Genomic DNA, 55,649 nt, shown 5'->3' with positions numbered 1-55,649 from the left:
GACGAAGGAGCTGACCGCGCCGGCCAGGCGCTCGCGGGCGGTGCCCTCCCGCCGGGCCGCCGTCCGCAGGATCTCCAGGGCCTTCTCGTGCCCGATTCTGCTGATGCGGTGCAGCAGCTCTTCCTTGGTCTTGTAGTGGATGTAGAGCGCGGCCGGGCTCATCCCGGCGCGACCCGCGATGTCCCGGGTCGTCGTGGCGTGGTACCCGCGCTCGGCGAAGGCCTCCACCGCGGCGATCAGCAGCCGTCGCGCCGCGTCGGGCGTGACCTCGCCCCACGCCTGCGCCTCGCCGCCGGCCGTATCCTCCGCCGTACTCATCACTCGCCCCTCTCCACCGACAGGGACAACACCATACCGCCGAAGGTGAGCGAGCGCTTAGTGAGAGCGCCCGGTGCGGCCGCTCAGTGCTTCTCGAAGGTGCTGTACGAGGGCGAGGGCGCCGTCCCGGCCGTCCCCTCCTGCCGGTCCCGGATCACCTTGGCCAGGGTGAAGGAGGAGGTGACCAGGTACAGAACGGCGATGGCGAGAAAGCCCCGTACCCAGGCGTCGGCGCTCAGCTGGTAGATGCCGATCGCGGTGGCCGCCATGGCGACGGCGAAGGAGGCGACGGCCTGGCCGTAGAAGGCGGCCGTGTTCTGCTTGCTGCCCGGTGTGTCACTCATGGGGCAAGCTTCCGGCGGACGTGGCCCGCGCCACATCCGCTGACGTACTCAGGGGCGTACTCAGAACGCCGAAACCCCCGTGAGCGCACGCCCGATGACCAGCTTCTGGATCTGGCTCGTGCCCTCGTAGAGGGTCATCACGCGGGCGTCCCGCAGCAGCTTGCCCGCGGGGTACTCGTCGATGTAGCCGTAGCCGCCGAAGACCTGGAGGGCGTTGTTCGCGGCGCGGACGGCCGCCTCCGAGGCGAACAGCTTGGCCTTGGACGACTCGACGGCGAACGGTCGGCCGCGGTCGATCAGGTCGGCGACCCGCCAGGTCAGCAGCCGGGCGGCGTCGACGTCCACGGCGATGTCGCTGATCAGCTCCTGGACCAGCTGGTGACGGGCGATGGTCTTCCCGAACTGCTCGCGCTCGCCCGCGTACCGCACGGCCGCGTCCAGAGCGGCCTGCGCTATGCCGACACAGCCCGCGGCGACCGACATCCGGCCCTTGGCGAGGGCGGACATGGCGACCGAGAAGCCCTTGCCCTCCTCCCCCAGCAGCGCCGAGGCGGGCACACGCACGTCCTCCAGTACGAGTTCGGCCGTGGCCTGGCCCCGCAGCCCGAGCTTCCCGTGGATCGTGCGGCGCGTCAGGCCGGGTGTGCCGGTGGGGACCAGGAAGGCGGAGACGCCCTTGTGGCCGGGGGCGTCCGTGGAGCGGGCGAAGAGCAGGACGACATCGGCCCAGGTGCCGTTGGTGATGAACATCTTGGTGCCGTTGATGACGTAGTCGCCGCCGTCGCGCACCGCCCGCGTCGTGAGGTTGCCCGCGTCCGAGCCGGTGCCCGGCTCGGTCAGGCCGAAGCAGCCGACCGCCTCGCCGGACGTGAGCCCCGGCAGCCACCGCCGCTTCTGCTCCTGGCTCCCCCAGGCGGCGACGGTCTTCGCGACGAGCCCCAGCGAGACGGAGACGATCCCGCGCACGGACGAGTCGCCCCTGCCGAGTTCCTCCGTGACCAGGCAGTACGCGAGGTGGTCGCCGCCCGAGCCGCCGTACTCCTCGTCGATCGTCAGGCCCAGGAAGCCGACCTCGCCGAGCTTCTTGACGATCGCGCGGTCGACTTCCTCGGCGCGGTCCCAGGCGACGGCGTGCGGGGCGATCTCGCGCTCGACGAAGTCCCGGGCGAGCTGCCGTACGGCGGTCTGCTCCTCGCTGAGCTCCAGGTTCACCACAAGCCACTCCACTCGAAAGCCCTTTGAAAGCCGTACATTTAAATTAGCACTGCTAGTTTCCGTCGGCAGCCCTACTATGTGCGCCATGGCCCGACCGCGCAAGCCCCTGCTCAGCACCGACCGGATCGTCGAGACGGCCCGCGCGCTCGTGGACGCGGAGGGCCTCGCGGCCGTCTCCACCCGCCGGCTCGCCGCCGAACTCGGGGTCAGCGGGCCCTCGCTCTACAACCACTTCCGCACCAAGGACGAGATCCTGGAGGCGGTCGCCGACTCGGTGAGCGGCCAGGTGGACCTGACGATGTTCCAGGACGGCCGGGACTGGCGGACCGCGCTGCACGACTGGGCCGTCTCCTACCGGGCGGCGCTGCGCGACCACCCGAACATCGTGCCGGTGCTGGCCCGTGGCCCCGGCCGGCGCCCGGCCGGGCTGCGCCTCGCGGACGCCGTCTACGGCGCGATGGTCGAGGCGGGCTGGCCGCCGGCCCACGCCACGTCCATCGGCGCGCTGATGCGGTACTTCGTGACGGGTTCCGCGCTCGGCTCCTTCGCCGGGGGCTTCGTGGACGACGCGAGCGCCTACGACCCCGCCGACTACCCCCATCTCCAGCAGGCCCATCTCCTCGCCGAGCAGCAGGAGAAGATCGACGAACGGGCCTTCGAGACCGGGCTGACGGCCCTGCTGGACGGGCTGGCACGGCAGTACGAGCAGGTGCGGCGGACCGCGTAGCACCATCGCGGCGGACACTTCGGCAGCGGCCGAAGGGTCCGTGTTCCATCCTGGGGGGCATGACGACGAGAGACCCGCAGGCCACGGCCCTGGCCCGGCTCGCCGCGCTGTTCGCGGACGAGACCCGGGCCGCGTGCCTGCTGGCGCTGCTCGACGGCCGGGCCTGGACCGCGGGCGAACTGGCGCGGCACGCGGGTGTCGCCGCGTCGACGCTGAGCGAACACCTCGGCAGGCTCGTCGCGGGTGGGCTGCTCGCCGAGGAGCGCCAGGGCCGGCACCGCTACGTACGGCTGGCCGACGCGCGGGTCGCGCAGCTGGTGGAGGACCTGGTGGCGCAGGTCGCGCCGGGTACTGCCGTACGGCCGCGAAACCTGCGGGAGTCCAGTGCCGGTTCCGCGATGGCCCGGGGCCGCACCTGCTACGACCATCTCGCCGGGCGGCTCGGCATCGCGGTCACGGACGCCCTGACGGCGCGCGGGCTGTTGCAGCAGGAGACGGGGTTCGCGCTCACCGAAGCCGGGCTGGCGTGGTTCGAGTCGGCCGGTATCGGCCTCGACCGGCGTGGCCGGCGTCCCCTGGCCCGTGCCTGTCTCGACTGGACCGAACGCCGGCCCCATCTCGCGGGCGTCGCGGGCGCGGCGCTGTGCCGGCACGCCCTCGACACGGGGTGGTGCGTCCGTATCGGCTCCGAGCGGGCCGTGAAGGTGACGCCCGCCGGTGAACGGGCACTGTTCGATCTGCTGGGTGTGGAGGCCACGGTGCTGCACTGACCCCCGAAGCCTCGTCGGACAAGCCCCGGCACACCGCCTGATCGGCCGCAAAGGCCCCGTCCGAAATTCGCGAGCGTCCGTTCCCCTTCCCTCCTAGCCTCGGGATCATGATGAACCACACCCCACCCCGCCCCGCCCGCCGGGCCGAACTGCTGGCCGCCGGTGCGGCCGCGGTGACCGTCGTGCTGTGGGCGTCCGCCTTCGTCTCGATCCGCAGCGCGGGGGACGCGTACTCGCCGGGCGCGCTGGCGCTCGGGCGGCTGCTGGCCGGGTCGCTGACGTTGGGGGTGATCTGTCTCTTGCGGCGGGAGGGGTGGCCGCCACGCTCGGCCTGGCGGGGGATCGCCATATCGGGCCTGCTGTGGTTCGGCGTGTACATGGTCGTCCTGAACTGGGGAGAGCAGCTGGTCGACGCGGGTACGGCCGCCCTGGTCGTGAACATCGGGCCGATCCTCATCGCGCTGCTGGGTGCCCGGTTGCTCGGTGATCCGATGCCGCCGCGGCTGCTGGCGGGGATGGCGGTGTCGTTCGCCGGTGCGGTGACCGTGGGCCTCTCGATGTCCGGCGGGGGCGGTTCCTCGCTGCTCGGAGTGATGCTGTGCCTGCTGGCGGCGGTCACCTACGCCGCCGGTGTCGTCGCGCAGAAGCCCGCCCTGGGCACGGCCAGTCCGTTGCAGGTGACGACGTTCGGCTGCCTGGTCGGCGCGGTGGTCTGTCTGCCGTTCGCCGGACAGCTCGTCCAGGAGGCCGCCGAGGCGCCCGCCTCCGCGACGCTCAACATGGTGTACCTGGGTGTCTTCCCGACCGCCCTGGCCTTCACGACGTGGGCGTACGCCCTGTCCCGGACGACCGCGAGCCGGATGGGCGCGACGACGTACGCGGCGCCCGCGCTGGTCGTCCTGATGTCCTGGCTGTTCCTCGGCGAGGTTCCGGGGCTGCTCACCCTGGTCGGCGGTGTGCTGTGCCTGGCGGGTGTCGCGGTGTCCCGGTCGCGGTCGCGGGCGGCGGCTCGGGCCGGGGATCCGGGAGCGGTTGCGGAGCCCCGGCCCGAGCGGACTCCGGGCTCAGCCCGCTGACTCGGCTTCCGCCTTGGCCTCGGGCGCGGCCTCCGGTTCGGCCGCACGCGCCCGGTCCGCGAGGACCTTGATCGAGACCAGCGCGATCACCGAGAGCGCGATGATGTAGCCCGACACCGCCATCGAGGTGCCCGTCGCCTCCAGCAGCAGCACCATGACGAAGGGGGCGAGGCCGCCGCCCGCGACGGCCGCGATCTGGTAGCCGAGGGAGGCGCCGGTGTAGCGCATCTCGGGCGTGAACAGCTCGGCGAACAGGGCGGCCTGGGGGCCGTACATGATGCTCAGGAAGCAGCTGGCGACGAACGTGCCGACCGCGAGCCACAGCAGCGAGCCGGTGTCGATCAGCAGGAAGAGCGGCACGGCCCACAGCGCGATGCCGACCGCCCCGAAGGCGTAGATCCGGATGCGGCCGATGCGGTCGGAGAGCGCGGCGGCGGCCGGGATCAGCACGAGCTGGGTGAGGCTGACGCAGAGCGAGACCGTGAGCACCGGGCCCTTCTTCATGTCCAGCTCGCGGGTCGTGTAGTCGAGGACACCGGTGATGAGGATGTAGAAGGTCGCGGTGTTCACGGCGAAGGAGCCGCCGGCCAGGAGCACCGTGCCGAGGTGGCCGCGCAGGATCGTGCGCAGCGGTGAGCTCTGCTCGGTCTTCTCCTGCTCCGCAAGGGCGCGTTCGGCCTCCCGGAACGCCGGGGTCTCCTCGACGCGGGTGTGGATGTACCAGGCCAGGGCGAGGACCAGCAGGCCGACCAGGAACGGCACGCGCCAGCCCCAGGCCGCGAACGCCGAGTCGGTGGTGAGCGCGCCGGCGGCCAGGAAGACCGTGTTGGCGGTCACCACGCCGATGGGGACGCCGAGCTGGACGACACTGCCGTAGACGCCGCGCTTGCCCTCCGGGGCGTACTCGGTGGCCAGGAGCATCGCGCCGCCCCACTGGGCGCCGACGGCGACGCCCTGCGCGACGCGGAGCAGGACGAGCAGGATCGGGGCGGCGACGCCGATCGTCTCGTACGTGGGCAGCAGGCCGATGCCGGTGGTGGCCACGCCCATCAGCGTGAGCGCGAGGACCAGCATCGGCTTGCGTCCGCGTTTGTCGCCGAGGTGGCCGGCGACGATGCCGCCGAGGGGACGGGCGAGGAAGCCGACGGCGAACGTGGCGAAGGAGGCCAGCACGCCGGCGCTGGTGCTGCCGGCGGGGAAGTAGAGGTCGCCGAGGACGAGGGCGGCGGCGATGCCGAAGACGAAGTAGTCGTACCACTCGACGGCCGAGGCGAGGGCCGCGGCGGTGGCCACGCGGCGGCGGTTGCCCGCGGCGGGCTCGGTGGCGGTGTGCGGCTGAGCGGAAGGGGCCGTGTCCATGCGGTGCACGCTCCGGTGGGTGCGGGGACGGAACGGGGGGTGGATCGATGGTCCGGGGAACGTACTGACCGGACGGTATGGCCGTCAACGGGTCGCGCACCAGGACTTTTGCCTGTACGTGGCACTCAGTGTGCGTGCGGGCATGCCTGAGGCCCCGGCCTCGACGTCAGGCCGGGGTGCGGGAGGAAACGGGCTAGAAGACGACCAGTGCCCGGCCGCCCTTGCCCGCCAGCATGTTCTCGAAGGCCGCCGGGATGCCGTCCAGGGAGATGCGCTCGGTCACCAGGGCGGTCAGGTCCAGACGGCCCGCCCGGACGTGTTCGGCGAGTACCGGGAGGTCCTGCGCGGGGTCGGAGTTGCCGTAGACGCAGCCGGTCAGGGTGCGGCCCCAGTGGAAGATCTCCAGGGCGTTGAAGGTGACCTGCTGGTCCTTGCCGCCGATGCCGACGACCGTGGTGCGGCCGCCGCGGCGGGTGGAGTCCCAGGCCGTGCGGATGGAGACCGCGCGGCCGGCGCACTCGACGGCGACGTCGACGCCCTGCCTGCCGGTGAGGGCGCGGATCTCACGGGCGGTGTTCTCGGAGGCCAGGACGTAGTCGGTGGCGCCGGCCGCCCGGGCCAGCTCCTCCTTCCCGGCGGACACGTCCACCGCGACGATCTTCGAGGCGCCCGCGATCCGGGCGGCCTGGAGAGCAGCGAGGCCCACTCCCCCGACGCCGAACACCGCGACCGTCTCGCCGGGACGCACCTGGGCCGAGTGGTGGACCGCTCCGTAGCCGGTGAGGACGGCGCAGCCGAGGAGGGCCGCGTCGGTGAGCGGGATGCCGTCCGGGACGGGCAGGACGCAGCCCGCGGACACCACCGTCTCCTCGGCGAACGCGGCGACGTTCAGGCCGGGGTGGAGGTCGGTGCCCTCGGCGGTGCGGGCGTAGACGTCGGCGGCGCCGCCCAGGGCGTTGGCGCACAGCCAGACCTCGCCGAGCGAGCAGGCGTGGCAGGTGCCGCAGGACGGGGCCCAGTTGAGGACGACCCCGTCGCCGGGTGCGACGTGGGTGACGCCCTCGCCGACGGCGACGACCGTGCCGGCGCCCTCGTGGCCGAGGACGGCGGGCACGGGCACGCGCATGGTGCCGTCGGACAAGGACAGGTCGGAGTGGCAGACCCCGGCGGCGGCGAGCCGGACGTGGACCTGGCCGGGGCCGGGGTCGGGCAGGTCGATGCCGGTGATCTCCAGCGGGGAACCTACGGCGGGCAGGACGGCGGCGCGGACAGCCATGGCGGAAGGGACTCCCCTGACTAGAACTGGAGGGACTTGGTCTGGAGGTACTCGGCCAGGCCGTGCACGCCGAGTTCGCGGCCGACGCCCGACTGCTTGTAGCCGCCGAAGGGGGCGAGCGGGTTGAAGCGGCCGCCGTTGATGTCGACCTGGCCGGTCTCCATCCGGCGCGCGAAGGCCACCGCCTCGGCCTCGTCACCGGCCCAGACGGCGCCGGCCAGGCCGTAGACCGTGCCGTTGGCGATCCGCAGGGCGTCCTCCTCGTCCTCGTAGCGGAGGATCGACAGGACCGGGCCGAAGATCTCCTCCTGCGCGATGGTCATGTCCTCGGTGACGTCGGCGAAGACGGTCGGGCTGACGAAGTAGCCCGTCTCGCGCGGGGTCTCGGGGCCGCCTGCGACCAGGCGGGCGCCCTCGGCGACGCCTTTCTCGATGTAGCCGCGCACCCGCGCCTGCTGCTTGGCGTTGACGACCGGGCCGATGCGCTCGCCGTACTTGGCGGCGGCCATCGCGGCGAGGTCCACCGCCTCGTCGTACTGGTCGCGGTGGACCAGCATGCGGGTCCAGGCGCTGCACGTCTGCCCGGAGTTGGACATGACGTTGGCGACGCCGACGTTGACGGCCTTGGCGAGGTCGGCGGTCGGGAGGATGACGTTGGCGGACTTGCCGCCGAGTTCGAGGGCGACCTTCTTGACCTGCCCGGCGGCGATCGCGGCGATCCGGCGGCCGACGGCGGTGGAGCCGGTGAAGGAGACCAGGTCGACGCCGGGGTGCTCGGCGAGGGCCTGGCCTGCCGCCGGGCCGAGGCCGGTGACCAGGTTGAAGACGCCCGCCGGGAGGCCGGCCTCGTGCACGGCGTCCGCGAACAGGCGGGCTACCAGCGGGGTGTCCTCGGCGGGCTTCACGACGATCGTGCAGCCCGCCGCGAGGGCCGGGGCGACCTTGGCGACGATCTGGTGCAGCGGGTAGTTCCAGGGCGTGATCGCGGCCACGACACCGACCGGCTCGTGGTGCACGACCGAGTTGCCGGTCTTCTCCTCGAAGGCGTACGTGGCCGCCAGCTCGGCGTAGGAGCCCGCGACCGCGATCGGCACGGCCGCGTGGACGGCCTGGGAGAACTTCAGGGGCGAGCCGAGTTCGGCGGTGACGGTCTCGGCGATCTCGTCAGCGCGGGCCACGAGCACGTCCCGGAGGGCGGCGAGGCGCGCCGCGCGCTCGGCGGGCGGGGTCGCGGCCCAGTCCGGGAGGGCGGCGCGGGCGGCCCGTACGGCGGCGTCGACGTCCTCGGCGGTGCCGGCCGGGACCGTGCCGATGACCTGCTCGTCGGCCGGGTTCACGACCTCGATCACGTCCTGGCCGGCGGCGGGGCGCCAGGCGCCCCCGATGTACATGCCGTCGTATGCCTTCATGGCGCTTCCTCCGGAGGCGGGGCGTCGTCGTCCGACACATAAACTAGCGGCGATAGTTTTCCGGCGCCAGACGTCACGAGTGCCGGGCCCCGGATGCCGGGTCATCACAGCACGGCCGGGGCCCCGCCCGGGTGTGCGGCTCCTCACTCCCCCAGATCGGGCAGGCGCTCGGGGTGCGGACAGATGCGGTCGCCGTGCTGGTCGAAGACGAAGAGGTGGGCGAGGTCGACGAGGAGCGGCACCTGCATGCCGTGGCGGAGGGCCAGGTCCGGGGTGGTGCGCACGACCAGGTCACCGGGCAGGCGGGGTTCGGCGGCCGAAGGACGGACTCCGGTGTCCCGGGATTCGTCCAGGGCCACGACGGGGCCCGCCCGGCCGGCCGCGGTCCGCTCCCGCAGGCGGGTGAGGACCGAGGCCTCACGGCGACGGCGCCGGACGGGGCGGCCGGGGCGGGGGCGCGGAGACTCCAGTTCGGGGGCGACGGCGGGGCTGGAGCCGGTGTTGAAGTGGACGAGGATCTCGTGCCCCTGGAACTCCACGTGCTCGACCAGACCGGTGATCGGCACCTCGCCGGGGCGGGCCGCGGAGTGCTTGGCGATCCGGACGGCCTCCGAGCGCAGGCCCACGATGACCTCACGGCCCTGCTGGACGCGCAGCAGCTGGTGGTCGAGGGAGAGCGGCTCGGGCAGGCGCAGGAACTGCTTGCCCAGGCTGATGGTCATCGCGCCGTCCAGCGGGGCGCGCACCAGGCCGCGCAGCAGGTTGATGCGCGGGGTGCCGATGAAGGCGGCGACGAAGACGTTGCTGGGGAGCGCGTAGACGACACGCGGGCTGTCGACCTGCTGGAGCACGCCGCCGCGCAGCACGGCGACCCGGTCGCCGAGCGACATGGCCTCGGACTGGTCGTGGGTGACGTAGACCGTGGTGACGCCCAGCTCGCGGGTGAGCTGGGCGATCTCGGCCCGCAGATGGGTGCGGAGCTTGGCGTCGAGGTTGGACAGCGGCTCGTCCATCAGGAAGGCGGAGGGGTGGCGGGCGATGGCCCGGCCCATGGCGACCCGCTGGCGTTCACCGCCGGAGAGCTGGCCGGGCAGGCGGTCGAGCAGGTCCTCGATGCCCAGCATCCGGGCGGTGGCGTCCACACGCGGCCCGGGGTCCGTGCCCGGGGCCTCGATCCGCAGCGGGAAGCCGATGTTGGCGCGGCTGGTCATGTTCGGGTAGAGGGCGAAGTTCTGGAAGACCATCGCCATGTCCCGGCCGGAGGGCGGCAGGTCGTTGGCGTACTCGCCGTCGAGCAGCAGCTCGCCCTCGTCGATCTCCTCCAGCCCGGCGATCATCCGGAGCACGGTCGACTTGCCGCAGCCGGACGGACCGAGCAGCACGAGGAACTCGCCCGGCGTGATGTCCAGCGAGAGCCGGTCCACCACGCGGGCGCCTCGCGTGTAGGCCTTGCTCACGTCGTGCAGGGAGATGGCGCGTGTCATGAGGTGCCCCCGAGGGGTCTTCAGGGCGCTGGTGCTCCGCGGTCGGAAGCCCCGTGCGGGTCGCACGAGGCTGTGGGTCACGGAAGTTAACGGAATGTACGCGGCCTGGGGAAGACACCTGGCGGAATCCGGGTTCTCGGTCCAGCTGGTGAGAAGGCGGACGGCCCGGTTCGGGCAGGGCGCAGGGCCGCCGGGGGTCAGTGGATGCCGGTGAGGTGGGCGAAGACCACGACGTTCCCCGAGTAGCCCTTTCTGCGGTCGTAACTGCCGCCGCAGGTGATCAGGCGCAGTTCGGGGCGGCCCCGGGCGCCGTACACCTCCTGGCTCGGGAAGTGCGCCTTCTCGTACGACTTGATCTTGTCCACGGTGTAGACGGCGATCCGCCCGTCGGCGCGGCGGGCCTTGACGATGTGGCCGCGTTTGAGTTCGGGCAGTCCCGCGAAGACGGCGGGACCGCTGTCCGTGTCGAGATGCCCGACGGCCACGGCGGTGCCCCGCTCGCCCGGTGAGGCGCCGCCCCGGTACCAGCCGACCAGCTTCGGGTTGTCCTCCGGGGGTGCGGTGAGGCGGCGTTCGCGGTCGAGCCCCAGGTCCATGATCGGGGCGTCGATACGGAGGTAGGGGACGAGCAGGCGGGTGGCTCGGGAGGGGGGCAGGGGCTGGAGGGATGCCGGGGGGCGGGGCGGTCGTGCGGTGGGGGTGGAGGTGCGGTTCGGGCCGGGGGCGGCGGGCCGCTGGTTCCGTGCCCCGGGGGCGTCGGTGGCGGGGCCGGGGGCGGGGGATCCGAGGGGCGGGCGCCCGGAGGTGGGGGGCCCGGGGGCGTCGGATCCGAGGGGCCGGCGCCCGGAGGCGGGGGACCCGGGGGCGTCGGACGCCGGGGTGGGGCCCGTGGCCGTACGGGATGCGGGTGCCCGGGACGGGCCGGTGTGAGGGCCGGTTTCCCGGGAGGGGCGGGGCCGAGCGGCCGGGGCGTCGTCCGATCCACCCGGCACGGCAGCTGTGGGGACATCCGAGTCACCCGGCACGGCAACTGTGCGGACATCCGAGTCACCCGGCACGGCAGCGGTGGCGACACCCGAGCCGCCCGGCACGGCAGCGGCAGCCTCGGCGGAGCCCGGCGGGAGGGCCGTGGCCGCGCTGCCCGGCTCTCCGCTCCGGTCCAGGCAGACCCCGCACACGAGCAGGGCGAAGGTCACCACGATCGTCCGCGTCAGGCGGTAGGCGCGCGTCCGGCGCCAGGGCCTGCGGTACCTCCGGCGCCGCGCCACCGGGGCAGGGGGGTATCCGGAACCAGCCCTGCGCCGCCCCGCCGGAACACGGACGGCACCGGTTCCGGTCCCACGCCGAACGGCCGCGCCCTCGTAGGCCGGTCCCCGCCGCGCCGCGAGAGCGGCACCGGAACCAGACCGGGCCCCACGCCGTGCCCCCGGTTCAGCGGCAGGAGCCGCCGCGACCCCACGCCGCCCCACTGGAGCCCCGCCGGAACCGTCCCCACCGCCACGCCGGACCGTCGACTCGACGGTAGAACGGGATCCCGTCCCACGCCGAACGCCCGGGCCGGTCTCGGACCGGCTGCCGGCCCCACGCCGCACGACCGAGCCGGTCTCGGACCGACTGCCGGCCCCACGCCGTACCATCGGGCCCCCCTCAGACCGACTGCCGACCTCACGCCGCACCACCGGGCCCCCCTCGGACCGACTGCCGGCCCCACGCCGCACCACCGGGCCGCCCTCGGACCGACTGCCGACCTCGCGCCGCACCACCGGGCCGCCCTCAGACCGGTGGCCGGCTCCACGCCGGGCCACCGAGCCGGTGCCGGGGCCAGCCCCTTCCCCACCCCGCCCCACCGACCCCGCACCCATGGCCTCCCCGGCCCCACGCCGCTCCACCGGAGCGGCGCCATACGCGGAACGCGGCCTACGCCGCGCCATCGGGGCGGCGACGGAGCCGGAACCAGACCGTCCCGGCGACGGCGGCCAGCCCGACGGCTGCCGCGCCGGCGACCGGTGTGAAGGCCTCGGCACGGGCGATGCCGCCGCCACCCGCCGGCGGTCCGCCGTTGGGGGTGATGGCGGTGGGCGTGGCCTTGGAGGCCGGGCAGTCGACCTGGAACACCTTGAACTTGCCCGCGCCGTGGGCCCGGTCGGTGAGCCACGTCAGCTTGTACTGACCGTTGGGCAGGTCGATGACCGGACTGCGGCCCGCGCCGGCCGCGTCGAGGGTGACGGAGCCGCTCTTGGCCGGCACCTCGGGCAGGGTCTGGATGGTCCAGTTGACCGTCTCGCCCGCCTCGAAGTCGAACGCGGCGAGGTAGAAGTCGCAGACCCTCGGGTCGTTGCGTCGATCACTGGCCGGGGTGTCGGTCGCGTGGATCTTGACGTCCCCGTTGTCCCCCGGAGCGGCGACGGCGGGCACCCCGCTCAGGGTGGTCCCTGCGAGGGTGAGGGCGGCGAGGACGGCGGTGCGGGTGCCGGCACGGCACGCGGGAGGTACGACGGGCATGAACATGCCTCCAAGTCAGATGATTGTCATACAAATACCTCGTCACCTGACTCTCTGTCACAAGACCGTCGAAGGGCGGCAACTGCGCCCTGCGCCGCGTCAGATATCGCTCTTCCGGCGCAGCCGCGCCCGCGGCCGGCGGGCCTCGCCCGTGTCCTTCCGCTCCGCCGGCGACCGCACGGCGACGCCGGAGGACAGCAGCAACAGCACCCCGAGCATCACGAACGGCGCCGCCACCCCCGCCACCCCGGCGATCAGCCCGGCCGCGGCGGGCGCGGCGACCTGGCCGAGCCGGTTGCCGGTCAGACGCAGCGCCAGGGCCGTGGAACGGGCCTCGTCGGGGGCGGCCTGGACGACCGTCGTCATGGACAGCGGCTGCCCCACACCGAGGCAGAAGCCGAGCAGCACCAGCAGCAGGCCGAGTGCCCACGTCGGCATCGGCAGGGCGATGCCCGCGCACAGCAGGGCCGCCAGCAGGCAGGTCACCGTGAGCAGCACGGTGCGGCCGAGCAGCCGCAGCAGGGGCGTCAGCACCAGACGGCAGGCGATGGTGGCCGCCGCTCGCAGGCTGAGCAGGACGCCGATCACGGACGGCGCGATGCCCCGGTGCTCGCCGACCACCGGGAGGTAGGCGGTGAGGATGTCGGTCGCGGACAGCACGGCGAGGCTGATGAGGATGCCGGCCGGCACGCCCCGGGTGCGCAGGATGCGCCGGACCGGGACACGGTCGCCCTTCTCCGCGCCGGAGGTGGCCGCTGTACGGCGGTGCTCGATGCGCCACAGCGAGGTGAACGCGACCGCCCCGATAGCGCCCGCCGCGATGAGGGCGAGCGCGCTGGTGCCCGTCATGTCGTCGCCGCTGATCACCGCACCCGCGGCGATGGGCCCGACCAGCTGGCCGAGCGCGGCGCCGATGGTGAAGTGGCCGAAGTTGCGGTCCTGGTCCTGCGGCGCCGACTGGCGGGCGACGAGGGACTGGGAGCCGATGACGAAGCAGAGGTGGCCGAGGCCCATCACTCCGCTCCACAGGGCCATCGACCACAGGGAGTCCGCGGCGCCGCTGAGCGCGCAGCCGCCGGATATGAGGACCACGCCGACGGGCAGCAGGGGCGCGCAGCGGCCGTGGTCGGTGCGACGGCCCAGGGGCACGGCGGCGAACAGCGGCAGCAGCGCGTACACACCCGCGATCACACCGACCGCACGCTCGTCCGCGCCCAGCGCGAGGGCCCGGTAGGAGACGGCGGGCCGGGCCATCGACACCGCCCCCTGCGCGAAGCTGAAGGCGATGACGAGGCGGAGCAGCCAGCCGCGGTTCCCACCGGGCCTCACGATGACGTCCTCCATGCGGTGGTCAGATGATCCCGAAGAGCATGCCCGCCCCGAGGATGACCAGACAGGTGAGGGCGGCCCACTTCACGACGAACTTCGTGTGGTCGCCGAACTCCACCTTGGCCATGCCGACCAGGACGTACACGGCCGGGACCAGCGGGCTGGACATGTGCAGCGGCTGGCCGACCAGCGAGGCGCGGGCCATCTCCAGCGGGGAGACACCGTGCGCGGCGCCCGCCTCGGCGAGGACGGGCAGGACACCGAAGTAGAAGCCGTCGTTCGACATGAAGTACGTCAGCGGAAGGCTGAGGATGCCGGTGACCAGGGCCATGTGCGGGCCCATGCTGCCGGGGATGACGTCCACCATCCACTTGGCCATGTGGTCGACCATGCCGGTGCCCTGCAGGACGCCGGTGAAGACGGCGGCGGCGAAGACCATGCCGGAGACGTTCAGGACGTTCTCGGCGTGGGCAGCGATGCGGGCCTTCTGGTCCGGGATGTGCGGGAAGTTGACGGTGAGCACGAGTGCGGCGCCGAGCAGGAACAGCACCGGGATCGGCAGCAGCTCCATGATCATGGCGGTGAGCAGACCGACCGTGAGCAGCGCGTTGAACCAGTACAGCTTGGGGCGCAGTGTGGCGCGGTGGGGGTCGAGGCCCTGGAAGTCGTCGTCCTGCTCGTCGGCGTCCGTGCCGGAGCCGGCACCGCCCGCGACGCCCTTGCGCATGGAGACCTTGCCGTCGCCGGAGCCGCCGGCGCCCACGAGGACCGTCTCGGTCTCCTTCTCGTCGACCTTCTCCTCCACCAGCACCTCGTCCAGCGTCAGCACGCCCAGCCGCCGGCGCTCACGCACACCGAGGACGTAGGAGAGGACGAAGACGAACAGCAGGCCCACCAGGAGCGCCGGGATCATCGGGACGAAGATGTCGCTGGCGTCGAGCTTGAGCGCGGTCGCGGCGCGGGCGGTCGGGCCGCCCCAGGGGAGGGTGTTCATCACGCCGTTGGCCATGGCGGCGACACCGGTCATCACGACCAGGCTCATCTTCAGGCGCTTGTACAGCGGGTACATCGCCGAGACGGTGATCATGAAGGTGGTGGAGCCGTCGCCGTCCAGCGACACGATCGCGGCGAGCACGGCGGTGCCGACGACGATGCGCATCGGGTCGGCTTTGCAGAACTTGAGGATGCCGCGGACGACCGGGTCGAAGAGACCGACATCGATCATCACCCCGAAATAGACGATCGCGAACATGAGCATCGCCGCAGTGGGGGCGAGGTCGGTCACGCCGTCGAGGACGTAGTCGCCGAGCTTGGCGCCCTTGCCGACGAACACGCAGAACAGCGCGGGAATCAGCACGAGCGCCGCGATCGGCGACATCTTCTTCATCATGATCAGGACCAGGAAGGTCGCGATCATGGCGAAGCCGAGGATGGTCAGCATGAGTGGATACCTAACGTTCGCCCTTGAACATCCCACCAGGGCCGGCGGTGTCCGAGACGTTAGGTGCGTTCAAGCAGCGTTAACAAGACGTTGACGTGCGAGCAATAAGCGCAAAACTGCTGGTCACAGCTTTGCTCAGGTCAGAGCGGTGAGCTTTTCGGTCACGGATGCGCATCCGGGGGCCGTCTCGGGGGCGACCTCGACGGGCACTCCGTTGAGGACCGCGTTGCCCGACAGCGGGTCGAGCAGGCGGCCGTCGAGGAGCTGGTTGACGTTGACGCCGGGGTCCGTCGCGGCGTGACTGAGCCGGGTGCCGGGGCGGTTGTGGCCCCAGCCGTGCGGCAGGCTCACCACGCCCCGGCGCACGTCGTCCGTGACCTCGGCCGGTGCGGTCACCTCTCCCCCGGCTCCCTTCACGCGCACCGGCGCCCCGTCGCGCACGCCCAGCCGTTCGGCGTCCTCGGGGTGGATGTGCAGGGTGCAGCGGTTGGAGCCGCCGGTGAGGGCGGGCACGTTGTGCATCCAGCTGTTGTTCGAGCGGAGGTGACGGCGGCCGACCAGGACGAGCCCGTCGGGGCGCTCCTCCAGGGAGCGCTTGAGGCGGGGCAGGTCGTCCGCGATGGGCTGCGGCAGAAGTTCCACCTTGCCGCTCCTGGTCTTCAGCGGCTGCGGGAGCCGGGACCGCAGCGGGCCGAGGTCGATGCCGTGCGGGTGCGCGAGCAGCTTCTCCAGGGTCAGTCCGTCCGGTCGTACGCCGAAGCCGTCGCCGTAGGGGCCGAGGCGCAGCATCATGTCCAGCCGTCGCTCGGGGCCGGTGTCGCCGGCGAGCAGCGTGGCGAGTTCGCGGGGGTCACGGCCGTGCACGGGCGAGTGCGGTTCCTCGACGGCCTTGCCGAGGGTCTGGTCGATGACCATCTGGTCGACGGCGGCGGGGTCGGCCCCGTGCATGCCCGTGACGGCGAGGATCAGCCGGGCCAGGATCTCCGTCTCGGCCATCCGGCCCGGCTCCAGCGGGACCGCGGGGCGGGTGTAGCGGACCTGGTTGCGGACGGCGAGGGTGTTGAAGGCGAAGTCGTGGTGCGGGCTCTGGGAGGGCGGGGGCGGGGGCAGGACGACGTCGGCGTGGCGGGAGGTCTCGTTGAGGTACGGGTCGACGCTGACCATGAAGTCGAGCGAGTCGAGCGCCTTGTCGAGCCGGTCACCGTCGGGTGCGGAGAGCACGGGGTTGGCGGCGACGGCGAGGAGCGCCCGTACCGGCTCGCCCTCCTCGGTGGCGGTGTCGATCTCCTCCGCGAGGGCGGAGAGGGGCAGCTCGCCCTTGGCCTCCGGGTGCCGGCTCACGCGGGAGTGCCAGCGCCCGAGGGCGAAGCCGCGGCCGGGCCCGGCGGGGCGCGGGGTCCTGTCGGTGGCGGCCTGCGGGAAGAGCGCGCCGCCGGGCCGGTCGAGGTTGCCGGTGAGGATGTTCAGCACGTCGACGAGCCAGCTGGCCAGGGTGCCGTGCGGGACGGTGCAGCTGCCGATGCGGCCGTAGACGGCGGCGGTGGGGGCGGCGGCGAGCTCGCGGGCCAGGGTGCGGATGACGTCGGCCTCGACGTCACAGGCGGCGGCGACGGCTTCGGGGGTGAACTCCGCCAGGGCGTCGGCCACTTCCTCGACGCCCTGGACGTGCGGGGTCGGCTCGGTGAGGCCCTCGGCGAAGAGCACCTGGGCCATCGCCGCCAGCAGCAGCGCGTCGGTGCCGGGCCGCACGGCGATGTGCCGGTCGGCGAGCTTGGCGGTGCGGGTGCGGCGTGGGTCGATCACGACGAGCGTGCCGCCGCGGGCCTTGAGCGCCTTGAGTTTGCCGGGGAAGTCGGGGGCCGTGCACAGACTGCCGTTGGACTCCAGCGGGTTGGCGCCGATGAGGAGCAGATGGTCGGTGTGGTCCAGGTCGGGCACGGGGATGGCGTTCGCGTCACCGAAGAGCAGTCCGCTGGAGACGTGCTTGGGCATCTGGTCGACCGTGGAGGCGGTGAAGACGCTGCGGGTGCCGAGCCCGGCGAGCAGCACCGCCGGGTAGAGGGCGCCTGCCATGGTGTGCACATTGGGGTTGCCGAGGACGACACCGACGGAGTTCGGGCCGTACCCCTCGACGAGGGGCCGGATGCCGGCGGCGACCGCGTCGAAGGCCTCCTCCCAGGTGGCCTCGCGCAGCTCGCCGTCCCTGCGCACGAGCGGGGTGCGCAGCCGGTCGGGGTCGGCGTCGACGGCCCCGAAGGAGGCGCCCTTGGGGCAGATGAACCCCTTGCTGAAGACGTCGTCGCGGTCACCCCGGGCATGGGTGACGCGCGTGCCCTCGATGGTGAGGGTCAGGCCGCAGGTGGCCTCGCACAGGGGACAGATACGCAGGGCGGTGCGGGACACGGGTCCTCCAGGAGCGGCGGCTACGGTGACGCACGAACGCGCCCGAGCATACCGACCGGTATGCACGGAGGGGAGGCCCTGGCCGGGACGAGCTCAGTCGAGCACTCGGGCCAGGTAGGCCCGCAGCATCTCCCGCATCTCCTCGATGATCTTCTGGTCCCCCTCGGGCGCGACCCGGAACGCCAGGTGCACGAGGGTGTCGGCGGTCTCGACGGCGATGAGGAAGACCCGGCGCAGCTCCTCGTCGGGCTCGCGGTCGAGATAGCCGGAGAGGAGCTCGGTGAGGCGGTCGGCGACGCGGTGGTTGGGTTCCGCCTGCCGGGCGCCGACCGGGATCTGGTTGCCGAAGTCGACGAGGGAGAAGCCGGGCGCGGTGCGCTTCATCTCCAGGTACTCGTCGAGCACGGCGTCCATGGCCTCGCGCCAGCCCCCGTCGCCCGCCTGCCGCAGGCGCTGGGTGACCTGTTCCGAGTAGCGCTCCAGGTTGCGCTGGGCCAGCGCGTCGACCATCTGGCGCTTGTTGCCGAAGAAGCGGTAGACCGAGCCGATGGGGACCGCGGCCCGCTGGGCGACGGCACGGGTGCTCAGGTCGTCGTAGCCGACCTCGTCGAGGAGGTCGGCGCAGGCGTCGAGGATCCTGGCCAGGCGTTCGGCACTGCGCCGCTGCACGGGCGCACGACGGAGCGATGTCGCGTGGGGCACGGGCTTCATGATGCCTTTCCGGCGCGGTCCGGTGAACCTCGCCCCTCGATCCGGGAATCTCGCCCCCCGATCCGGGAACCTCGCCCCCTGATCCGGGACCGGTCGTCCGTCGCGTGCGTCCGCTCCGTCCGCCGGGCGTCCGCTCCCGGCGTCGAGCCGGGTCCGGGCTCCGACGCGGTGATGTCGGCCGTGCTCTGCACGGGGGTGCCGTCCACCGCCCACACCGTGCCGTCGTCGGCGTGGAGGCGGGCCGTGACCTGGTGTGTGCCGCGCGGCACGAGGTGGTCGGCGAGACGGTACTCGGGCACCCGGAGCCGGGCGACGAGGCGGCCGTCCACGTAGAGCCGCGCGAGACCTCGCCCGGCCACCGCCCGGGCCGCCGTACCGGCGGGCGAGAAGCGGAAGTTCCGCACGGTCAGACGTACGTCCCAGCCGCCGGCCGGGCCGGGCTGCACCTCGATGCCGACGTCGGGGGCACCCTGCCGCGCCACCTCCCGGTAGGGACGCCCCTCCTGATCCCGGTCCCCCAGGAGACGGCCCACCGGTGAGGGCGACGCCCCGCTCTCCCGCGCATCACCGGAGCCGCAGCCCGCGGATCCGGTCAGCAGCAGGACACAGACCGCGAGCACGGCACGAGATCTCCATGTCCACGACATGCCGGGGAGCCTAGAACAGGCGTCCGGGCCGGCGGATCGTCCTGGAGTCGGGTTCCCCTCATCCCCCGAGAGGAGGTCCGGCAGGCAGCGCGTCCCCCTTGCGCCGGGGAAATCGCAATCCTACGGTGTCACATAGGAATCGGGTGGGACACAGGAATCGGACCGCAAGGGAGCAGCGATCATGGGCGATGGGGGTACCACCCGCGCGAGCACGTTCGAGCGTGCGGGAGCGCGGAAGACCGCCGAAGGGCTGACCTACCTCTCCGGCTTCGGCAACGAGCACAGCTCCGAGGCCGTCCCCGGCGCACTGCCGGAGGGCCGCAACTCCCCCCAGCGGGCCCCGCTCGGGCTGTACGCGGAGCAGCTGAGCGGTACGGCCTTCACCGAGCCCCGGGCCCACAACCGCCGCTCGTGGCTGTACAGGATCCGCCCGTCGGCCGCGCACCCGGCGTTCACCCGCACGCACAACGGCTCGATCCGCACCGCCCCCTTCACCCAGACCGTGCCCGACCCCAACCGCCTGCGCTGGAACCCGCTCCCCGACCCGGCGCCGGAAACCGACTTCCTGGCCGGCCTGTGGACCCTGGGCGGCAACGGCGACGCCACCCAGCGCACCGGCATCGCCGTCCACCTCTACACCGCCAACGCCTCGATGGACCGGGTGTTCAGCGACGCCGACGGCGAGCTGCTGATCGTCCCGGAGCGCGGCGGGCTGCTGCTGCGCACGGAATTCGGTCTGCTCCATGTGGAGCCGGGACATGTGGCGCTGATTCCGCGTGGTGTCCGCTTCCGTGCGGAGCTGCTCGACGAGTCCGCCCGCGGCTATGTGTGCGAGAACTACGGCGCGCCCTTCCGCCTCCCGGACCTGGGACCGATCGGCGCGAACGGCCTCGCCAACCCCCGGGACTTCCACGCCCCGGTCGCCGCGTACGAGGACGTCGAGGGCCCGGTGGAGGTGGTGAACAAGTTCTGCGGCAACCTCTGGACGGCCACCTACGACCATTCCCCGCTCGACGTCGTCGCCTGGCACGGCAACCATGTGCCGTACGTCTACGACCTGCGCCGTTTCAATGTGCTCGGCACCATCACGTACGACCACCCGGACCCGTCGATCTTCACGGTGCTGACGTCTCCGTCGGACACCCCGGGGCTGGCCGGGGCCGACTTCGTGGTGTTCGCCCCGCGCTGGCTGGTGGGCGAGGACACGTTCCGGCCGCCGTACTTCCACCGGAACGTGATGACCGAGTACATGGGCCTGATCGAGGGCGCGTACGACGCGAAAGCGGAAGGCTTCGTGCCGGGCGGCGGCTCGCTGCACAACATGATGTCGGCGCACGGCCCGGACCGGGAGACCTTCGACCGGGCGAGCGCCGCCGAGCTGAGGCCTCAGAAGATCGACGACGGTCTGGCGTTCATGTTCGAGACGCGCTGGCCGATCGCCCTCACCCCGCAGGCGGCCCGCGCCGAACACCTCCAGCAGCGCTACGACGACGTCTGGCAGGGCCTGGAACGGCACTTCCGTCCCTTGCACTGAACATCCCCGACCGGTACGGATGGCCCGTGACCTCCTTCGCTCCGGACTCGATCGTCCTGAACCGCAAGCTGCCGCTCTGGTACCAGGTGTCGCAGTCGCTGCGCGCCTCGATCCTCGGCCGCTCACCCCAGGACCCGCTGCGCCTGCCCACCGAGGAGCAGCTGGCCGGGCACTACGGCGTGAGCGTGCTGACCATGCGGCAGGCGCTGAAGGAACTGGAGGACGAGGGGCTCATCACGCGCCACCGCCGGCGCGGCACCTTCATCGAGCCGCACGCCCGCCGGGGTTCCCCGGTCCGGCTGCTCGGCTCGGTGGACGCGATCGTGGCCCAGCAGTCCGGCATGACGACCGAGCTGCTGGACCACGGCACGGCCCCGGTGCCGGCCGAACTCGCCGAGTTCTTCCCGGACGTGCCCGAGGTGGCGACGTACCACCGGCTGCGCAGCGACGAGAAGACCGGCGAACCGACCAACCACGCCCGCAACTACGTGCGCCCCGAACTGGCCGCGCGCATCGACCTGGACGACCTGGTCCGGTGGCCCATGACCAAGGTGCTGCGGGACGTCGTCGGGGCGGACATCAGCCGCATCACGGACACGGTGGAGGCCCGGCTGGCCGACCCGGAGACCGCGAAACTGCTCCAAGTCCCGCTGCTCAGCCCGATCCTGCACTACACGGGCGTCACGTACGACGCCGGCGGACGGCCTCTGGACGTGGCCGTCATCCAGTACCGGGGGGACCGCTTCTCCTTCACGGTGACCCTGGAGGCGACCTGACCCGGGTGTCGGAGCCACACCGTACGATGCCCTGCGTGACGCACGACGACGCTCCGCTGCTGGCGGACCTCATGCCGTGGTCCGTCGCACCGCCGCGGCTCGGCCGGGGGTGGCCGGCGGGACCCGACGCGGCGTCCCTGAAGGCCCGCTGGGACGCCCTGATGAAGGCCGAGGGACCCGACCGCGAGACCCTGTTCGAGCCGACCCGCTCGCGCACGCCGCACACGGCGGTCGGCCAGTTGCCCGGCCAGGCCGGCAGCGGCACGCAGAAGCTGGCGCGCGCCTCGGGGCCGTGCCCGGAGCCGGTGCGCGTGCTGTACGCCCCCTTCGACGAGCAGTGGCTGATCCCCGACCAGCGGCTGATCGACGCGGCCCGCCCGGAGCTGTGGCGGGTGGCCGACGAACGGCAGGTCTTCGTGCTGGAGACGCCCGAGCCCCTGGGGGCCGACCGCACAGTCCCGCGCCTGCTCGTCACCTCACTGCTCCCGCTGCTGCGCCCCGGCCGGATCCGCCCGCTGTTCCGGCGCCCGGACGGGCAGGAGCCGAACCTGACGCCCGGCCTGCTGGAGCACCTGGGCACCCGTCTGGGCAGCGTCCCCACCCCGCTGGACGTGCTGGCCTGGATCACGGCGACGGCACGCCCCGACCTCTCCGTCCCGCTCACCGGGGACGCCGACGCCTGGGCGCAGGGCCTGGAGCTGGGCCACCGGCTGCTGTGGCTCATGCGCCGCGACGGCGAACGTCCCAAGCTCCCCGGCGGCCGCCGCCCCTACGTCCGCGCCCCGCTGCCCTCCCGCCCCCTGACCGTGCGCTACGACCGGGACGAGGAGGCCCTGCTGCTGGGCGAGGGCCGTATCTCCCCGGTGCCGCCGGAGGCCTGGGACTTCGAGGTGGGCGGGGTGCGCGTCCTGGAGCAGTGGTTCACGGCGCGCGTCGCCGAGGCAGAGCCGGGCACGCTCGCCGCGATCCGCCCCGCGACCTGGCCCCAGACCTGGACATCGGAGCTGCTGGAACTGATCACGGTCCTGGCCCTGCTGGCCGAACTGCGCCCCCTTCAGGAGCCGGCGGTCCCCGACCCGGTCACGGCGGCCGAGCTGCGCGAGGCCGGCGTCCTCCCGGTGCCGGCGCCGGCCCGCCGCCCGGCCTCGGTGCTGGACGGCCCCGAGGAGGGCCCGGAAGGCCAGCTCGCCCTGCTCTAGCGCAGATCGGGGTCGTAGGCGTCCAGCACGCGTTCGAGGGCCCGTCTGAACACCGACTCCAGATCGACCGGCCCGCTCTGCTCCATGAAGGCCGCGGCCAGTCGCGGATACGCGCCGGTGGCCACCTGGCTGCCCAGATAGGCCATCCGCACCGCGTTCTCCTCCTCCACGGACCACGGCATCGACCGCGTGCGCTCGACGGTCGCGATGTCGTTCGCGGTGTACGTGGTCACGACGCCGTTGAGCAGCGCGATCAGCTCCGTCTTCGTGCCGGCCGGGACGTCGAGCGGTTCGAGGCAGCCCAGGCAGTGCTCCAGGTAGCGCAGGGAGTTGGGGCCGAAGGCGAAGACCCCTGGCATCAGGCGCGGCACCCAGGTGTGACGGCGCATGATGGCGCGGGTCTCCTCGGCGTTGCGGAGCATGTCGGCGCGCCAGTCGCCCGTGGGCTCGAACATCTCGTGCTCGGCACCGATGGCGTCGATCATCAGCTCGTACAGGTCCTCCTTGCGGGGGACGTAGTTGTACAGCGACATCGTGCCGCAGCCCAGTTCCGCCGCGACGTGCCGCATGGACACCGCGTCCAGGCCCTCCGCGTCGGCGATCCGCACCGCCGCCGCCGCGATGTCGGCGCGGGTGAACGCCGGTTTCGGCCCACGTCCGGTGCGCTCGGGGCGCGCCCAGATCACTTCGGGTACGGCAGCTCGGCCCGCCATCGATCATCACCTCGGCCACCATCCTAGTTACGTACAGCGTACGTAGTGCGCTATGGTCACGCCATGACTTCTACGTACGCTGTACTTAGTGAGGGTCTGGAGAAGCGGTTCGGGGCGGTCCGTGCCCTGCGCGGACTGGATCTGGCGGTGGCCGAGGGGACGGTCTGCGGGGTCCTCGGGCCGAACGGGGCGGGCAAGACGACGGCCGTACGGCTGCTGGCCACGCTGCTGCGGCCGGATGCGGGCTCCGCCCGGGTCGCCGGGCACGACCTCGTCCGGGAGGCCGCCGCCGTCCGGAGCCGGATCAGCGTCACCGGGCAGGACACGTCGATCGACGGGGATCTCACCGGGCGGCAGAACCTGCTGCTGTTCGGCCGGCTGCACCGGGTGCGCGGCCCCGCCGGCCGGGCCGCGGAACTCCTCGGCCGCTTCGGGCTGGCCGAGGCCGCCGACCGGCCCGCCGCCACCTACTCCGGCGGCATGCGGCGCCGGCTGGACCTGGCGGCGAGCCTGATCCGCCGCCCGGAGGTGCTGTTCCTGGACGAGCCGACGACCGGCCTCGACCCGGCCAGCCGCAACCTCATCCGGGACGCGGTGCGCGACCTGACCGCCGAGGGCACGACCGTGCTCCTCACCACCCAGTACCTGGAGGAGGCGGACCAGCTCGCCGACGACATCGCCCTGGTGGACCGCGGCCGGGTCGCGCACACCGGGTCGCCGGCGCAGCTCAAGGCGCTCGTCGGGGCGCACGCCGAGGTCGTCGTGACGGACCCGGACGCGCTCACGAAGGCGGCGGCCGTCCTCGACCGGCTCACCGGCGCCCAGCCGTCGCTCGACCCTGAGCGGAACACCGTCGGCGCGGTCAGCAAGGACCCGACGCTCACCCTCCCGCTGCTCGTGCGCACGCTGGACTCGGCGGGCGTGCCGCTGCTCGACGTGAGCCTGCGGCCCCCGACCCTCGACGACGTCTTCCTGCGCCTGACCGACACCACGACCACGACCGACGACAGGGAGCGTGCCGCATGAGCATGCTGGCGTACGACGGAACCGCGATGCTGGGCCGCCAGCTGCTGCGGATGCGGAACAACCCGGGACTGCTGATCCTCACCCAGACGATGCCGGTCAGCATGCTGCTGTTCTTCGGCTACGTCTTCGGCAGCGCGCTGGCGATGCCGGGCGAGGCGTACCGGTCGTTCCTGGTGCCGGGCCTGCTGGTGGCGACCGCCGCGGGCGGGATCATGACCGGCATGTTCCAGGCGGCCCAGGACACGCACCGGGGCGTGACGGACCGCTTCCGTACGCTGCCGATGAGCCGGGCGGCCGTACCGCTGGGGCAGGCCGCCGCGGACGTGGTGGTCACGGCCGCGGGGACGGTGCCGTTCCTGCTGGTGGGGCTCGCGGTGGGCTGGCGGGTCGAGGGCGGCCTGCTCGAAGCGGTGGGGGCCGTCGGGCTGTTGATGCTGTTCCGCTTCGCCTGCGTCTGGGCCGGGATCTTCCTCGGCCTGCTCACCCGGAACGAGGAGGCGGCCGGCCAGCTGGGCGGGGCGACGTTCCTGCTGCCGCTGCTGTCCAGCGCGTACATCCCGACGAGTGGGCTGCCGGGCTGGCTGCGGACGGTCGCCGAGTGGAATCCGATCAGCGCGGTGGCGACGGCGTTGCGGGACCTTTTCGGCAACGCGCCGGTGCCCGACGGAGCGGCCTGGCCGGTGGCCCACCCCGTCGCGGGGTCGCTGCTGTGGTGCGCCGTGCTGCTCGGGGTGTTCGTGCCGCTGGCCGTGCGTCAGTACGCGCACGGGGAGCGGTGAAGGGGCGGCCGGAACACCGGAGCCGGGCGACGCCCCCGGTCACTGCCGGGCGGGGATGCGGCACCGACGGGGGGCGGGCCGCGCTCGGGTACACACCTGGCGCTGCTGCGTGCCGTGGGGATGACGGACGACGAGTGCGCAGCGTTGCACCAGGGGCGGTGTGACCGCCCGAGCGCGGGCCCCTACTTGCCGCCGAACAGCGAGCGGCGCAGCCGGCGCAGCGGTGCGAAGAGCGAGACGCGGCGCACGCGCGCTCCCCTGCCACTGCGGTCGTGAGGCTGACGCGCGGTCAGTTCACGCATCAGAGAGGTCGCCTCGACCGTCTCCCGCTGCGGGACGGCAGGGCCACCCAGCACCGAGAGGTGGCGGTCGAGGCGCGAACTGGTCGCGCTGCTCCCGCAGGTGATCGCAGGGACCCTGGCCCTGCTGCGCACTGTTATCTGTTCCATGTCACTCCCCACCCGTACGAGTCCACCCGGCCCGGGCAGGTTAACCCTATCGCCCCGGCCGGGCACTCGTGTATCGCGGTCACAGGATTCACCTTCCCCATAAGGGGGTTGACGATGTATCCCCGATTACTCTCCGAATCCAACAGATTTCAGGGCGAGTTGGACGATGGGCTGGGTGGTGGGCTGCGGCGATCCCCCGGACGGCTCGACGGTTACGGCCAGTGACGTCGCGGAGGTGCCCAGATCGGTCGCGACCAGGGGCGTGTCGCCCTCGAAGAGGCCCAGGGAGCGTGGTTGCGCGCCCGGGCGCATGAGCCACAACTGGTGTACTCGGCCGCCCGGCGGTGCACCGTATCCGCCGAGGGTGACCACCGCGCTCCCCTCCGAGGCGGAAGCGATCACTCCGATGGTTCGGCCCCGCCCGTCCCGGCCGCTGCTCGCACGCGCGTCCGGAGCCGCCAGAACGTGGGCGATCTCACGTGACCGGTCCCGCTCGGCGGTCAGCTGATCCTGGGTCCGGTTCGCCTGTACCGCGAACAGCGAGGCGACGACGAGGGCCGCGGCGGCGGTGGCCGTGGCGAAGGGCACGAACAGCGGCATCCGGCGACGCTGCCGCGGCGGCGGCTGGGTACCCCACACGTGCGGCGGCAGCTGCGGCGCCCGCGCCCGTGCCGGCTCGCGTGCCGCGCTCTGCGGCGCCGGGTCCTGCGGAGTCGTCCGTACGGCGGCCATGACCCGGTCGCGCAGGGCGGCCGGGGCCGGTGCGGCCGCGGACCAGGCGAGCCGGACGGCGTCCTCGGACAGGGCGCGCACCTCGGCGGCGCAGCGGCCGCAGTCCCTCAGATGCCTCTCGAAGCGGACCCGCTCCGGGGGTTCCAAGGCGTCGAGCGCGTAGGGCGCGGCGAGCGAGTGCGGGTCCTCGCGGCGGAAGAGACTCATGCCACGCCTCCCAGGCACTCGCGCATCCGGGTCAGCCCGTCGCGCATCCGCGTCTTGACGGTGCCCAGCGGCAGGGAGAGCCGCTCGGCCACCTCACGGTAGGTGTAGCCCTCGTAGTAGGCGAGGGTGACGGACTGGCGCTGGAGTTCGGTGAGGCGGTCCAGGCAGACGCGTACCCACTCGCGTTCGAGTCCCGCCTCGACCTCCTCGGTGACCTGGTCGAAGGCCGGGTGGTGGGCGCGCCAGGCCTCCCGTTGCTCGCGCTCGCCGGCCGCGCGGGCGCTGCGCACCCGGTCGACGGCACGGCGATGGGCGAGGGTGAGGATCCACGACATCGCGCTGCCCCGCCCCGGGTCGAACTTCGCCGCCGAGCGCCACAGTTCGAGCAGCACCTCCTGAGCCACCTCCTCCGACTGGGCGGGGTCGCGCACCACACGCCGTACGAGCCCGAACACCGGGCCGGACACCAGCCCGTACAGGTCCTCGAAGGCCTTCTGGTCACCGCCCGCCACGAGCAGCAGCAGCTCGTCCGCCTCCACTCGGTCCCCCTCTCCCAGGCCACATGGAGCCTGTCCCCTCATACGAGGCATTCGCAACGCACACACCTCCGGATGGGGTTACGGATCAGCGCGCCGAAAACGCGGGTCGCCCGGCGATGAAACAACTTTCCCGACGCGCCGTAAGAACGTTTGAGATTCGACCAATCCGCTTCGCCGACCGCTCCGAATGGCGTGTGTCAGGCAAGTTGGCACTGAGGACGGACGGCATGACACCTTTCTCCAGGACCGGCGTGACCGGTGCGACCGGTGCGGGACGCAGGAGCATCGCGACCGCGATCTGTGGTGCGCTGGCCGCCGGTGGGCTCGCAGCCGCCGGTGTGACCGCGCTGGAACCCGAGGCGGCCTCCGCCTCCAGTCACCGCGAGGCCCCGCTGATCTCGGGGACCCCGCAGTACGACAACACCGACGTGTACGCGTTCGTCAGCCCGGACAAGCCGGACACGACGACCATCGTCGCGAACTGGATCCCGTTCGAGGAACCCGCCGGCGGGCCCAACTTCTTCACGTTCGCCGAGGACGCCCAGTACGACCTGCGCATCGACAGCAACGGTGACGCGCAGGAAGACCTGCTGTTCCGGTACACGTTCAAGACGCACACGAAGAACGACAAGACGTTCCTGTACAACACGGGCCCGGTCGAGAGCCTCGACGACCCCGACCTCAACATCACGCAGACGTACGACCTCGAACTGATCAAGCTGAAGAACCTCAAGGCGGTGTCGAAGACCAAGGTCGCCGACGACGTGCCGGTGGCTCCGTCGAACGTCGGCAAGGCGTCGATGCCGGACTACAACACCCTGCGCAAGCAGGCGATCCACAAGCTCGCCGGGGGCGCCCAGACCTTCGCCGGGCAGGCCGACGACCCGTTCTTCCTGGACCTCCGGGTCTTCGACCTGCTGTACGGCGGGAACCTCTCCGAGGTCGGCAACGACACGCTCAAGGGCTACAACGTCAACACGATCGCCCTCCAGGTCCCCAACAGCTTCATAGCCGAGTCGCACGAGCAGCCGGTCGTCGGCATCTGGTCGACGACGCAGCGCAAGAACGCCCAGGGGTACTTCGCGCAGGTCTCGCGCCTCGGCAACCCGCTGGTGAACGAGGTCGTCAACCCGCTGAAGGACAAGGACACGTTCAACGCGTCCGCGCCCCGGGACGACGCCCAGTTCCTGAAGAACGTCACCAACCCGGAGCTGCCCAAGCTCATCGAGGCGATCTACAAGATCCCGGCGCCGGACGAGCCGCGCAACGACCTGGTCGACGTGTTCCTCAAGGGCGTCAAGGACCTCAATCAGCCGCCGCACGTGACGCCGTCGGAGCAGCTGCGCCTGAACACGTCCATCAAGCCGGCCGCCAAGCCCAAGCGGCTCGGTGTCCTGGACGGCGACAACGCGGGCTTCCCGAACGGCCGTCGCCTCACCGACGACGTGATCGACGCCTCGCTCCAGGTCGTCGAGGGTGAGCTGCTGGGCGCGAAGAACGACCTGGGTGACGCGGTCGACAAGAACGACAAGGACTTCGAGAAGGCCTTCCCGTACGTCGCCCTGCCGACGGAGGGCTCGCGCGGGCCGCTCGCCAAGGGCGTGGACGGCGGCAACGACGTCCGCAGCCAGCTCGGCGACGCGCTCCAGCCGGCCGAGGCGCAGAGCTCGGACGACATGCGCCTGATCGCCGCGTCCGCCGGGGCCGGCGCGGGCGGCATCGTCCTGATCGGCGCGGCCCTCATGTGGTGGCGCCGCATGCGGAACCGGGCGTACTGACCCGCTCCGCTCCCACCGACCGGCGCGGCCCGTTTCCCGTCCCCCACGGCACGGGCCGCGCCTCTGTCCCACCCCCACCGCACCCGCACAGCCGACCGAGGAGAGGCCATGCCTCCGCGTACGACGGACAGCGCACCGGAGAAGCGCGACGACGACCACCCGCGCCCGGACCAGGAGACCGACAAACAGAGCTCGGCGGGGCGGGGTCCGGAGCGAGCCGGCCTGGACTCCGACGGTCCCGGGGCGGAAGCGGGGCCGGGCGGGGACGCGGCTGCCGAGGCGGGCGACGGCTCTCGCCCGGCCCCGGCCGGCGGGACAGGACGCGGGCACGGCACCCATGACCGTCTCCGCGCCGAGAGCGAAACCGGCGCCGAAGGCGAGCGTGACGGACACAGCAGCCCTCCCACTCCCTCCGGGAACGGGGGCGACACCGGCGTCGAGCCGCGCGTGGCCGCGATGCGGCGGGCCGCTGACGGGGGGCGGCGTTGGCGGGCCGTTCACCTGGCGGGATGTGCCGCGCTGTTGGCCGTCGCGCTGACGGGTGGGGCCATCGCCTTCGGGGGTGCGGGGGGCGGCCGTGCGGGGGCCGGTGCCGAGGCCGTGTCCGCGGCCGGGGCGCCGCCGGCCGGTGTGCTGGCCCGGGGCGATCTCGACTCGGGGATCGGGTCCCTGCAGAAGCATCTGCGCGCCCAGCCCAGGGACTTCGGCAGCTGGGCCACCCTCGGGACCGCCTACGTCGAACAGGCCCGGACGAACGGCGACCCCTCGCGCTACCCGCAGGCCGAGCGCGCGCTGAAGCGGTCCCTGGAGCTGGACCCCGGCAACGACCAGGCTCTCGCCGGCCGTGCCGCCCTCGCCGCCGCCCGGCACGACTTCACCGGCGCGCTGAAAGACGCCGACCGGGCCCTGAAGCCGAACCCCTACAACGAACGCGCCCTGTGCACGCGTATCGACGCCCTCGTCGAGCTCGGCCGGTACGAGGACGCCGCCGAGGCCGCCCGCACCGCCGACGACAGGCGGCCCGGCGTGCCCGTCTTCACGCGGTACGCGTACGTGATGGAGCTGCGCGGCGACGTCCGTACGGCGCGTGACGTCCTGGAGCGCGCCCTGGAGGCCGCCGACGCGCCCGGCGACATCGCGTACGTCGCCACCGCCCTCGGGCAGCTCGCCTGGAACCAGGGCGAGTACCGGACGGCCCTCGGCCACTACGCCCGCGCCCTCGCCGCGGACGAGGACTACCTCCCCGCCCTGGAGGGCCGCGCCCGCGCCCAGGCCGCGAACGGCGACCGGGCCGCCGCCGTCGAGGGACTGGAGCAGGTCGTCGCCCGCTTCCCGCTGCCCGGCCCGCTCGTCGCCCTGGGCGAGCTGTACGAGGACCGCGGCGCCGACGGCGACCGGGCGAAGGCCGGCGACCAGTACGCCCTCGTCGACGCCTGGACGTCCCTCGCCCGCGCGGGCGGTGTCAACGCCGACCTCGACTCGGCCATGGCCGCCGCCGACCACGGCGACAAGAAGGAGGCCCTGCGCGCCGCCCGCGCCGAGTGGAACCGCCGGCACAGCGTCCACACCGCCGACGCCCTCGCCTGGGCCCTGCACGTCAACGGCCGCGACGAGGAAGCCCTGCCGTACGCCCGCCGCGCCACCGCCACCGGCTACCGCAACGCCGGCTTCCTCTACCACCGGGGCGTCATCGAGCGCGCCACCGGGAACGACCGCGAGGCCCGCGACCACCTGAAGGCCGCACTCGACCTGAACCCCGGCTTCTCGCCGCTCGGCGCCCGTGAGGCCCGTACCGCGCTCAAGGACCTGGAGGGGGCCCGGTGACCCTGCGCCGCCTGTTCGCGTCCGGCGCCGCCGTCCTCACGGCCGCCTGCGCGCTCACCCTGCTGCCCGCCGGCGCGGCGAGCGCCCACCCGCTGGGCAACTTCACCGTCAACCGCTACGACGGTCTGGTCGCCGCCCCCGGGGAACTCCGCGTCCACCACGTCGAGGACCTCGCCGAGATCCCGGCGACCCAGGCGAAACCGGACATCGAACGGCTGGGCATCACCATGTGGGCCCGCGAGCGGTGCGCCACGGCCGCCGCGGACAGCAGGGTCACCGTCGAGGGCCGCGGCACCCCGCTCACCGCCGAGCGCAGCCACGCGCGCGTGCGGCCCGGGCAGGCGGGGCTCGAAACCCTCCGCGTGGAATGCGAGCTGACCGCTCCCCTGCCGTCGGACAAGGGGACCGTGTCGCTGGGCTTCCGTGGCGCGGGCGCCTCCTCCGGCCCGGGCTGGCGGGAGATCACGGCGCGCGGCGACCGTATGACGCTGACCGAGTCGGACGTGCCGGAGAAGTCGATATCGGCCGAACTGACCCGCTATCCCGAGGAGTTGCTCTCCTCCCCGGCCGACACCGCGGCCGCCGCCCTGCGCGTGCGCCCCGGCGGTGCGGCCCTGGCCGAGGAGGAGTCGGACGCCCCCGCCGCCTCCGTGCTGCCGCGCGGCGCCGACCGCTGGACGCGGGCCCTGGACGACCTGGTCGCCCGGCACGACCTCACCCCGGCCTTCGCCGCGCTGGCCCTGCTCATCGCCGTCGTCCTGGGCGCGATGCACGCGCTCGCCCCGGGCCACGGCAAGACCATCATGGCCGCGACAGCGGCGGCCAGGGGCGGCCAGGCCCGGATGAAGGACGTCCTGCCGATGGCCGCCTCGGTGACGGTCACCCACACGCTGGGCGTGGTCGCCCTGGGCCTCCTGGTCACGGCCGGTTCGGCGGCGGCCCCCTCGGTGATCGCCTGGCTCGGCGTCGCCAGCGGCCTCCTGGTGACCCTGGCGGGCGCGAGCCTGCTCCGCCGCGCCCTGCGCAACCGCGCGCACACCCACCACCACGGCCCTGGCGGCCACACCCACACACACGACGACGAGAGCCACAGCCACAGCCACGCGCACGATCACCATCGTCACGACCACGACCACGACCACGATCACCACGATCACGATCACGACCACCCGCACGACCACCACCGCCCTCACTCCCACCCCCACACGGTCGAGCACACCCACGGCGGGTTCACCCACTCCCACCCCGTCGCCCCCACCCTCCGCGGCACGATCCTCATGGGCTTCGCGGGCGGGCTCGTACCCAGCCCGTCCGCCGTGGTGGTGCTCGTCGGTGCCGCGGCCCTCGGGCAGGCCTGGTTCGGCCTGCTGCTGGTCGTCGCCTACGGCGTCGGGCTCGCTCTCACCCTGACGGCCGCCGGGTACGCCGTCGTCAAGGCGGGCAGCGGGATGACCCGGCTCCTGGACCGGCGCCCCCGCTGGACGGCGGGCCCCATGGCGGCCCTGGTGCGCCGCACCGCGCCGCTCGGCTCGGCCTTCGCCGTCGTCGTCCTCGGGGCCGGACTGGTGTTCAAGGGGGCGGCATCCGCACTGGGCTGAGTTACGTTCGTGAGGAAATCCGACGTCATGGGGAAAACAGACCTCATGGAGATTTCGCCCGGCTGCGAATGGGGGCGCCGTGTCCGAAGAACCGGGCCATGAGCGTGTGATCGCGGGCCGCTACCGGCTCCTGGCACCGCTCGGCGAGGGCGGTATGGGGACGGTGTGGCGCGCCCGCGACGAGGTGCTGCACCGTGAGATCGCCGTCAAGGAGGTGCGCGCCCCGGCGGGGCTCGCGGGCGACGACGTGCAGCGGATGTACGCCCGGCTGGAGCGGGAGGCGTGGGCGGCGGCCCGGGTCTCCAACCGGAACGTGGTCACGGTGTACGACGTGGCGACGGACGAGGGCCGGCCGTGGATCGTCATGGAGCTGGTCCGCGGGCTCTCCCTGGCGGAGGTCCTGGACGCCGAGGGCCCGATGCAGCCGCAGCGTGCCGCGCACATCGGCGCCGAGGTGCTCGCCGCGCTGCGGGCCGCGCACGAGGCCGGGGTGCTGCACCGGGATGTGAAACCGGCCAATGTGCTGATCGCGAACGACGGCCGGATCGTGCTCACCGACTTCGGTATCGCCATGGTCGAGGGCAGCTCAGCGCTGACCATGACCGGCGAGGTCATCGGCTCGCCGGAGTTCCTCGCCCCGGAGCGGGCGCTCGGCCGCACCCCGGGCCCGGAGTCCGACCTGTGGTCGCTCGGCGTGCTGCTGTACGCGGCGGTCGAGGGACACTCGCCGTTCCGTCACGACACCCCGCTGAGCACGCTGCGCGCGATCGTCGACGAGGAGCTGCCACCGCCGTACCGGGCCGGTCCGCTCGCCCCGGTCATCGAGGGGCTGCTGCGCAAGGATCCCGCGCAGCGGCTGCCGGCCGAGCAGGCCGAGCAGGACCTGAGGGTCATCGGCGCGGGCGGCTCGCCGCGCTCCGACACCGTACGGGCCGTCCCGTTCCCGCCGACGCTCGCGGGCCGTCCCGAGCCCTCGCCCACGCCCCCGATGCCCTTCCCGGGGCAGCCGGTGCCGTCCGGCTCGGGGACGACGACGGCCACCCGGCAGGACCGCGACCGCCGGGCCGGCCGGGTGCTGGTCGCGGGCGTGGTCGCGCTGGCGCTCGCGGTGGGCGGGCTGACGTACGCGCTGCTGAACCGCGGGGACGGTGACGGGAACGGCGGCCGGGGTGCCGGGGCGAGTACGCCCGCCGAGACCAAGGGCCCGCCGCAGAACACCGGGAGCGGGAAGTCGAGTCCTTCCCCGACGCCGAGCGAGAGCGAGAGCGAGGAGAGCAGTCCGCCGCCGCAGTCGGTGCGGGTCGGTCTGGACGGCACGCGCACGGACTACACGGGCCCGTGCCCGCCGCCGGGCGACCGGGCGCCGAGATTCACGGCGACGTTCACGGTGGGGCGGCTGCCGGCCGAGGTGAGCTACCGCTGGGTGACGCGGGACGGGTCGGTGCTCGACGGTGGCTGGAAGACGCTGTCGTTCCCGGAGAGCGGCGGCCGTACGCGGCAGGACGCGGTGACGGTGACGACCGAGGCGGAGAGCGGGACGTTCGAGAACGAGATCGGTGTCGAGGTGCGGGAGCCGGTGCGCACGACGTCCGAGTCGGTGCCGTTCTCCATCACCTGCGAGACGGAGACCCCGACGGGCGGGGCCTCCCCTTCTCCTTCGGACACGGACTCGGACACGGGTTCCGACACGGGATCGGGCACGGAGTCGGACACGGACTCCGGCTGAGCGGTCAGTCGTTGGCGTTGAGCACCGGCAGATAGCCGCCCGACTGGCCGGGCGCCTTCGGGTGGTACGACTCGCCGATGTTGAGCCAGTTGACGCTGTGCAGCCAGGAGTCGCCGGAGCAGATCTCGTGACCGGTGAAGGCGGCGCGTACGTCGCCGAAGGTGAAGCCGTGGTTCGCGGCGCGTTTGGCGATGGCGGTGTTGAGGTGGTCGGAGGCGTCGTTGATGGCCTTGCGCTTGGTCTCGGAGAGGCCGAGGCAGGTGGTGCCGAGCTTGTAGAAGCGGGGGTAGCCGAGGACGGCGACGTGGGCGTTGGGGGCCTTGGAGCGGATCGCCGAGTACACGCTGTCGAGCTTGCCGGGCAGCGTGGAGTCGACGTACGCGCGTGCGGTGTTGATGCGGGAGACGCAGGCGCTGTCGGACTGGGTCACACACGTCGTCATGACGTCGGCGAATCCGGCGTCGTTGCCGCCGACGCTGAGGGAGACGAGGGCGGTGGCGCTGTTCAGCGGGCCGAGCTGTCCGGACAGAACATCACCCGTTCGGGCGCCGGAGCAGGCCGTGAAGTCGAACGTCGAGGGTGAATGGGCGGCGGCCCAGAGGTAGGGGTAGGCCTTCGTGCTGCGCTTGCATTCGCCGCTGGAGCTGATGTAGCTGCCGGCGCCCACTCCGGAGGAGTAGGAGTCACCGAGCGCTGCATAGCCGCCAGTTGCGGCGAGTGAGGACGCCTGCGCCGTGGCGGCCCCGGTGAGGGCGGTGCCGACGGCGAGGAGGAGCGAGCTCACGAAGACGACAAGTCGGGAACGTCTCATGGAACCTCCCTTAGCAGGATCTCTGCCACAACCGTCGTAGCAGCTACGCGTGTTGACAGGAAGTGTTCATGCCAACCCTTTTCGGCCCTTTCCCGGACGCGCACGGCGCGTTCACCTCACGTCTTGTTACGCGCCGGGTGCTTCTTGTTACGTGCTCATGACAGATTTGTTGACTAGTGCTCAACTCTCTTGTTCTACGCCGGTAGTTGGTCGACGCTTTACTCCGGCCGAGAGCGGAACGCGACGCTCCCGGCCGTGTGCGCAAGCACGCGCACATCCCCCACATGACGCGCGCCACACCCAGGCGCGCGCCGCCTAGAGGAGGAATCCCTCGTAATGGCACAACTGCGTAGCAAGAGACTCGGGTTCGCAGCGATCACCCTGTCGGCGACCGCCGCCCTCGTGGGCGGGCTCACCGCCCTCCCCGCCCAGGCCGCTCCCGCCGAGGGCCGGGTGCTCGCCGCGGACTCCCCGGCCGCGATCAAGGACAGCTACATCGTCACGCTCAAGAAGAGCGCGGGCGTGAAGGCGTCCTCGGCCGCGGGCAAGGACCTCGTCGAGGAGTACGGCGGGTCCGTGCGCAAGACGTTCGGCAAGGCGCTGAACGGCTACTCCGCCACCCTGTCCGCCACCGAGGCCAGGCGCCTCGCCGCCGACCCGGCGGTGGCCTCGGTCGAGCAGAACCAGCGCGTCGGGCTCGCCGCCACCCAGAGCAACGCCCCCTGGGGTCTGGACCGCATCGACCAGACCTCGCTCCCGCTCTCCGGCACCTACACCTACCCGGACAGCGCGGGCAGCGGCGTGACGGTCTATGTGATCGACACCGGTGTGCGCATCACCCACCAGCAGATCAGCGGCCGCGCCGCACACGGGTACGACGCCGTCGACGGCGACAACAACGCCTCCGACGGCAACGGCCACGGCACCCACGTGGCCACCACGATCGCGGGCTCGACCTACGGCGTGGCCAAGAAGGCGAAGATCGTGGGTGTGCGGGTGCTGAACAACAGCGGCTCCGGCACCACCGCGGGCGTGATCGCGGGCATCGACTGGGTGACGCAGAACCACTCCGGCCCCTCGGTGGCCAACATGTCGCTCGGCGGCGGTGCCTCCGCCGCGCTGGACACGGCGGTCCGCAACTCCATAGCCAGCGGCGTCACGTACGCCGTCGCCGCGGGCAACAGCAGCACCACCGCCTCCTCGTCCTCCCCGGCCCGCGTCGCCGAGGCGATCACGGTCGGCGCCACCACCAGCACCGACGCCAAGGCGAGCTACTCGAACTACGGCTCGGTCCTGGACATCTTCGCGCCCGGCTCCTCCATCACGGCCGGCTGGCACACCAGCGACACCGCGACCAACACCATCTCCGGCACCTCGATGGCGACCCCGCACGTCGCGGGCGCGGCGGCGGTCTACCTGGCGGGCCACACCTCCTCCACCCCGGCCCAGGTCGCCTCGGCCCTGGTCGGCGGCGCCACCACCGGCAAGGTGACCAGCGCGGGTTCGGGCTCGCCGAACCGGCTGCTGAAGCTCGTGCCGTAACCGGCCCGGACGCCGGCACCTGAACAACCGTTCCCCTCAGGCGGGTCGAGCCTGAGGGGAACGGTTGTTTCCGCCACCGGAACCTTTCAACTTGCGCCCCGTAAAACGCATCCCGTAACGACCAAACCAACAAAAACGTGAGGGGCCGTTCCAGGTCTTGCCATACGGGTTCAATCGTCAATACCGTCATACATCTCACCCGCATCGGTCCGTCAGTACGCGGCTCTAGGGGAGGGCTCAAGGACCGCGACGTACCGGCGCGGGGCGCGGTAGGGGGGTGCCGTGCTCGGTGACCGCAACTGTCTCCGGGCCGTGCCGCGCGGTCGGCTGCCGTTTTCCGCTGTCGGCCAGCTTTGCCAGCTCACCCGGCGTGCCCGAAGCTCCATCTCGGCGTGCCACGGGTGAGAACCCCCCTTTCGAACCGGACTGGATCCGGACTGCCCTGGGGGGGCGGTCCACCGGACGAGAGGGACCAGACTCATGAGCTCAGTTCTGCAGCCGGCCGCGGCGGAGCAGCATCCGCCGACCGCCGGGAAGTACCGGCCCGTCTCCTCTCACCTGGCCATAGCGCCGCCGGTGAGCGTGGTCATCCCGGCCATGAACGAGGCGGAGAACCTTCCGTACGTCTTCAAGACCCTGCCCGACTGGATCCATGAAGTGGTCCTGGTCGACGGCAACTCCACCGACGACACCGTCCGGGTGGCCCGCGAGCTGTGGCCCGACGTCAAGGTCGTCGAGCAGCGCGGCAAGGGCAAGGGCGACGCCCTGATCACCGGGTTCCAGGCGTGCACCGGCGACATCATCGTGATGGTCGACGCGGACGGCTCGGCGGACGGCAACGAGATCGTGTCGTACGTCTCGGCCCTGGTCTCCGGCGCGGACTTCGCCAAGGGCTCCCGCTTCGCCAACGGCGGCGGCACGGACGACATGACCTTCATCCGCAAGCTCGGCAACTGGGCGCTGTGCACGGTCGTCAACCGCAAGTTCGGCGCCCGCTACACCGACCTGTGCTACGGCTACAACGCGTTCTGGCGGCACTGCCTCGACAAGATCGACCTGGACTGCACCGGCTTCGAGGTCGAGACCCTGATGAACATCCGGGTCGTCAAGGCCGGGCTCAAGGTGCAGGAGATCCCGAGCCACGAGTACCTGCGCATCCACGGCACCAGCAATCTGCGGGCCGTGCGCGACGGGCTGCGCGTGCTCAGGGTGATCCTGCAGGAGCGCTCCAACCGCCGGGCGCTGCGCCGCCGTTCGCCCCAGTCGCCGATGCTCGACCCGGTCCGGGGAGAGGTGTCTTGAGCGGTCCCGGCATCTCCGTCGTGATCTGCGCGTACACCGAGGACCGCTGGGAGGACATCCTCGCGGCGGTCTCCTCGGTGCGGGCGCAGTCCCGGCCCGCCCTGGAGACACTGCTGGTCGTCGACCACAACCAGGCCCTGCTGGACCGTCTCGGCAAGGAGTACAAGGAAGTCGACGACGTGCGGGTGCTCGCCAACGCGGGCCCCCGCGGCCTGTCCGCCGGCCGCAACACCGGGATCGCGGCCGCGCGCGGCGAGATCGTCGCCTTCCTCGACGACGACGCCGTGGCCGAGCGCGACTGGCTCCTGCACTTCGCCGAGGCGTACGCCGACCCGCGTGTGCTGGCGGTCGGCGGGCGTACGGAGCCGGTGTGGGCGTCGGGGCGGCGGCCGGCCTGGTTCCCCGAGGAGTTCGACTGGGTGGTGGGCTGCACCTACCGCGGCCTGCCGCGCGGCCGGGTCCGGGTGCGCAACGTGCTGGGCGGCAACGCCTCGTTCCGCCGCAGCGCCTTCGACGCGGCGGGGGGCTTCGCCACCGGTATCGGCCGGGACGGCGACAAACGCCCGCTGGGCTGCGAGGAGACGGAACTGTGCATCCGCCTCAGCCGGGCCCGGCCCGACGCGGTCCTGCTGATCGACGACCGGGCGGTGATCCACCACCGGGTGCCCGCGGCCCGTGAGCACTTCCGCTACTTCCGGACGCGCACGTACGCCGAGGGCCTGTCCAAGGCCCTGGTGGCCCGCAGCGTCGGCGCCGACAAGGGACTGGAGTCCGAACGCCGGTACGCCACCCGGGTCCTGCCGGCCGGGGTGGCCCGGGGGCTGCGGGACGCCCTGCTGGCCCGGCCGGGCGGTGCCGGGCGGGCGGGGGCCATCGTCGCCGGGGTGCTGACGGCGGCGGGCGGATACGTGGTGGGCAGCGTGCGGGCCCGCCGGGGCGGGACCACGTTCTCGGTGCCCGAAGTGGAGGTGGCGGTCCGTGAGTGACGTCCGCGTACCGATCCTCATGTACCACGCGGTCGCGACCGACCCGAACGACGCGACCCGCGCCCTGTCCGTGACCCCCGAGGCGTTCGCCGAGCAGATGGCGGTGCTCGCCGGGCGGGGTCTCAGCCCCGTCACCACCGCCGAGCTGGCGGCGTGCTGGCGCTCCGGCCGCGCGCTGCCCGAGCGGCCGGTCCTCATCACGTTCGACGACGGCTACGAGGGCGTGCACCGGCACGCCCTGCCCGCTCTCGCCAAGCACGGCTTCCCGGCCACCCTGTTCGTCTCGACCGGGTGGATCCAGGGGCCGTACGACACCGGCGGCGGCCTGGACACCATGCTGGACTGGGACCAGGTCCGCGAGCTCGCGGCGGCGGGCGTCGAGATCGGCGGGCACAGCCACAGCCACCCGCAGCTCGACCAGGTCTCCGACGCCACTCTGCGGTTCGAGCTGATCCACTGCAAGGAGATCGTCGCGGACCAACTGGGCGCCGTGCCGGTCTCGTTCGCCTATCCCTACGGCTACTCCAGCCGCCGGGTCCGGCAGGCGGTGCGCGAGACCGGGTACGCCCAGGCCCTCGCCGTCGGCAACGGCCTCGCGCGCCGTGCGCAGGGGCCGTACGCCCTGCGGCGCGTGACGGTGCGCCGCGACACGGGCACCGACGAGTTCGAGCGGCTGGTCGACGGCCGTGCGATCGCCCGTACGTTCGCCAGGGACCGTGCCCTCACCAAGGGGTACGCCGTGGTCCGCAGGACACGCCAGGCGCGCCGGCTGGTGTCCCGCCTCGGGGCCTGACCCGCACCTGGGAAAACGCCGCGTGCGCACCGGGAAACCGGGTGCACGCGGCGCCCTCGTGCCGGATCATGGCGGCATGTCTGGAAACCCGCACGAGGCGCTGCCGATCCGGCTCAACGTCGACGACTCCGACTCCCCGTCCGATGTCGTCGACGCGCTGTTCCTCGGCCGCTTCGCGACGGGCGAGCAGCCGTACTCCCACGCGGTGAACATCGACCGTGTACGGTCCGGGGCGACGCTGATGCCGCCCGGCGCCCGGGTCCTGCGTGCCGCCCGCGACGACGACCGCAGCGCGACCCTCGCCGAGGGCGACGGCTGGACCCTGCTGATCTCCCGCTGGAACCGGGGCGCCGACGTCACGGTGACGGCGACCAGCGCCGAGCTGGCGAAGAAGGTCCTCGACCAGGCGACGGACGGCGCGGCGGACGAACCCGAACCGCAGCCGGAGAACGTCACGATGGGCTTCTGGTACGTCTCCCCGCGCCGCGGCCCGCACCGCACCACGCGCCAGATCTCGGCGGGCACCTGGGACGAGGTCCGGCCCAACTACACGGCGCCGGTGGCGGACGCCATGGACCGCCTGATGAAGACGACCCCCGAGGACATCTCGGGCCGGCTCCTCCTCCTGCACGGCCCGCCGGGCACCGGCAAGACGTCCGCGCTGCGCACCCTGGCGCGTTCCTGGCGGGACTGGTGCCAGGTGGACTGCGTCCTGGACCCCGAGCGGCTGTTCAGTGACGTCGGCTATCTGATGGACATCGCGATCGGCGAGGAGGACGCGGCGGGCAAGGGCCGCTGGCGGCTGCTGCTCCTTGAGGACTGCGACGAGCTGATCCGTGGCGAGGCCAAGCACACGGCGGGCCAGGCGCTGTCGCGGCTGCTGAACCTGACGGACGGGCTGCTCGGCCAGGGCCGCAACGTCCTGGTCGGGGTCACGACCAACGAGGACCTGGAGCGCCTGCACCCCGCCGTCGTCCGGCCCGGCCGCTGCCTCGCCCGGATCGAGGTGGGTCCGCTGACCCGCCGGGAGGCGGTGACCTGGCTCGGCACCGAGGAAGGCGTCGGCCGTGAGGGCGCCACACTGGCCGAGCTGTACGCGCTGCGCCGGGGCACGTCCCCGACGGCTCTGCCGGAGCCGCGTGAGGGCGCGGACGCGGGGCTGTACCTGTAGCCCGTTTCGCACACAACCGCCTCTCACCTCCCTGTTACCAAGGCGTGCCACGGTGTGCGGAGCGGCGGCACCGCGCTCCGCCGGAACGAGGAGGGCTCTGATGGCACACACGGCACCCACCGTGTTCAGCGAACCCGCCCACCGCCTCGCGCGGTGGGTCCTGCCCGTCGTTCTCGGGCTCGTCTACGGCAACTGGGTGGCGGTCAACCGGCGTCACGGTGGTCCGATCACCGGACCGGATCTGGCGTGGGGTGTGTGGAGCGCGCTCGCCTTCATGGCCGTCTGCATCGCCGTGGTCCAGGTGACCCGGCGCCTCAGACGCGACCTGCACGCCCTGCACGCCCTGTTCCGGGCCGCCTTCGCCGGCGCCGCGCTGGGCTTCCTCTACAGCCAGACCGGCGACGACGTCCGTCCTGTGGTCATCACGACGCTGCTGGTCACGGCAGCCGTCTTCCTGTTGCTGTTCTACCGCTTCCACACACGCGCCGACGCGTAGGGACTCCGGAGGAACAAGGTCGCCACTGCCACCCCTCCCGGGGCGTGGTGCTTTGATAGGGATATGACCCTGTTCGTCGGCACGTCCGGGTGGCAGTACAAGGACTGGCGGGACGTCCTGTACCCGTCCGGGCTGCCGATGCGGCTCTGGCTGGAGGAGTACGCGGGGCACTTCGCCACCGTCGAGATCAACAACGCCTTCTACCGGCTGCCGGCCCGGGAGACGTTCGAGGACTGGCGCGGCCGCGTGCCCGCGGACTTCGTCGTCGCGGTCAAGGCGAGCCGCTATCTGACCCACATCAAACGGCTCAAGGACCCCGAGGAGCCGGTCGACCGCCTGATGAGCCACGCGGCGGGCCTCGGTGACCGGCTCGGCCCGGTGCTGCTCCAGCTCCCGCCCAACCTGCGCGCCGACCCGGGCCTCCTGGACGCCTGCCTCGCCTGCTTCCCCGCCTCGACCCGGGTCGCGGTCGAGCCCCGCCACGACTCGTGGTGGACGCCGGAGGTCCGCGGGGTCCTGGAGTCCCGGCGCGCGGCCCTGTGCTGGGCCGACGTCCTGGCCCGCCCCGCGACGCCGCTGTGGCGCACCACCGACTGGGGCTACGTCCGCTTCCACCAGGGCCGGGCCCGGCCCTGGCCGCACTACGGCCGCCGCTCGCTGGCCACCTGGCTCGACCGCATCGCCACGACCTGGTCCGGCGGCGAGGACGTCTACGCGTACTTCAACAACGACCCCGGGGGCGCGGCGGTCGAGGACGCGATGACGTTCGCGCGGCTGGGGAGGCCGGCGGGCCTGGAGATCACCCGGACACCCGACCGTCCGGCGCGGGCCGGCTGAGCGACGGCCTACTCCCCGTGAGCCGCGCGCAGGGCATCCCGTACCGCGGCGAGCGCCGCGTCCTGCCCCTGTCCGAGCCTTCGGGCCCGCTCCACGTACGCCTGGGCCGCGACCGCCAGCTCCCGGTCCGCCGCCGGGCCGGCGGCGGCCACGAACGTGCCGTGCCGCCCACGGGTCTCGATCACGCCGTCCGCCTCCAGCGCCCGGTACGCCTTGGCGACCGTGTTCGCGGCGAGCCCCAGGGACTCGGCCAGGCCCCGCACGGTCGGCAGCCGGTACCCCACCGGCAGCTCACCCGACCGGGCCTGCTCGGAGATCCGCGCCCGCACCTGCTCGTACGGCGGAGCGCTGTCGTCGATGTCGATCTTCAAGGTCACAGGCCGATTGTCCCGTACCCGACGGAAAATGGGAGGCACCCCGGGCGCGCTCCCGCGTAGCGTGCGCCTCCATGACCGTGATCGTGCGCGACCTGCGACCCGATGTCAGAGCCGACGCCGAGGGGTTCTCCCATACCCGCCGCCTCGCCCTGCCCTACATGCTGTCCACCCCCGAGTCCGTGGTGCACACGCTCACCCACGCCCACCCGGACGCCCACTTCGGGCAGCTCGTCGCCGAGGAGGACGGCGAGATCATCGGCACGGCCCAGATCAGCGTCGCCCACGAGAGCCCGGAACCCGGCCAGGGCTCCGCCAACATCTACGTACGCCCCGACCGCAGGCAGCGCGGCGCCGGTTCGCTGCTGCTGCGCACCGCAGAGGAGCGGCTGGCCGCACTGGGCGTCAGGAAGCTGTTCGCCTGGGTGCTGGACGAGCCGGACAACCTGGCCTTCGCCGAGCGGCACGGCTTCCGGGCCAGCCGTTCCGCCTACTTCATGCGCCTGGACCTGGCAGCCGGCACGCTGCCGCCCCGCCAGGACCCGCCGGCGGGCACCGAGTTGCGCACGGCCGCCGACTACGCTGACGACCCGCGTCCGATGTTCGAACTGGACGCGGAGACGGTGTCGGACGAACCGAGCGACATCGAGGCCGAGTTCACGGACTACGAGGCCTGGCTGGAGGAGACCTGGAAGCACCCGCTCCTCAACCGCGACCTGACCTCGGTCGCGGTCGTCGGCGGCCGCCCCGCCGCCTTCAGCGTGGCGTACACGGACGGCACCCGCTACGGCACGGCCATGACCGGCACCGCCCGGGCGTTCCGCGGCCGGGGCCTGGCGAAGCTGGCCAAGAACGACTCCCTGCACCGGGCCCGCGCCGCCGGGTATAAGGAGGCGTTCACCGGGAACGACACCGGCAACGAACCGATGATCGCCATCAACAAGTGGTTCGGTTATGAGATCTGCGCGAAGGAAGTGCGTTATGTCCGCGAACTCGGCTGACCGGTCCGGGCAGGTCGACGTCGTGCTCGTCAAGGCGGGCCGTACGAAGATCCGTTACACCGGAGAGCTCCTGACGGACGACGGCACCCGCGTCGCGGTCCGCGCCCCCTGGGCGGGCAGCGGCGTCCGCGACTTCGGCTTCGTCCGCTTCGAGCCCGGGGACGTCTTCACCGAGTACTACTGGCGTGACCGCTGGTACGCGGTGAAGGAGGTCCGCTCCGCCACGGGCGCGCTGAAGGGCTGGTACTGCGACGTCACCCGCCCCGCCGCACGCTCCGGCCCGGAGCTGGTCGTGGAGGACCTCGACCTGGACCTGTGGGTCTCCGCGGACGGCTCGGACGTACGGCGCCTGGACGAGGACGAGTTCGCCGACAGCGGCCTCGCCGAGTCGGACCCCGGGGCAGCACGAGCCGCCCTGGCCGCCCTCGACGAACTGGAGTCACTCGCCCGCGGCGACGGCTTCACCTCGCTCCTGGCCTGAAGCCCCGCGCACGGCCACCACCGCGTACCGCTCGTCGGTCACCTCCCCGCCCCACAGCAGCGGATCGCCGGACAGCCGCTCCACGCTCACCCGTCCGGCGATCGGCGCGAGGAGACCGGTGAGCCGCCGCGCCGGTATCCCGACCGGCTCGACCGTCCCCCACACGCCCTCGACCAGCACGAGCCGTCCCTCCGGCCGCAGCAGCCCGGCCCAGTGCCGCAGGGCCCGGCCGGGGTCGGGCAGGGCCCACAGGACGTGCCGTACGAGGACGGCGTCGAAGCGCTGCTCCCCGACCGGCGGTGCCGCCGCGTCACCGACGAGGAACACCGCGTCACGCCCGGCCAGTTTCTGCCTGGCGAGCGCCACCATCGCCGGGGAGAGATCCACGCCCGTCACCCGGTGCCCCTGCTCGGACGCGAGGAGCGACAGACTGCCGGTGCCGCAGCCGAGATCGAGGACGTCCCCCGGCCGCCCGGGCAGCCAGGAGCGCAGCCGCGCGGCCCAGGCCCGGCGCACCTGCGGGTCGCGCAGGCCGTGGTCCGGCTCCTCGTCGAAGGAGGCCGCCCGCGCGTCCCAGTCCACGTCGGCGCCGGTGTTCGCCGAGGTCATGCCGTCACTGTCGTTCGCCATGGGCCCAAGAGTGACACCCGCCACTGACACTCGAATCGTGACAGCCGCCACTGACAGACCAGGAGCGATGAGGAACTCTCCCCCGAAAGGTCTACCTCCGTGAGAACGCGGAACCCGGTAGACCCTTAAGGAGGCAGCCATGCGCCGTGTGACCGTGCAGAAGCCCCTGAAGAAGACGGACGTCCGCCGGGCCCGCGAGGAGACCGACGAGCGCCCCGCGGGACGCCCGGAAGTCCGCAAGGACATCGCACGCACGTGGTGGCCGGACGCCTGAGCGGCCGGTACCGATCATGAGACACACGCGTCAGAGCAGCCGCTTGCGGTAGTGCACGCGGTCGTATGGCCCGTCCAGTCGTCGCTCCACCAACTCATAGCCGTACTTCGGATAGATCTCCTGGTTCTCCCACATCAGCGCGTTCGTGTAGAGCCTGACCTCGGGCAGGCCGAGCGCACGCGCGTGTGCGTCCACGAACCGCAGCAGCCGCCGCCCCACTCCCCTGCCGTGCGCGGTGGGGTGGACGGCGATGGTGTCGAGGAAGAGATGATCCTCGAACGCCTCGACCACGACGAGGCCGGTCACGGGCTCGCCCGTCACGAACACCTTGCCCGCGGCGACGTTGGCCGCGTGGTCCTCCTCCATGGGCTGCGGCGTCTGTCCGATGCGCTCGATGTAGGGGCGGAAGGCCGCGTCGATCACGTCCGCGACGACCGCTACGTCGGCAACCACGGCCGGCCGGATCTCCTCGTCTGCCATGCCGCGACGGTACCTACCTGATGCCAGCCTGAGCGCTCCCTTAACGCGGCCATAAGGATCTCCCTCGCCCGCCCTCAGCAGGCGATTCCACGGTTCTCAGGGGCTAGCTTCGGATCACCCCACGGGATCCGGCCCGATCGGGCCCGGCCCTGTTCCCCTGTACCGTCTCGAGGAGTTCCCGCATGCCCGCACGCCGCACGGCAGTCACCGTCGCCGCCCTCGGCGCCCTCCCGCTCGCCCTGACCGGGCTGACCGCCACGCCGGCGGCCGCGCACGGTTCGATGGGCGACCCGGTCAGCCGGGTCTCGCAGTGCTACGCCGAGGGCCCGGAGAGCCCGGAGTCGGCCGCGTGCAAGGCGGCGGTCGCGGCGGGCGGCACACAGGCCCTCTACGACTGGAACGGCATCCGTATCGGGGACGCCGGCGGGCGGCACCAGCGGCTCATCCCGGACGGCAAGCTGTGCAGCGCGAACAACGAGCAGTTCAAGGGGCTCGACCTGGCCCGCGCCGACTGGCCGGCGACCGACGTGCGCAGCGGCTCGCACACCTTCAGATACCGCGTGACGGCCCCTCACAAGGGCACGTTCAAGGTGTACATCACCAAGCCCGGCTACGACCCGGCCGAGCCGCTCGCCTGGAACGACCTGGATCTGGAGCACCCGGTCGCGACGGCCACCGACCCGGCGGCCACGGGCGGTTTCTACACCTTCTCCGGCAGCCTGCCCGAACGCTCCGGCAGGCAGCTGCTGTACGCGGTCTGGCAGCGGTCGGACAGCCCGGAGGCGTTCTACTCCTGCTCGGACGTCACCTTCGGCGGCGGCGACAGCGCGGCAGGCGGCGCCGCCCCGGCCCCGACGGCCTCCGCTCCCACCAAGGAGCAGATCGAGGCGGGCAACGACAAGTCGACCATCGAGCACCACGGCCACGGCGACAACGACCCCAGCACCTCGGCCGAACCGGCCGCCGCCCCGAACCGGCCCACAGAAGCCGACGCCGACCCGAACCGGCCCACAGAGGCAGACGCCGGCCCGAAGCAGCCCGCAGAGGCCGACGCCCCCAGCCAGCCGAAGGCGGCCGGCCCCACGGAGAACCTCGCTGAGACCGGCGGCGACGGCAGCACCCCGTACCTCGCGATCGGCGGCGCGGCCGCGCTGGCGCTCGGCTCGGCGGCCGTGTTCCTGTCGGCCCGGCGCCGGGCGGTAGGCGGCCGCCGCTGAACCGCGCCCGGCACGGCCGCTGACCGGGGCCGCTGCCCATGACTCGGGGCCTGTCCGGCGGCTCAGGCCGGACAGGCCCCGAAACGTTTCCCCGGCACATGTACACGTGTCAGTCGAGCGCCGACGCACAGGTGGTGGGTCTGGCCCGAGCCGGGTCGAGCGCGTTGGCCACCTCGTGGAAGGCGATCCGGTCCAGCAGCCCGACGGCCACGTGCTCGGACAGGTCGACCGGGCACAGGTCCTGGAGCAGGACGTTGCGCACGTCCGGCCCGTCCAGGTACTGGCTGCGCCACGGCGTGACGACCTCGTCGTACCGGGTGGCGATGACGGTGTACCGCACGCCGGGCACGGTGTCGCCGCCCGCGTTGAGCCGCTTGAGGAAGTCGGAGCCGGTGACCTGGTCGGCGAGGGCCGGGGTCGTCTCCGCCAGCAGGTCCCCGGCACCGGGGAAGTACGGCAGCAGGCGGGTGAAGCCGTTCAGGTCGGTGCCGTGGTTGCTGGGCGCGATGCCGACCAGGGCGTTCACCTTGGCGGCGCCGCCGAGGAACCGCAGGTACCAGCGGGGCATCATGCCGCCCTGCGAGTGTCCGACGATGTCGGTCTCGGCGGCGCCGGTGGTGGCGAGCACCCTGTCGACGAAGTCCTTCAGCTGGACGGCCGACTTCTCGACGGGGCCGAGGCCGTGGAAGAAGGGGACGCCCTCGAGCTGTCCGTAGTCGAGGGAGAAGACGCAGTAACCCCGGACCTTCAGATAGGGGGCGAGCCCCAGCCAGTTGTCGACGGAGTTCCCGAGGGTGCCGTGGACGAGGACGACGGGGCGGGGATGGGCGGCGGACGGCTTGCAGGAGTAGTCGTTCCAGCCGGAGCTCGGTGCGCCGGCGGCCCGGGCGGAGGTGGCGGGGACGGTGACGGCCGCGGCGGTCAGCAGCAGCGCGGCCAGGGGTCTGAGCACTCGTTTCCAGGGCAGCATCGGGTGATCTCCTTGCGGCTCAAGGGAGGTGCGACGGCACGACGCCCTGTGATCCGGATCACGGGATGCTGTTCACTCGTCAAGTTACGAGCGGGTAGTCAAACAGGGAAGTTACGTGTCAGTAAAAACTTCCAGTGGTAACCGACGGCAGCGGACCCACCTGACGCCCCTTCACCAGGCAGGCCGGATGGGCCCGCGCGGAGCGATCCGCAGCAACTGCCCCCCGAGCGCCCGCACTTCCGTCTCCCCCAGCACATCCCCCCACTCCCGCACGGCCTCCGCAGCCGCCTCCTCCGCCGCCCGCGTGCAGGCCCACCCGCGCCCGGTCAGCACCACCAGCCGCGCCCGGGCATCCTCCGGGTGCGGCCGCCGCTCGGCGTACCCCTTGCGCACCATTTCGTCGACGAGCTGACTGGCCGCCTGCTTGGTCACCCCGAGGTGGGCGGCCAGGTCGGTGACCGTCGCGCCGTCCGGGGCGAGCCGGGCGAAGGCGAAGCCGTGCGCGGGCCGCAACCCCTCGAATCCGCGCGCGATCACACCCTCGTTGATGCGTTGCGTGAGCCCGCCGGCGACGGCGAGCAGGGCGGCGGACAGGGCCATGGCCTCGGAGTTCTGCACGCATGCATTGAAACACCCTTGACGCGATGGTCAAGCTGCTTGACCATATAGTCAAGCAGCTTGACTACTTGGAGGCCTCGTGCCCATCGTCCGCTCATCCGAAGCCGTCACCCACGAGATCCACGGCGCCCGCTTCGTCTCGTACGCCACCCCGCGCAGCGGCAGCAAGGAGCTGTGCGCCTGGCGCGGTGAGATTCCCGCCGGCCTCAAGGCGCCGGCGCACACCGTCAACCGGGAGGAGATCTTCCATCTGCTCGACGGGGAACTGCTGATCACCCTCGACGGCCGCACCGAGCGGATCGCCGCGGGCGACACGGTCATCATCAACCCCGGCGCCACCCTGGCCGTCGAGAACCCCACCGATCGGACCGCGTACTCCTGGGTCACCACCTCGATCGGCCTGGAGGCACGGCTCGCCGACGGCACGCGCATCGTGCCGCCGTGGGCCAACTGACGTCACGCAGAAGGATCTACGCCGCCAGTCCCCCTAGTCCCCCGGGCATCACCGCCCGCGGTCCGAACTTCGCTCGGGCGCGGTCCGCGACCTCCTCGATGCGGCGGACCTTCTCGTCCACGGGGTCGAAGGTCAGCTGGTGGGAGGCCCGGTCGGCGGGGTCGAGCCCCTCGGCGCGCAGGGCGATCGCGCGGACCCGGGCGCGTTGCAGGCCGAGCGCCTCGTACATGCCGTACGCGGCCCTGGTCAGGTCCGGCGAGTGCGCGGTCGGCTCGGTCAGCGTGCGGCTGCGGGTCGTGGCGGAGCGGTCGGCGTAGCGCACGGTGAGAGTGAGCGTGCGGCAGATCTTGTCCAGGGCCCGCAGCCGGGCACCGATCTCCTCGGCGGCCGACAGCAGGGCACGGCGGTGGCGGTCCGGGTCCAGTTCGTCGCGGCCGAAGGGGCGTTCCGTGGCGAGGGAGCGGGAGACGGCGTTCGGTACGACCCGGCCGCGGTCGACGCCGTTGGCCTTCTCGTGCAGCTCGCGGCCGGCCTTCGCGCCGATCAGCCGCTGGAGCGTGGACAGCGGCGCGGCGGCGACCCTGCCGAGGGTGTCGAGGCCGTAGTCGTCCAGCGTACGGGCGGTCGCGGCGCCCACGCCGGGCAGCGCGGCGACGGGCTTGTCCGCGAGGAACTCCGCGATGGCGTCCCGCTCCTCGGGCACCGCACACGTCACCCCGGGCACGGCGTCGCGCAGCGCCACGCGGGCCAGCATCGGCCCGGGCCCGGCACCGATCACGCAGTCGACGCCGTACAGCGCGAGCGACCGGACCCGGATCACGGAGGCAAGCTGGAGGGCGTCCCGCCCGAAGTACCGCTCGGCGCCCCGCAGGTCGGCCAGCGCCCCGTCCGGTGGCAGGGCCTGGACGACGGGGGTGAACTCCTCGAGCATCCCGAGCAGTCGGGGCAGGTCGGCCTCGCGCGTCGGAGGCAGCTGGAAACGTACGCAGAGGATGGTCATCCCGCACTCCCCGGACTCTGGTGCCACAACTTTCTTCCCACCGCGGGCCCTTCGCCCGCGGGACGCAGATCGGCCCAGGGGTGCATCTCGTACCCCGTGGGCATGCGGATCTTCCGCTGCTCCGCCGGATCCTGGTCCGCGGAGCCCGCCGGCCCCTCGCCGTCACCGGAATCACCGGAACCGGCCAACCGGGCCGCGACCCCCTCCAGCCCTTCCTCCCGGCGCACCTCCAGCAGCTCCGCGAAGTTCCAGGCGGCGGCGCCCACCACGCTGAGGCTGCGCGGGCCGCGCCGCTGCACCACTCCGCGCACCAGCAGCAGCCAGGAGTGGAAGACGGTGTGGGCGCAGGCGTCGTGGGAGTCGTCGAAGAAGGCGAGATCGACCAGGCCCGTGCCGTCGTCCAGGGTGGAGAAGATGACCCGCTTGCCGGACCGGATCGGCGGCGTCTGGGTGGCCGCCTTGGCGCCCGCGACCAGCACCGTCTCGCCGTGCCGGGCCTCGCGCAGCCGACGCGCGGACACCACGCCCAGCTCGTCGAGGAAAGCCCGGTGATCGTCCATGAGATTGCGCGAGGCGTCCATGGACAGCACGCCCAGCTCGGCGCTGAGCCGCTCCGACGAGGTGAGGTCGGGCAGCCCGGCCGGTGCGGTCTTCCGCCCGCCGGCCAGCGGGAGCTGGCCGCCGCCCGCGCCCCGCGCGCCCCGGTGCAGCTCGGTCAGATGCAGTTGCAGGTCACGGCGGTTGGCACCGAACGCGTCCAGCGCTCCCACCTGCGCGAGCCGCTGGGCCAGCGGACGGCTGGGCCGGCCGCGCTCCCAGAAGTCGACCAGCGAGGCGTACGGCTGCCCCTCGGCGATCCGCGCCGCCTCGGCCTCACTGATGCCGTGCACGTCGGAGAGCGCCAGCCGCAGCCCCCATTTACCGGACACCAGTTCGATACGGTGTGCGACGCCCGACTTGTTCACGTCCAGCGGCAGCACCGGCACCCCGCGCCGCCGCGCGTCCGCCAGCAGCAACCGCTTCGGGTACATCCCGGGATCATGAGTCAGCAGCCCCGCGTAGAAGGCGGCCGGATGATGCGCTTTCAGCCACGCCGACTGGTACGTCGGTACGGCGAAGGCGACCGCGTGGGCCTTGCAGAAGCCGTACGATCCGAAGGCCTCGATGATCTCCCAGGTCCGCTGGATCGTTTCCGCGTCATAGCCGTTCGCCGCCGCGTGCTGCGCGAACCACACCTCGATCCGCCCCTGCGACTCCGGATCCGACAGCCCGCGCCGCACCCGGTCGGCCTCACCGCGTCCGCAGCCGGTCATGATGTCGACGATGTCGATGATCTGCTCGTGGAAGACGACGACCCCGTACGTCTCCTTCAGCGGCTCTTCCAGGTCCGGGTGCGGATAGCGGATCGGCGCCCGTCCGTGCCGGGCCTCGATGAAGGGCCGCACCATGTCGGCGGCGACCGGCCCGGGCCGGAACAGCGAGATGTCGACGACGAGATCGTGGAAGCCGGCCGGCTGGAGCCGCCCGACCAGGTCCCGCTGCCCCGGCGACTCGATCTGGAAGCAGCCGAGCGTCTCGGTGGAGCGGATCAACCGGTACGTCTCCGGATCCCCCGGCGACAGCCCGTCCAGATCGACCCTCACCCCCGACACCCGCTCCACTTCCGCCACCGCGTGCGCCATCGCGGACTGCATCCGCACCCCCAGCACGTCCAGCTTGAGCAGCCCGAGGTCCTCCACGTCGTCCTTGTCGAACTGCGACATCGGAAAGCCCTCGCCGCTGGTCGGCATGACCGGCGTACGCGCGAGCAGCGAGGCATCCGACAGCAGCACCCCGCACGGATGCATGGCCACCCCGCGCGGCAGGGCGTCCAGCGCCTCGACCAGCTCCCACAGCCTCCCGTACTTCTCCTTCTCCCCCGCCAGCGCACGCAGTTCGGGCAGTTCCTCCAGCGCGGCGCGGGCGTCCCGCGCCCGGATATGGGGAAAGGACTTGGCGACCCGGTCGATCTCGGCCGGATCCATGGACAGGGCGGCCCCCACGTCACGGATCGCGTGCCGCACGCGATACGTCTCCGGCATCGCGACCGTCGCGACCCGCTCGGTGCCGAACCGGTCGATGATCGCGCGGTAGACCTCCAGCCGGCGCGCGGACTCCACGTCGATGTCGATGTCGGGCAGCACGACCCGCTCCTTCGACAGGAACCGCTCCATCAGCAGCCGGTGCTCGATCGGATCGGCGTGCGCGATACCGAGCAGATGGTTGACGAGCGATCCCGCCCCGGACCCCCGAGCGGCGACCCGGATACCCATCTCCCGTACATCGTCGACCACTTGGGCCACGGTCAAAAAGTAGGAAGCGAAGCCGTGATGGGCGATGATGTCCAGCTCATGGTGCATCCGCTCCCAGTACTCCCGCCGCCGGTCGTACCCGCGCAGCACCATCCCCGCCGCCGCCCGTGAGGCCAGTGTCCGCTGGGCGGTACGACGGTCGGCGCCGACCAGATGGGGCTCGGGGAAGTGGACGGTGCCGATCCCCAGATCGTCCTCGGGATCGACCAGGCACTCGGCGGCGGTGGCCTCCGTCTGCTCGACCAGCCGATGAGCGGTGTCCCGCCGGAACCCCGCGGCCTCCACGATCCGCTCCGCCACCCCGACCATGGCCCCCGCCCCCTTGAGCCAGGCCTCACCGGAGTCCAGCTCCTTGGTCGGGTCGACGGGCACCAGACGCCGGGCGGCATCCAGCACGTCGGCGACCGGCCCCAGCCCCGGGTCGGCGTATCGTACGGCGTTGCTGAGCACGGGCCGGATCCGCTGCTCGGCGGCGAAGCCGACGGTCCGGGCGGCCAGCCGCAGGGAGCCGGGCCCCGTGCCTTTCCGGCCATGCCAGACGGCCTCCAGCCGCAGGGCGTCGCCGTAGACCTCCCGCCAGGGCACGAGCAGCCGCGCCGCACGGTCGGGACGCCCGGCGGCCAGGGCACGCCCCACATCCGAATCAGGCCCGAGCAGCACGGTCACACCCTCGGCGTGATTGCGCTCCCAGGGCAGCAGCGGCGTCCCCTCTCCCTCGTGCACCGCCGAGACGAGCCGGCACAGCCCGGCCCAGCCACGGGCGCCGTCCCGGGCGAGGAAGGTCACCCGGGGGGCGGACTCGTCGACGAAGGCGCCACCGCGCACCGGAGTACGGCGCCGCCCCCGCCCGGGCTCGGGGCGCTCCGCTCCCGCCACCGCCAGCTCCGCCCCGAACACCGGACGGACTCCCGCCTTCGCACATGCCTTGGCGAACCGGACGGCACCGGCAAGCGTGTCGCGATCAGTGAGGGCCAGGGCGTCCATGCCCCGCTCGGAGGCACGCTCGGCCAGCCGCTCCGGATGCGAGGCTCCATACCGCAACGAGAATCCGGAGACGGTGTGCAGATGCGTGAACCCCGGCACACGCACCTCCCGCACTCGTGAACCACACCGGCTCTCGAACATCTGTTCCCAACGACCTCACCCCCACCATAGACCAATTCTCGAATACATGTGCGACATCCACTCGACCCCGCCCCACCTGCGGAAACACCAAAAAGAAGAGTCCCGCCCCTCACACAAGGGGCGGGACTCCGCAAACCTGGAACCCGGAACTCAGCCGATCTCGGTCCCGGTCGCCGACAGCGCCTCCGTCACCGGCTGGAAGAACGTCTCCCCGCCGGACGTGCAGTCACCGCTGCCACCGGACGTCAGCCCGATCGCGTTGCTGCCCGAGAAGAGCGAGCCGCCACTGTCACCGGGCTCCGCGCACACGTCGGTCTGGATCAGACCGTTCACGATGTCGCCGTTGCCGTAGTTCACGGTGGCGTCCAGCCCCGTGACCTTCCCGTCGTGCACCTGGGTCGTCGAGCCGCTCCGGGTGACCTCCATGCCGACCGTCGCCTCGGCGGCACCCGTGATCTTCTGCGTCGAGCCGTTGTAGAGGTTCACCTCACTCGGGTGAGCCACCTCCGCGGTGTACTTGACCAGCCCGTAGTCGTTGTCCGGGAAGCTGGAGTCCGCGTTGGTGCCGATCTCCTTGCCGCTGGAGTCCGACCACGTCGAGATGCCCTCGGTGCAGTGTCCCGCGGTCAGGAAGAACGGCTCGCCGCCCTTGACGACGTTGAAGCCGAGCGAGCAGCGGCCACTGCCACCGGTGATCGCGTCGCCACCGGCGATGAAGGGCTTGTACTCGCCCTTCGTCCGCTGGAGTTCGGCCTTCGCGCCGAGCCCGTCGACGACCTTCGTCAGCTTCGCCCACTCGGCCTTGGACACCGTACGGTCGGCGGTGACGACGATCTTGTTGCTGGTCGGGTCGGTCACCCAGGAGGTGCCCGGGATCGTCGCGTCCTGCTTCAGCGTGCCGCGGGCGCTCTTCAGTTCGGCGAGAGAGTTCGCCACGACTCTCGCCTTGGCTCCGGCCTTCTCGACGGCCTTGGCCGCGGCCTCGTCGAGCACGTTCACCACGAGGCTCTTGCTCTTCGTGTCGTAGTACGTGCCCGCCGCGTCGGCGCCGAGGTCCTCGGCCAGCGTCGAGGCGAGCTTTCCGGCCGCCGCGACCGACAGGGTCCGGGGCGCGGAGGCCTCCGGGGTCTCGCTCGCGTTCGCAGTCTGGAAGGTGACTCCCGCGGCGACCAGTGCGGCGATGCCCGCACCTGCCACGGCTGCACGCCGCTTGGGTATGCGTCGGTGCTTCAACTCACGTCCTCCTGTGGGGGGTCGGCCCGAGAGGTTGTGGGGACCTCGCGAACCGGAAGGCTTTGTTGACGAGCGCCCACTATTCCGAGGACAACGGGGAGCACACAAGGGTGAGTTCGAGACGCGCGTAGACAGCGCTTCGCACGCCCCGTCATTTTGACCGTCCACGATCAAATCGGACCCAACTCCCCCGTGTTCACAGTGCAAACATTACGCGTGAGTAATGTGCGGGCACTCTGCGGGGTTCACGCCTGGCCGAATTTCGCCCCTCCGGCAGCCGGTTCGGGCGAGCGCCCGCACACCACACGAAAGCCCCCGCACGCGATGCGTGCGGGGGCTGCGACGTGCTGCGAACTGCCGCCGGGGGCTCAGTACACGCTGACCCCGTAGGCGCTCAGGGCCTCCGTGACCGGCTGGAAGAACGTCGTACCACCGGAGGAGCAGTTACCGCTGCCGCCGGAGGTCAGACCGTAGGCGACGCCGTTGCTGCCGTAGAGCGAACCGCCGGAGTCACCGGGCTCGGCGCAGACGGTGGTCTGGATCAGGCCGGAGACGATGTCCCCGCCGCCGTAGTTCACGGTGGCGTTGAGGGCGGTGACACGGCCGCTGTGCGTACCGGTCGTGGAGCCGTCGCGGATGACGGTGGTGCCGACACTCGGGGTGGCCGCGCGCGTGATGTCCACGCCGTTCGCGGTGCCGGGACGGCTGACGGAGCCGCTGTAGCGGACGAGGCCGTAGTCGTTGCCCGGGAAGCTGGAGCCGGCGGTCGAGCCGATGACCGTGGTGCGGCCGGAGTTGGAGTACCAGGTGCCCGCGCCGTCGGTGCAGTGACCGGCGGTCAGGAAGTATTCGGTGCCGTTGCTGGCACGGACGTTGAAGCCGAGGGAGCAGCGCCAGCTACTCGCATAGATGGCGTCGCCGCCCTGGATCAGCTTGTTGAACTTGCCGGGGGTGCGCTTGATCGTGAGCGCGTCGGCGTTGGCGCCGGCCTGCTGCTTGATCTTCGCTATCTCGGCCTGGCTGACCGTGCTGTCGACGGTCAGGAGCACGCGGTTGGTCTTGCTGTCGACGGCCCAGGCGGTGCCCGGGATGTCGGCCTTCAGCAGGGAGCCGCTGGCGCTCTTGAGCTCGGCGGCGCTGAAGGTGGCGGGGGTGTCGGAGGCGTTCGCGCTGGGGATCGCGATCGCTGCGGCGGCAACGAGGCCGGTGGAAACGGCGATCAGCCGGGTCCGTCTCGAGATGCCACTGCGGGGGGTGGTGCGCTTGATCCTCACTTTTCGTTCCTCCACAAAGGAAGTCGGGGGCCCTCGTGGGGTTTCGGGCCCGTGAGGCGCAGTCCGGGGCGAGGCAGGCCGGATTCCGAATCCGCCGTGCCCCTGACAAGCGCTGTGGGGGAGTATTCGGCCGAACGGCCGGTAGGCGCAAGAGGGCCTTTCGGCCGGGCCCTTCCGAACCACCGGCTACGGCGGAGTCAGCCGTCTCAGGGGCAGCAGCAGTCGCACCCGTCGCAGTCGCAATCCCGGCAGCAGCCCTCGCGCTTCTTGCGGGACCACGGCCCCTCGTACTCCTTGGCACAGCACAGCTTGCAGGTGCAGCACAGCAGCCAGAACAT

53 protein-coding genes (2 of these 53 running past the window's edge) are annotated in these 55,649 nt (G+C 72.3%); 24 read left to right on the top strand and 29 right to left on the bottom strand.

Translation table 11 applies throughout. The features are described 5' to 3' along the window. From ACH4G3_RS32485 to ACH4G3_RS32475, 3 genes are all read right to left on the bottom strand, one after another. On the bottom strand, window positions 1-318 hold the start of the coding sequence (locus ACH4G3_RS32485) for a TetR/AcrR family transcriptional regulator (RefSeq protein WP_397627866.1). 333 nt of this gene lie to the left of the window's left edge; 318 of the gene's 651 nt are visible here — the first part of the coding sequence; the start codon lies at window positions 316-318; its stop codon lies off the left edge, out of view. A gap of 83 nt (window positions 319-401) precedes the next feature. Beyond that, window positions 402-662, bottom strand: a complete 261-nt coding sequence (locus ACH4G3_RS32480) for a YiaA/YiaB family inner membrane protein (protein WP_397627865.1) — start codon at window positions 660-662, stop codon at window positions 402-404. 60 nt (window positions 663-722) lie between these two features. Beyond that, complete coding sequence (locus ACH4G3_RS32475; RefSeq protein ID WP_397628123.1) at window positions 723-1,874, bottom strand: acyl-CoA dehydrogenase family protein; 1,152 nt, start codon at window positions 1,872-1,874, stop codon at window positions 723-725. A gap of 88 nt (window positions 1,875-1,962) precedes the next feature. On the opposite strand from ACH4G3_RS32475, the gene ACH4G3_RS32470 reads away from it, so the two are divergent. The 3 genes from ACH4G3_RS32470 (at window position 1,963) to ACH4G3_RS32460 (ending at window position 4,450) form a co-directional block, all read left to right on the top strand. Continuing rightward, on the top strand, window positions 1,963-2,604 hold the full coding sequence (locus tag ACH4G3_RS32470; RefSeq protein WP_397627864.1) for a TetR/AcrR family transcriptional regulator: 642 nt from the start codon (window positions 1,963-1,965) through the stop codon (window positions 2,602-2,604). A gap of 59 nt (window positions 2,605-2,663) precedes the next feature. Further along, a complete protein-coding gene (locus tag ACH4G3_RS32465) occupies window positions 2,664-3,374 on the top strand; it encodes an ArsR/SmtB family transcription factor (RefSeq protein WP_397627863.1) in 711 nt (236 codons plus the stop codon). A 107-nt stretch (window positions 3,375-3,481) separates the two neighbouring features. After that, window positions 3,482-4,450, top strand: a complete 969-nt coding sequence (locus ACH4G3_RS32460) for a DMT family transporter (protein WP_397627862.1) — start codon at window positions 3,482-3,484, stop codon at window positions 4,448-4,450. On the opposite strand, the gene ACH4G3_RS32455 is transcribed toward ACH4G3_RS32460, so the two are convergent. From ACH4G3_RS32455 to ACH4G3_RS32405, 11 genes are all read right to left on the bottom strand, one after another. Then, entirely contained in the window at window positions 4,439-5,809 is a 1,371-nt protein-coding gene (locus ACH4G3_RS32455; protein ID WP_397627861.1) for an MFS transporter, read from the bottom strand. The genes ACH4G3_RS32460 and ACH4G3_RS32455 overlap by 12 nt on opposite strands. Before the next feature lie 193 nt (window positions 5,810-6,002). Then, window positions 6,003-7,085: a Zn-dependent alcohol dehydrogenase gene (locus tag ACH4G3_RS32450; protein WP_397627860.1), complete on the bottom strand. Its 1,083-nt coding sequence runs from the start codon at window positions 7,083-7,085 to the stop codon at window positions 6,003-6,005. 20 nt (window positions 7,086-7,105) lie between these two features. Next, the gene (locus ACH4G3_RS32445; RefSeq protein ID WP_397627859.1) at window positions 7,106-8,494 is read right to left on the bottom strand and encodes an aldehyde dehydrogenase family protein; all 1,389 of its coding nucleotides are present in this window, start codon (window positions 8,492-8,494) and stop codon (window positions 7,106-7,108) included. A 143-nt stretch (window positions 8,495-8,637) separates the two neighbouring features. After that, window positions 8,638-9,978, bottom strand: a complete 1,341-nt coding sequence (locus tag ACH4G3_RS32440; RefSeq protein WP_397627858.1) for an ABC transporter ATP-binding protein — start codon at window positions 9,976-9,978, stop codon at window positions 8,638-8,640. Between the two features lie 197 nt (window positions 9,979-10,175). Beyond that, window positions 10,176-11,246: a class F sortase gene (locus ACH4G3_RS32435; protein ID WP_397627857.1), complete on the bottom strand. Its 1,071-nt coding sequence runs from the start codon at window positions 11,244-11,246 to the stop codon at window positions 10,176-10,178. Window positions 11,247-11,895: 649 nt separating this feature from the next. Further along, window positions 11,896-12,486 carry a hypothetical protein gene (locus ACH4G3_RS32430; protein ID WP_397627856.1) on the bottom strand — a complete coding sequence of 197 codons (591 nt, stop codon included), beginning with the start codon at window positions 12,484-12,486 and terminating at the stop codon, window positions 11,896-11,898. A gap of 93 nt (window positions 12,487-12,579) precedes the next feature. Then, window positions 12,580-13,809 (bottom strand): MFS transporter, encoded by a 1,230-nt coding sequence (locus ACH4G3_RS32425; RefSeq protein WP_397628122.1) that lies wholly within the window; start codon window positions 13,807-13,809, stop codon window positions 12,580-12,582. A gap of 22 nt (window positions 13,810-13,831) precedes the next feature. Next, entirely contained in the window at window positions 13,832-15,250 is a 1,419-nt protein-coding gene (locus ACH4G3_RS32420; protein ID WP_020275259.1) for a CitMHS family transporter, read from the bottom strand. A 135-nt stretch (window positions 15,251-15,385) separates the two neighbouring features. After that, window positions 15,386-17,653, bottom strand: a complete 2,268-nt coding sequence (locus ACH4G3_RS32415) for a molybdopterin oxidoreductase family protein (RefSeq protein ID WP_397627855.1) — start codon at window positions 17,651-17,653, stop codon at window positions 15,386-15,388. Window positions 17,654-17,746: 93 nt separating this feature from the next. Beyond that, window positions 17,747-18,364 (bottom strand): TetR/AcrR family transcriptional regulator, encoded by a 618-nt coding sequence (locus ACH4G3_RS32410; protein ID WP_397627854.1) that lies wholly within the window; start codon window positions 18,362-18,364, stop codon window positions 17,747-17,749. Then, window positions 18,361-19,011, bottom strand: coding sequence for a hypothetical protein (locus tag ACH4G3_RS32405; RefSeq protein ID WP_397627853.1), 651 nt, complete (start codon window positions 19,009-19,011; stop codon window positions 18,361-18,363). The genes ACH4G3_RS32410 and ACH4G3_RS32405 overlap by 4 nt, the downstream gene beginning before the upstream one ends. A 181-nt stretch (window positions 19,012-19,192) precedes the next feature. Here ACH4G3_RS32405 and hmgA point away from each other — a divergent pair, with 181 nt between their 5' ends. Genes hmgA through ACH4G3_RS32390 form a run of 3 tightly spaced genes read left to right on the top strand, consistent with a single transcriptional unit; the run spans window position 19,193 to window position 22,520 of the window. After that, window positions 19,193-20,545: a homogentisate 1,2-dioxygenase gene (gene hmgA / locus ACH4G3_RS32400; RefSeq protein ID WP_397627852.1), complete on the top strand. Its 1,353-nt coding sequence runs from the start codon at window positions 19,193-19,195 to the stop codon at window positions 20,543-20,545. 26 nt (window positions 20,546-20,571) lie between these two features. After that, window positions 20,572-21,321: a GntR family transcriptional regulator gene (locus ACH4G3_RS32395; RefSeq protein ID WP_397627851.1), complete on the top strand. Its 750-nt coding sequence runs from the start codon at window positions 20,572-20,574 to the stop codon at window positions 21,319-21,321. 26 nt (window positions 21,322-21,347) lie between these two features. Beyond that, the gene (locus ACH4G3_RS32390; RefSeq protein ID WP_397627850.1) at window positions 21,348-22,520 is read left to right on the top strand and encodes a type ISP restriction/modification enzyme; all 1,173 of its coding nucleotides are present in this window, start codon (window positions 21,348-21,350) and stop codon (window positions 22,518-22,520) included. On the opposite strand, the gene ACH4G3_RS32385 is transcribed toward ACH4G3_RS32390, so the two are convergent. Continuing rightward, window positions 22,517-23,233, bottom strand: coding sequence for a TetR/AcrR family transcriptional regulator (locus ACH4G3_RS32385; RefSeq protein WP_397627849.1), 717 nt, complete (start codon window positions 23,231-23,233; stop codon window positions 22,517-22,519). The genes ACH4G3_RS32390 and ACH4G3_RS32385 overlap by 4 nt on opposite strands. A 63-nt stretch (window positions 23,234-23,296) precedes the next feature. On the opposite strand from ACH4G3_RS32385, the gene ACH4G3_RS32380 reads away from it, so the two are divergent. Next, on the top strand, window positions 23,297-24,259 hold the full coding sequence (locus ACH4G3_RS32380) for an ATP-binding cassette domain-containing protein (protein ID WP_397627848.1): 963 nt from the start codon (window positions 23,297-23,299) through the stop codon (window positions 24,257-24,259). Next, window positions 24,256-25,038, top strand: coding sequence for an ABC transporter permease (locus ACH4G3_RS32375; protein WP_397627847.1), 783 nt, complete (start codon window positions 24,256-24,258; stop codon window positions 25,036-25,038). The genes ACH4G3_RS32380 and ACH4G3_RS32375 overlap by 4 nt, the downstream gene beginning before the upstream one ends. Window positions 25,039-25,220: 182 nt before the next feature. Here the strand turns inward: ACH4G3_RS32375 and ACH4G3_RS32370 are convergent, their stop codons facing one another. The 3 genes from ACH4G3_RS32370 to ACH4G3_RS32360 form a co-directional block, all read right to left on the bottom strand. Beyond that, window positions 25,221-25,487, bottom strand: a complete 267-nt coding sequence (locus ACH4G3_RS32370) for a hypothetical protein (RefSeq protein WP_037671693.1) — start codon at window positions 25,485-25,487, stop codon at window positions 25,221-25,223. Window positions 25,488-25,613: 126 nt separating this feature from the next. Continuing rightward, on the bottom strand, window positions 25,614-26,426 hold the full coding sequence (locus ACH4G3_RS32365) for an anti-sigma factor (RefSeq protein ID WP_397627846.1): 813 nt from the start codon (window positions 26,424-26,426) through the stop codon (window positions 25,614-25,616). After that, a complete protein-coding gene (locus tag ACH4G3_RS32360) occupies window positions 26,423-26,965 on the bottom strand; it encodes a sigma-70 family RNA polymerase sigma factor (protein WP_010046179.1) in 543 nt (180 codons plus the stop codon). The genes ACH4G3_RS32365 and ACH4G3_RS32360 overlap by 4 nt, the downstream gene beginning before the upstream one ends. 227 nt (window positions 26,966-27,192) lie before the next feature. On the opposite strand from ACH4G3_RS32360, the gene ACH4G3_RS32355 reads away from it, so the two are divergent. The 4 genes from ACH4G3_RS32355 to ACH4G3_RS32340 all read left to right on the top strand — a co-directional run bounded on the left by ACH4G3_RS32355 (window position 27,193) and on the right by ACH4G3_RS32340 (window position 33,891). After that, on the top strand, window positions 27,193-28,743 hold the full coding sequence (locus ACH4G3_RS32355; RefSeq protein ID WP_397627845.1) for a DUF4331 domain-containing protein: 1,551 nt from the start codon (window positions 27,193-27,195) through the stop codon (window positions 28,741-28,743). Between the two features lie 108 nt (window positions 28,744-28,851). Continuing rightward, window positions 28,852-30,567, top strand: a complete 1,716-nt coding sequence (locus ACH4G3_RS32350; protein WP_397627844.1) for a tetratricopeptide repeat protein — start codon at window positions 28,852-28,854, stop codon at window positions 30,565-30,567. After that, window positions 30,564-32,165: a HoxN/HupN/NixA family nickel/cobalt transporter gene (locus tag ACH4G3_RS32345; RefSeq protein ID WP_397627843.1), complete on the top strand. Its 1,602-nt coding sequence runs from the start codon at window positions 30,564-30,566 to the stop codon at window positions 32,163-32,165. The genes ACH4G3_RS32350 and ACH4G3_RS32345 overlap by 4 nt, the downstream gene beginning before the upstream one ends. Window positions 32,166-32,244: 79 nt before the next feature. Continuing rightward, on the top strand, window positions 32,245-33,891 hold the full coding sequence (locus ACH4G3_RS32340; protein ID WP_397627842.1) for a serine/threonine-protein kinase: 1,647 nt from the start codon (window positions 32,245-32,247) through the stop codon (window positions 33,889-33,891). 4 nt (window positions 33,892-33,895) lie between these two features. On the opposite strand, the gene ACH4G3_RS32335 is transcribed toward ACH4G3_RS32340, so the two are convergent. After that, window positions 33,896-34,702 (bottom strand): SGNH/GDSL hydrolase family protein, encoded by an 807-nt coding sequence (locus tag ACH4G3_RS32335; protein WP_397627841.1) that lies wholly within the window; start codon window positions 34,700-34,702, stop codon window positions 33,896-33,898. Between the two features lie 336 nt (window positions 34,703-35,038). Here ACH4G3_RS32335 and ACH4G3_RS32330 point away from each other — a divergent pair, with 336 nt between their 5' ends. The 7 genes from ACH4G3_RS32330 to ACH4G3_RS32300 all read left to right on the top strand — a co-directional run bounded on the left by ACH4G3_RS32330 (window position 35,039) and on the right by ACH4G3_RS32300 (window position 41,829). Continuing rightward, window positions 35,039-36,244 carry a S8 family peptidase gene (locus ACH4G3_RS32330; RefSeq protein WP_397627840.1) on the top strand — a complete coding sequence of 402 codons (1,206 nt, stop codon included), beginning with the start codon at window positions 35,039-35,041 and terminating at the stop codon, window positions 36,242-36,244. A gap of 480 nt (window positions 36,245-36,724) precedes the next feature. After that, window positions 36,725-37,546 carry a glycosyltransferase family 2 protein gene (locus ACH4G3_RS32325; RefSeq protein WP_397627839.1) on the top strand — a complete coding sequence of 274 codons (822 nt, stop codon included), beginning with the start codon at window positions 36,725-36,727 and terminating at the stop codon, window positions 37,544-37,546. Further along, window positions 37,543-38,532 carry a glycosyltransferase family 2 protein gene (locus ACH4G3_RS32320; RefSeq protein ID WP_397627838.1) on the top strand — a complete coding sequence of 330 codons (990 nt, stop codon included), beginning with the start codon at window positions 37,543-37,545 and terminating at the stop codon, window positions 38,530-38,532. Before ACH4G3_RS32325 ends, ACH4G3_RS32320 begins: the two co-directional genes overlap by 4 nt. Further along, window positions 38,525-39,325 carry a polysaccharide deacetylase family protein gene (locus ACH4G3_RS32315; RefSeq protein WP_397627837.1) on the top strand — a complete coding sequence of 267 codons (801 nt, stop codon included), beginning with the start codon at window positions 38,525-38,527 and terminating at the stop codon, window positions 39,323-39,325. The genes ACH4G3_RS32320 and ACH4G3_RS32315 overlap by 8 nt, the downstream gene beginning before the upstream one ends. 76 nt (window positions 39,326-39,401) lie before the next feature. Next, window positions 39,402-40,496, top strand: a complete 1,095-nt coding sequence (locus ACH4G3_RS32310) for a DUF5925 domain-containing protein (RefSeq protein WP_397627836.1) — start codon at window positions 39,402-39,404, stop codon at window positions 40,494-40,496. 100 nt (window positions 40,497-40,596) lie between these two features. Next, entirely contained in the window at window positions 40,597-40,992 is a 396-nt protein-coding gene (locus tag ACH4G3_RS32305) for a hypothetical protein (protein WP_397627835.1), read from the top strand. 63 nt (window positions 40,993-41,055) lie between these two features. Beyond that, a complete protein-coding gene (locus ACH4G3_RS32300) occupies window positions 41,056-41,829 on the top strand; it encodes a DUF72 domain-containing protein (protein ID WP_397627834.1) in 774 nt (257 codons plus the stop codon). An 8-nt stretch (window positions 41,830-41,837) separates the two neighbouring features. Here ACH4G3_RS32300 and ACH4G3_RS32295 read toward each other — a convergent pair whose 3' ends face one another. Beyond that, entirely contained in the window at window positions 41,838-42,206 is a 369-nt protein-coding gene (locus ACH4G3_RS32295; RefSeq protein ID WP_397627833.1) for a GntR family transcriptional regulator, read from the bottom strand. 71 nt (window positions 42,207-42,277) lie between these two features. Between ACH4G3_RS32295 and ACH4G3_RS32290 the strand changes: the two genes are divergently transcribed. Both ACH4G3_RS32290 and ACH4G3_RS32285 read left to right on the top strand, forming a co-directional pair. Further along, window positions 42,278-43,204, top strand: coding sequence for a GNAT family N-acetyltransferase (locus tag ACH4G3_RS32290; protein WP_397627832.1), 927 nt, complete (start codon window positions 42,278-42,280; stop codon window positions 43,202-43,204). Then, window positions 43,185-43,685 carry a ribonuclease FAU-1 family protein gene (locus ACH4G3_RS32285; RefSeq protein ID WP_397627831.1) on the top strand — a complete coding sequence of 167 codons (501 nt, stop codon included), beginning with the start codon at window positions 43,185-43,187 and terminating at the stop codon, window positions 43,683-43,685. The genes ACH4G3_RS32290 and ACH4G3_RS32285 overlap by 20 nt, the downstream gene beginning before the upstream one ends. On the opposite strand, the gene ACH4G3_RS32280 is transcribed toward ACH4G3_RS32285, so the two are convergent. Continuing rightward, window positions 43,644-44,315, bottom strand: coding sequence for a class I SAM-dependent methyltransferase (locus tag ACH4G3_RS32280; protein ID WP_397627830.1), 672 nt, complete (start codon window positions 44,313-44,315; stop codon window positions 43,644-43,646). The two genes, ACH4G3_RS32285 and ACH4G3_RS32280, sit on opposite strands and share 42 nt — an antisense overlap. Window positions 44,316-44,454: 139 nt before the next feature. Here ACH4G3_RS32280 and ACH4G3_RS32275 point away from each other — a divergent pair, with 139 nt between their 5' ends. After that, window positions 44,455-44,589: a hypothetical protein gene (locus tag ACH4G3_RS32275; protein ID WP_397627829.1), complete on the top strand. Its 135-nt coding sequence runs from the start codon at window positions 44,455-44,457 to the stop codon at window positions 44,587-44,589. A gap of 30 nt (window positions 44,590-44,619) precedes the next feature. On the opposite strand, the gene ACH4G3_RS32270 is transcribed toward ACH4G3_RS32275, so the two are convergent. Continuing rightward, entirely contained in the window at window positions 44,620-45,069 is a 450-nt protein-coding gene (locus tag ACH4G3_RS32270) for a GNAT family N-acetyltransferase (RefSeq protein ID WP_397627828.1), read from the bottom strand. 182 nt (window positions 45,070-45,251) lie between these two features. On the opposite strand from ACH4G3_RS32270, the gene ACH4G3_RS32265 reads away from it, so the two are divergent. Continuing rightward, window positions 45,252-46,286, top strand: a complete 1,035-nt coding sequence (locus ACH4G3_RS32265) for a lytic polysaccharide monooxygenase auxiliary activity family 9 protein (RefSeq protein WP_397627827.1) — start codon at window positions 45,252-45,254, stop codon at window positions 46,284-46,286. A 109-nt stretch (window positions 46,287-46,395) separates the two neighbouring features. On the opposite strand, the gene ACH4G3_RS32260 is transcribed toward ACH4G3_RS32265, so the two are convergent. Both ACH4G3_RS32260 and ACH4G3_RS32255 read right to left on the bottom strand, forming a co-directional pair. After that, complete coding sequence (locus tag ACH4G3_RS32260) at window positions 46,396-47,256, bottom strand: esterase/lipase family protein (RefSeq protein WP_397627826.1); 861 nt, start codon at window positions 47,254-47,256, stop codon at window positions 46,396-46,398. Between the two features lie 171 nt (window positions 47,257-47,427). After that, entirely contained in the window at window positions 47,428-47,874 is a 447-nt protein-coding gene (locus ACH4G3_RS32255; protein ID WP_397627825.1) for a MarR family winged helix-turn-helix transcriptional regulator, read from the bottom strand. Window positions 47,875-47,953: 79 nt separating this feature from the next. On the opposite strand from ACH4G3_RS32255, the gene ACH4G3_RS32250 reads away from it, so the two are divergent. Then, window positions 47,954-48,328, top strand: a complete 375-nt coding sequence (locus tag ACH4G3_RS32250; RefSeq protein ID WP_397627824.1) for a cupin domain-containing protein — start codon at window positions 47,954-47,956, stop codon at window positions 48,326-48,328. A gap of 16 nt (window positions 48,329-48,344) precedes the next feature. On the opposite strand, the gene ACH4G3_RS32245 is transcribed toward ACH4G3_RS32250, so the two are convergent. The 5 genes from ACH4G3_RS32245 to ACH4G3_RS32225 all read right to left on the bottom strand — a co-directional run. Further along, entirely contained in the window at window positions 48,345-49,328 is a 984-nt protein-coding gene (locus ACH4G3_RS32245; RefSeq protein WP_397627823.1) for a DNA polymerase Y family protein, read from the bottom strand. Next, window positions 49,325-52,762 carry a DNA polymerase III subunit alpha gene (locus ACH4G3_RS32240; RefSeq protein WP_397627822.1) on the bottom strand — a complete coding sequence of 1,146 codons (3,438 nt, stop codon included), beginning with the start codon at window positions 52,760-52,762 and terminating at the stop codon, window positions 49,325-49,327. Before ACH4G3_RS32240 ends, ACH4G3_RS32245 begins: the two co-directional genes overlap by 4 nt. 192 nt (window positions 52,763-52,954) lie before the next feature. Further along, window positions 52,955-54,037, bottom strand: a complete 1,083-nt coding sequence (locus ACH4G3_RS32235; protein WP_397627821.1) for a S1 family peptidase — start codon at window positions 54,035-54,037, stop codon at window positions 52,955-52,957. A gap of 368 nt (window positions 54,038-54,405) precedes the next feature. Then, window positions 54,406-55,311: a S1 family peptidase gene (locus ACH4G3_RS32230; RefSeq protein WP_037671258.1), complete on the bottom strand. Its 906-nt coding sequence runs from the start codon at window positions 55,309-55,311 to the stop codon at window positions 54,406-54,408. Between the two features lie 206 nt (window positions 55,312-55,517). Then, window positions 55,518-55,649: the 3' end of a DUF5685 family protein gene (locus ACH4G3_RS32225; RefSeq protein ID WP_397627820.1), read on the bottom strand. Its footprint extends 1,098 nt past the window's final position; 132 of the gene's 1,230 nt are visible here — the last part of the coding sequence; the start codon falls outside the window, past its right edge — the gene reads right to left on this strand; its stop codon occupies window positions 55,518-55,520.

The sequence above is a fragment of the Streptomyces afghaniensis genome (genome assembly GCF_044327915.1).
Taxonomy (GTDB): domain Bacteria; phylum Actinomycetota; class Actinomycetes; order Streptomycetales; family Streptomycetaceae; genus Streptomyces; species Streptomyces afghaniensis.
This window is presented reverse-complemented; position numbering and strand designations above follow the sequence as displayed.

What these genes read in the sequence shown, in the direction of transcription:
- ACH4G3_RS32480 (WP_397627865.1), bottom strand. Translation starts at nt 662, where the DNA reads ATGAGTGACACACCGGGCAGCAAGCAGAACACGGCCGCCTTCTACGGC.
- ACH4G3_RS32470 (WP_397627864.1), top strand. Translation starts at nt 1,963, where the DNA reads ATGGCCCGACCGCGCAAGCCCCTGCTCAGCACCGACCGGATCGTCGAG.
- ACH4G3_RS32465 (WP_397627863.1), top strand. Translation starts at nt 2,664, where the DNA reads ATGACGACGAGAGACCCGCAGGCCACGGCCCTGGCCCGGCTCGCCGCG.
- ACH4G3_RS32460 (WP_397627862.1), top strand. Translation starts at nt 3,482, where the DNA reads ATGATGAACCACACCCCACCCCGCCCCGCCCGCCGGGCCGAACTGCTG.
- ACH4G3_RS32455 (WP_397627861.1), bottom strand. Translation starts at nt 5,809, where the DNA reads ATGGACACGGCCCCTTCCGCTCAGCCGCACACCGCCACCGAGCCCGCC.
- ACH4G3_RS32450 (WP_397627860.1), bottom strand. Translation starts at nt 7,085, where the DNA reads ATGGCTGTCCGCGCCGCCGTCCTGCCCGCCGTAGGTTCCCCGCTGGAG.
- ACH4G3_RS32445 (WP_397627859.1), bottom strand. Translation starts at nt 8,494, where the DNA reads ATGAAGGCATACGACGGCATGTACATCGGGGGCGCCTGGCGCCCCGCC.
- ACH4G3_RS32440 (WP_397627858.1), bottom strand. Translation starts at nt 9,978, where the DNA reads ATGACACGCGCCATCTCCCTGCACGACGTGAGCAAGGCCTACACGCGA.
- ACH4G3_RS32430 (WP_397627856.1), bottom strand. Translation starts at nt 12,486, where the DNA reads ATGTTCATGCCCGTCGTACCTCCCGCGTGCCGTGCCGGCACCCGCACC.
- ACH4G3_RS32420 (WP_020275259.1), bottom strand. Translation starts at nt 15,250, where the DNA reads ATGCTGACCATCCTCGGCTTCGCCATGATCGCGACCTTCCTGGTCCTG.
- ACH4G3_RS32410 (WP_397627854.1), bottom strand. Translation starts at nt 18,364, where the DNA reads ATGAAGCCCGTGCCCCACGCGACATCGCTCCGTCGTGCGCCCGTGCAG.
- ACH4G3_RS32405 (WP_397627853.1), bottom strand. Translation starts at nt 19,011, where the DNA reads ATGTCGTGGACATGGAGATCTCGTGCCGTGCTCGCGGTCTGTGTCCTG.
- hmgA (WP_397627852.1), top strand. Translation starts at nt 19,193, where the DNA reads ATGGGCGATGGGGGTACCACCCGCGCGAGCACGTTCGAGCGTGCGGGA.
- ACH4G3_RS32390 (WP_397627850.1), top strand. Translation starts at nt 21,348, where the DNA reads ATGCCCTGCGTGACGCACGACGACGCTCCGCTGCTGGCGGACCTCATG.
- ACH4G3_RS32385 (WP_397627849.1), bottom strand. Translation starts at nt 23,233, where the DNA reads ATGGCGGGCCGAGCTGCCGTACCCGAAGTGATCTGGGCGCGCCCCGAG.
- ACH4G3_RS32380 (WP_397627848.1), top strand. Translation starts at nt 23,297, where the DNA reads ATGACTTCTACGTACGCTGTACTTAGTGAGGGTCTGGAGAAGCGGTTC.
- ACH4G3_RS32375 (WP_397627847.1), top strand. Translation starts at nt 24,256, where the DNA reads ATGAGCATGCTGGCGTACGACGGAACCGCGATGCTGGGCCGCCAGCTG.
- ACH4G3_RS32370 (WP_037671693.1), bottom strand. Translation starts at nt 25,487, where the DNA reads ATGGAACAGATAACAGTGCGCAGCAGGGCCAGGGTCCCTGCGATCACC.
- ACH4G3_RS32365 (WP_397627846.1), bottom strand. Translation starts at nt 26,426, where the DNA reads ATGAGTCTCTTCCGCCGCGAGGACCCGCACTCGCTCGCCGCGCCCTAC.
- ACH4G3_RS32355 (WP_397627845.1), top strand. Translation starts at nt 27,193, where the DNA reads ATGACACCTTTCTCCAGGACCGGCGTGACCGGTGCGACCGGTGCGGGA.
- ACH4G3_RS32350 (WP_397627844.1), top strand. Translation starts at nt 28,852, where the DNA reads ATGCCTCCGCGTACGACGGACAGCGCACCGGAGAAGCGCGACGACGAC.
- ACH4G3_RS32335 (WP_397627841.1), bottom strand. Translation starts at nt 34,702, where the DNA reads ATGAGACGTTCCCGACTTGTCGTCTTCGTGAGCTCGCTCCTCCTCGCC.
- ACH4G3_RS32330 (WP_397627840.1), top strand. Translation starts at nt 35,039, where the DNA reads ATGGCACAACTGCGTAGCAAGAGACTCGGGTTCGCAGCGATCACCCTG.
- ACH4G3_RS32325 (WP_397627839.1), top strand. Translation starts at nt 36,725, where the DNA reads ATGAGCTCAGTTCTGCAGCCGGCCGCGGCGGAGCAGCATCCGCCGACC.
- ACH4G3_RS32310 (WP_397627836.1), top strand. Translation starts at nt 39,402, where the DNA reads ATGTCTGGAAACCCGCACGAGGCGCTGCCGATCCGGCTCAACGTCGAC.
- ACH4G3_RS32305 (WP_397627835.1), top strand. Translation starts at nt 40,597, where the DNA reads ATGGCACACACGGCACCCACCGTGTTCAGCGAACCCGCCCACCGCCTC.
- ACH4G3_RS32300 (WP_397627834.1), top strand. Translation starts at nt 41,056, where the DNA reads ATGACCCTGTTCGTCGGCACGTCCGGGTGGCAGTACAAGGACTGGCGG.
- ACH4G3_RS32290 (WP_397627832.1), top strand. Translation starts at nt 42,278, where the DNA reads ATGACCGTGATCGTGCGCGACCTGCGACCCGATGTCAGAGCCGACGCC.
- ACH4G3_RS32285 (WP_397627831.1), top strand. Translation starts at nt 43,185, where the DNA reads ATGTCCGCGAACTCGGCTGACCGGTCCGGGCAGGTCGACGTCGTGCTC.
- ACH4G3_RS32280 (WP_397627830.1), bottom strand. Translation starts at nt 44,315, where the DNA reads ATGGCGAACGACAGTGACGGCATGACCTCGGCGAACACCGGCGCCGAC.
- ACH4G3_RS32275 (WP_397627829.1), top strand. Translation starts at nt 44,455, where the DNA reads ATGCGCCGTGTGACCGTGCAGAAGCCCCTGAAGAAGACGGACGTCCGC.
- ACH4G3_RS32270 (WP_397627828.1), bottom strand. Translation starts at nt 45,069, where the DNA reads ATGGCAGACGAGGAGATCCGGCCGGCCGTGGTTGCCGACGTAGCGGTC.
- ACH4G3_RS32265 (WP_397627827.1), top strand. Translation starts at nt 45,252, where the DNA reads ATGCCCGCACGCCGCACGGCAGTCACCGTCGCCGCCCTCGGCGCCCTC.
- ACH4G3_RS32260 (WP_397627826.1), bottom strand. Translation starts at nt 47,256, where the DNA reads ATGCTGCCCTGGAAACGAGTGCTCAGACCCCTGGCCGCGCTGCTGCTG.
- ACH4G3_RS32245 (WP_397627823.1), bottom strand. Translation starts at nt 49,328, where the DNA reads ATGACCATCCTCTGCGTACGTTTCCAGCTGCCTCCGACGCGCGAGGCC.